This is a genomic window from Pseudomonas frederiksbergensis, from assembly GCF_001952935.1.
In the GTDB taxonomy this organism is placed as follows: domain Bacteria; phylum Pseudomonadota; class Gammaproteobacteria; order Pseudomonadales; family Pseudomonadaceae; genus Aquipseudomonas; species Aquipseudomonas frederiksbergensis.
The window spans coordinates 1579266-1636936 of record NZ_CP018319.1; the positions used below are offsets into that span (position 1 = coordinate 1579266).

39 protein-coding genes, 2 tRNA genes, 3 rRNA genes and 1 pseudogene (2 of these 45 cut by a window edge) are annotated in these 57671 nt (G+C 58.5%); 19 read left to right on the forward strand and 26 right to left on the reverse strand.

Annotated features, from left to right (window positions below; translation table 11 throughout):
• The 3 genes in view from PFAS1_RS29725 to PFAS1_RS07550 are tightly spaced (each overlapping or abutting the next) and all read left to right on the forward strand, a layout consistent with a single transcriptional unit that may run on beyond the window.
• Positions 1-1728, forward strand: partial view of a Tc toxin subunit A-related protein gene (locus tag PFAS1_RS29725; RefSeq protein WP_076028723.1) — the final stretch only. It extends 2460 nt beyond the left edge of the window; only the last 1728 of its 4188 coding nucleotides appear in the window; the start codon falls outside the window, past its left edge; the stop codon is at positions 1726-1728.
• A complete protein-coding gene (locus PFAS1_RS07545) occupies positions 1725-6206 on the forward strand; it encodes a SpvB/TcaC N-terminal domain-containing protein (RefSeq protein WP_076028724.1) in 4482 nt (1493 codons plus the stop codon). The genes PFAS1_RS29725 and PFAS1_RS07545 overlap by 4 nt, the downstream gene beginning before the upstream one ends.
• Entirely contained in the window at positions 6203-9037 is a 2835-nt protein-coding gene (locus PFAS1_RS07550; protein WP_083671728.1) for an RHS repeat domain-containing protein, read from the forward strand. The genes PFAS1_RS07545 and PFAS1_RS07550 overlap by 4 nt, the downstream gene beginning before the upstream one ends.
• Before the next feature lie 55 nt (positions 9038-9092).
• Here the strand turns inward: PFAS1_RS07550 and PFAS1_RS07555 are convergent, their stop codons facing one another.
• From PFAS1_RS07555 to mdaB, 8 genes are all read right to left on the reverse strand, one after another.
• Positions 9093-9461 carry a glyoxalase superfamily protein gene (locus tag PFAS1_RS07555; RefSeq protein ID WP_074873591.1) on the reverse strand — a complete coding sequence of 123 codons (369 nt, stop codon included), beginning with the start codon at positions 9459-9461 and terminating at the stop codon, positions 9093-9095.
• 120 nt (positions 9462-9581) lie between these two features.
• Positions 9582-11039: an N-acyl-D-amino-acid deacylase family protein gene (locus PFAS1_RS07560; RefSeq protein WP_076031503.1), complete on the reverse strand. Its 1458-nt coding sequence runs from the start codon at positions 11037-11039 to the stop codon at positions 9582-9584.
• A gap of 1 nt (position 11040) precedes the next feature.
• Positions 11041-11901, reverse strand: a complete 861-nt coding sequence (locus PFAS1_RS07565) for a MurR/RpiR family transcriptional regulator (protein WP_076028726.1) — start codon at positions 11899-11901, stop codon at positions 11041-11043.
• Positions 11902-11916: 15 nt separating this feature from the next.
• The gene (locus PFAS1_RS07570) at positions 11917-13266 is read right to left on the reverse strand and encodes a GntT/GntP/DsdX family permease (protein ID WP_076028727.1); all 1350 of its coding nucleotides are present in this window, start codon (positions 13264-13266) and stop codon (positions 11917-11919) included.
• A gap of 208 nt (positions 13267-13474) precedes the next feature.
• Positions 13475-14422 carry an IS110 family RNA-guided transposase gene (locus tag PFAS1_RS07575; protein WP_074871984.1) on the reverse strand — a complete coding sequence of 316 codons (948 nt, stop codon included), beginning with the start codon at positions 14420-14422 and terminating at the stop codon, positions 13475-13477.
• A gap of 304 nt (positions 14423-14726) precedes the next feature.
• On the reverse strand, positions 14727-16172 hold the full coding sequence (locus PFAS1_RS07580) for a SulP family inorganic anion transporter (protein WP_076028728.1): 1446 nt from the start codon (positions 16170-16172) through the stop codon (positions 14727-14729).
• A gap of 146 nt (positions 16173-16318) precedes the next feature.
• The gene (locus PFAS1_RS07585) at positions 16319-17230 is read right to left on the reverse strand and encodes a LysR family transcriptional regulator (RefSeq protein ID WP_076028729.1); all 912 of its coding nucleotides are present in this window, start codon (positions 17228-17230) and stop codon (positions 16319-16321) included.
• A gap of 57 nt (positions 17231-17287) precedes the next feature.
• On the reverse strand, positions 17288-17878 hold the full coding sequence (gene mdaB / locus PFAS1_RS07590) for an NADPH:quinone oxidoreductase MdaB (RefSeq protein WP_076028730.1): 591 nt from the start codon (positions 17876-17878) through the stop codon (positions 17288-17290).
• 160 nt (positions 17879-18038) lie between these two features.
• Here mdaB and PFAS1_RS07595 point away from each other — a divergent pair, with 160 nt between their 5' ends.
• Complete coding sequence (locus PFAS1_RS07595; RefSeq protein WP_076028731.1) at positions 18039-18353, forward strand: putative quinol monooxygenase; 315 nt, start codon at positions 18039-18041, stop codon at positions 18351-18353.
• Here the strand turns inward: PFAS1_RS07595 and PFAS1_RS07600 are convergent.
• Positions 18343-19107 carry a sulfite exporter TauE/SafE family protein gene (locus tag PFAS1_RS07600; RefSeq protein WP_076028732.1) on the reverse strand — a complete coding sequence of 255 codons (765 nt, stop codon included), beginning with the start codon at positions 19105-19107 and terminating at the stop codon, positions 18343-18345. The two genes, PFAS1_RS07595 and PFAS1_RS07600, sit on opposite strands and share 11 nt — an antisense overlap.
• 202 nt (positions 19108-19309) lie before the next feature.
• Here PFAS1_RS07600 and PFAS1_RS07605 point away from each other — a divergent pair.
• From PFAS1_RS07605 to PFAS1_RS07620, 4 genes and pseudogenes are all read left to right on the forward strand, one after another.
• Positions 19310-20193, forward strand: a pseudogene (locus PFAS1_RS07605) (LysR family transcriptional regulator).
• Between the two features lie 45 nt (positions 20194-20238).
• Entirely contained in the window at positions 20239-20814 is a 576-nt protein-coding gene (locus tag PFAS1_RS07610) for an NAD(P)H-dependent oxidoreductase (protein ID WP_076028733.1), read from the forward strand.
• Between the two features lie 46 nt (positions 20815-20860).
• Positions 20861-21232, forward strand: a complete 372-nt coding sequence (locus tag PFAS1_RS07615) for a MerR family transcriptional regulator (protein WP_076028734.1) — start codon at positions 20861-20863, stop codon at positions 21230-21232.
• Positions 21233-21341: 109 nt separating this feature from the next.
• Entirely contained in the window at positions 21342-21686 is a 345-nt protein-coding gene (locus PFAS1_RS07620) for a cupin domain-containing protein (RefSeq protein WP_007946320.1), read from the forward strand.
• 220 nt (positions 21687-21906) lie between these two features.
• On the opposite strand, the gene mmsB is transcribed toward PFAS1_RS07620, so the two are convergent.
• Positions 21907-22794, reverse strand: a complete 888-nt coding sequence (gene mmsB / locus PFAS1_RS07625) for a 3-hydroxyisobutyrate dehydrogenase (protein ID WP_076028735.1) — start codon at positions 22792-22794, stop codon at positions 21907-21909.
• Positions 22795-22804: 10 nt separating this feature from the next.
• Positions 22805-24331, reverse strand: a complete 1527-nt coding sequence (locus PFAS1_RS07630; protein WP_046055588.1) for a CoA-acylating methylmalonate-semialdehyde dehydrogenase — start codon at positions 24329-24331, stop codon at positions 22805-22807.
• A gap of 163 nt (positions 24332-24494) precedes the next feature.
• On the opposite strand from PFAS1_RS07630, the gene PFAS1_RS07635 reads away from it, so the two are divergent.
• Positions 24495-25442: a LysR family transcriptional regulator gene (locus PFAS1_RS07635; protein ID WP_076028736.1), complete on the forward strand. Its 948-nt coding sequence runs from the start codon at positions 24495-24497 to the stop codon at positions 25440-25442.
• On the opposite strand, the gene yfiB is transcribed toward PFAS1_RS07635, so the two are convergent.
• From yfiB to aptA, 13 genes are all read right to left on the reverse strand, one after another.
• Positions 25439-25948 carry an outer membrane lipoprotein YfiB gene (gene yfiB, locus PFAS1_RS07640; protein WP_076028737.1) on the reverse strand — a complete coding sequence of 170 codons (510 nt, stop codon included), beginning with the start codon at positions 25946-25948 and terminating at the stop codon, positions 25439-25441. The genes PFAS1_RS07635 and yfiB overlap by 4 nt on opposite strands.
• Before the next feature lie 5 nt (positions 25949-25953).
• Positions 25954-27222, reverse strand: coding sequence for a diguanylate cyclase DgcN/YfiN (gene dgcN, locus PFAS1_RS07645; protein WP_076028738.1), 1269 nt, complete (start codon positions 27220-27222; stop codon positions 25954-25956).
• Entirely contained in the window at positions 27219-27794 is a 576-nt protein-coding gene (yfiR, locus tag PFAS1_RS07650; protein ID WP_076028739.1) for a regulatory sequestration protein YfiR, read from the reverse strand. The genes dgcN and yfiR overlap by 4 nt, the downstream gene beginning before the upstream one ends.
• Before the next feature lie 119 nt (positions 27795-27913).
• Positions 27914-30022, reverse strand: a complete 2109-nt coding sequence (gene recD, locus PFAS1_RS07655; RefSeq protein WP_076028740.1) for an exodeoxyribonuclease V subunit alpha — start codon at positions 30020-30022, stop codon at positions 27914-27916.
• A complete protein-coding gene (gene recB / locus PFAS1_RS07660; RefSeq protein ID WP_076028741.1) occupies positions 30019-33705 on the reverse strand; it encodes an exodeoxyribonuclease V subunit beta in 3687 nt (1228 codons plus the stop codon). Before recB ends, recD begins: the two co-directional genes overlap by 4 nt.
• A complete protein-coding gene (recC, locus tag PFAS1_RS07665) occupies positions 33702-37154 on the reverse strand; it encodes an exodeoxyribonuclease V subunit gamma (protein ID WP_076028742.1) in 3453 nt (1150 codons plus the stop codon). The genes recB and recC overlap by 4 nt, the downstream gene beginning before the upstream one ends.
• Before the next feature lie 156 nt (positions 37155-37310).
• Positions 37311-37426, reverse strand: a 5S ribosomal RNA gene (gene rrf, locus PFAS1_RS07670).
• A gap of 167 nt (positions 37427-37593) precedes the next feature.
• Positions 37594-40485, reverse strand: a 23S ribosomal RNA gene (locus PFAS1_RS07675).
• Between the two features lie 248 nt (positions 40486-40733).
• A tRNA-Ala gene (locus PFAS1_RS07680) sits at positions 40734-40809 on the reverse strand.
• A gap of 30 nt (positions 40810-40839) precedes the next feature.
• Positions 40840-40916, reverse strand: a tRNA-Ile gene (locus PFAS1_RS07685).
• Positions 40917-40998: 82 nt separating this feature from the next.
• A 16S ribosomal RNA gene (locus PFAS1_RS07690) occupies positions 40999-42537 on the reverse strand.
• Together the 16S, 23S and 5S rRNA genes with 2 tRNA genes alongside form the textbook arrangement of a ribosomal RNA operon.
• 625 nt (positions 42538-43162) lie before the next feature.
• On the reverse strand, positions 43163-44656 hold the full coding sequence (locus PFAS1_RS07700; protein WP_074873554.1) for a CoA-acylating methylmalonate-semialdehyde dehydrogenase: 1494 nt from the start codon (positions 44654-44656) through the stop codon (positions 43163-43165).
• 65 nt (positions 44657-44721) lie between these two features.
• Entirely contained in the window at positions 44722-46071 is a 1350-nt protein-coding gene (aptA, locus tag PFAS1_RS07705; RefSeq protein ID WP_076028743.1) for an omega-aminotransferase AptA, read from the reverse strand.
• A 140-nt stretch (positions 46072-46211) separates the two neighbouring features.
• Between aptA and PFAS1_RS07710 the strand changes: the two genes are divergently transcribed.
• The 6 genes from PFAS1_RS07710 to PFAS1_RS07735 all read left to right on the forward strand — a co-directional run bounded on the left by PFAS1_RS07710 (position 46212) and on the right by PFAS1_RS07735 (position 52647).
• Entirely contained in the window at positions 46212-47132 is a 921-nt protein-coding gene (locus PFAS1_RS07710; protein WP_074873550.1) for a LysR family transcriptional regulator, read from the forward strand.
• Between the two features lie 135 nt (positions 47133-47267).
• The gene (locus tag PFAS1_RS07715; protein ID WP_076028744.1) at positions 47268-47918 is read left to right on the forward strand and encodes a TetR/AcrR family transcriptional regulator; all 651 of its coding nucleotides are present in this window, start codon (positions 47268-47270) and stop codon (positions 47916-47918) included.
• A 7-nt stretch (positions 47919-47925) separates the two neighbouring features.
• Positions 47926-48507, forward strand: coding sequence for an IMPACT family protein (locus PFAS1_RS07720; RefSeq protein ID WP_076028745.1), 582 nt, complete (start codon positions 47926-47928; stop codon positions 48505-48507).
• 530 nt (positions 48508-49037) lie between these two features.
• Positions 49038-50603 carry an ABC transporter ATP-binding protein gene (locus PFAS1_RS07725; protein WP_076028746.1) on the forward strand — a complete coding sequence of 522 codons (1566 nt, stop codon included), beginning with the start codon at positions 49038-49040 and terminating at the stop codon, positions 50601-50603.
• An 11-nt stretch (positions 50604-50614) separates the two neighbouring features.
• Positions 50615-51721 (forward strand): ABC transporter permease, encoded by a 1107-nt coding sequence (locus PFAS1_RS07730; RefSeq protein ID WP_076028747.1) that lies wholly within the window; start codon positions 50615-50617, stop codon positions 51719-51721.
• Positions 51721-52647 carry an ABC transporter permease gene (locus tag PFAS1_RS07735; protein WP_074873540.1) on the forward strand — a complete coding sequence of 309 codons (927 nt, stop codon included), beginning with the start codon at positions 51721-51723 and terminating at the stop codon, positions 52645-52647. Before PFAS1_RS07730 ends, PFAS1_RS07735 begins: the two co-directional genes overlap by 1 nt.
• Positions 52648-52707: 60 nt before the next feature.
• Here the strand turns inward: PFAS1_RS07735 and PFAS1_RS07740 are convergent, their stop codons facing one another.
• Entirely contained in the window at positions 52708-53154 is a 447-nt protein-coding gene (locus PFAS1_RS07740; protein WP_076028748.1) for a hypothetical protein, read from the reverse strand.
• Positions 53155-53236: 82 nt separating this feature from the next.
• On the opposite strand from PFAS1_RS07740, the gene PFAS1_RS07745 reads away from it, so the two are divergent.
• The 3 genes from PFAS1_RS07745 (at position 53237) to PFAS1_RS07755 (ending at position 55911) form a co-directional block, all read left to right on the forward strand.
• Positions 53237-53587, forward strand: a complete 351-nt coding sequence (locus tag PFAS1_RS07745; RefSeq protein WP_076031504.1) for a MerR family transcriptional regulator — start codon at positions 53237-53239, stop codon at positions 53585-53587.
• Between the two features lie 25 nt (positions 53588-53612).
• Positions 53613-54299 (forward strand): SDR family oxidoreductase, encoded by a 687-nt coding sequence (locus PFAS1_RS07750; protein ID WP_074873536.1) that lies wholly within the window; start codon positions 53613-53615, stop codon positions 54297-54299.
• A 253-nt stretch (positions 54300-54552) separates the two neighbouring features.
• A complete protein-coding gene (locus tag PFAS1_RS07755; protein ID WP_076028749.1) occupies positions 54553-55911 on the forward strand; it encodes an 8-oxoguanine deaminase in 1359 nt (452 codons plus the stop codon).
• Positions 55912-55961: 50 nt separating this feature from the next.
• Here the strand turns inward: PFAS1_RS07755 and PFAS1_RS07760 are convergent, their stop codons facing one another.
• Positions 55962-57050, reverse strand: coding sequence for a calcium:cation antiporter (locus PFAS1_RS07760; RefSeq protein ID WP_076028750.1), 1089 nt, complete (start codon positions 57048-57050; stop codon positions 55962-55964).
• 297 nt (positions 57051-57347) lie between these two features.
• Between PFAS1_RS07760 and PFAS1_RS07765 the strand changes: the two genes are divergently transcribed.
• Positions 57348-57671 carry the 5' end (the start) of a BMP family ABC transporter substrate-binding protein gene (locus PFAS1_RS07765; protein ID WP_076028751.1) on the forward strand. It continues 759 nt past the right edge of the window, so 324 of the gene's 1083 nt are visible here — the first part of the coding sequence; its start codon is at positions 57348-57350; the stop codon falls past the right edge of the window.

Consider the following 57671-nt stretch of genomic DNA (forward strand, 5'->3'; position numbering starts at 1 on the left):
GGGGGGGGCGTACAAGCGGCACGGCCGGCTATCCAGGCTTCGAGCCTGCGCGTGCCGTTCAACCCGGAACTACTCAAACGCTGGGACATTGTCGAGAGTCGCCTGTACAACCTGCGACACAACATCGACATCAGCGGCAAGCTGTCGCGTTTGCCATTGTTCGCGACGCCCATGGACCCGAAAGATCTGGTCAGCCTCCGGGCGTCGGGCACCTCCTATGGCGTCAATTGGCAATTACAGAAACCTGCGCTCTGGCACTATCGCTTCAACGCCATGCACAGTCAGGCGCTGAGCGCGGTAGACAGCGTGATCCAGTTCGGTGCCACGCTATTGTCGCTGATCGAACGCCATGAACAGGCTCATCTGCAAGAGCAGCAGCAACAACAAGCCTGGGACATGGCAAAAATTTCCGTAGAGTTACAAACCCAGGCGCTCAGCGTTGACAGTAAAAACCGTGAGTTTTTAAGCGCTGGCAAACAAGTCATCCAGGGGCGGTTGAAGCACTACGAGCAATTACTGGAGAAAGGTGTAACCCCGGAAGAAGCCGAGGCAGGTCGACTGTATTTGAGCAGCGCCACCGCGGAAATGGCTTCAGCAGCCGCCCAGGCCGTCGCAGGCGGCCTGATGCTGATTCCAAACATCTTTGGCGTCGCCAACGGTGGTTCGCGCTGGGAAGGGACAGCCTATGCCGCCAGCGCTCTCGCACAATTGCGCGCTACGCAGGCTCGTTCCGAGGCGAGCAACCTCGACCGTAATGCACAGTTCGCTCGCCGCCGGGAAGAGTGGGTTTCGAATGTTAATCAGGCACGACTTGAGCTGACACAGATCACGGCACAAATCGCGCAATGTACCGAACAGGAAAAGGTCACTCGCCTGCAACTGAAACAGGCTGAAACAGCATTGAGCCATGCCCGGGACAACCACGACTTTCTCCGCAAGCGCTTTACCAACAAGCAGCTTTATCAATGGCTCAACAATCAATTTTCGGCGTTGTATGAACAGGCTTATGAAGTGGCGCTGGACTTGTGCCTGGCCGCCGAGGCCTGTTGGCAATACGAGTGCGCCGACTACACCAGACGGTTCATTCAACCCGGCAAGTGGAACAGCACTTACCGTGGTCTTTCAGCAGGTGAGAGCCTCAAGAGTCGCCTGGTGACAATGCAGGCCGAATTCCTGAAGGCTAACCGTCGCGACCTGGAAATCACTAAAAACGTATCCCTGAGAGCTCTCAGGGATAAGGACAAGACCAGCAAGATCAATCGCACCTGGGAGCAGATTCATACCACGCTCATGGAGCAAGGGAGCTGTGATTTCGAACTGACCCATAAGATGTTTGAAGACGACTGGAAGGGACAAGGACATTACCTGCGGCGCATCAAGACCCTCAGCGTGACGATACCGGGCATAGTGAGCCCCTACGAAAATATCAGGGCAACGCTGACTCAAACGTCCAGTTCGATGTACCTGTCTACCGATACAAAAGGACCGAGCATCAAGGACCCGCGCGTGAAACAACAAGTCGCGCTCTCCACCGGAGACGACGATAGCGGTCTGTTCACTCTCAACCTCCTCGATGAACGCTACCTGCCTTTCGAATACACCGGGGCGGTTTCAACGTGGCGCCTGACCTTCCCGAACCACACCGCGCAGAAAGCCATGCTTGAGTCGCTGTCCGACATCATCGTGCATGTGAAATACACCGCCAAAAGGCCTGGAGTTTCGCGATGAGTGATCAAGGCGCAATGTCCGTCGCCGCTCCTGTACTGCCAAAGGGCGGGGGCGCCATTCAAAGTATCGGCAAGGGTGTTGGCGATATCGGCGCCCAGGGTACTGCCTCGTATGAAATCGCCTTACCCATTTCTCCGGGGCGCGGGTTCGCACCTGACTTGTCGCTGAGCTATGGCAGTTCAGTCGGTAACAGTGAGTTTGGCATCGGCTGGGGAATTTCCCTGCCCGTCGTGGCGCGACGCACCAGCAAGGGGGTGCCGGCCTATGCCGACGATGACGAGATCGTCGGCCCCGGCGCAGTGGTGTGGATGCCCGAGCAAGGTGCTCAGGGCACGCTCACCACCAACATTACTCGCTACAACGATCTGCAACTGGATACGACCTATACCGTGGTACGCCACTTCCCGCGCCTCGAAAAAAGCTTCGACCGAATCGAACACTGGTCTTCCAAAAACGACAGACCGGGTTTCTGGCTGGTGCACGGTGCCGATGGCAGCCTTCACGTGTTCGGCAAACAACCGGAATCGCGTCGCGCCGATCCCGAGGATGTGAACCGTGTGGCCGAATGGTTGCTGGAGGAAAGCGTGAACCCGCACGGCGAGCACATTCTCTATGTTTATAAGGCTGAAAAGGCGCAGCGCTACCTGAGCAGCGTGTGCTATGGCAACTTCAAGGCCGACGCCCAGCTGTATTTATGGAAACCGGATCAGCTGAAAACGGTGCAATGGCACTTCGAACTGGTGTTCGATTACGGCGAACGCAGCCTGGATTATCCAGGGAAACCGGCGTACGCCGCAGAGCAATGGCTGACACGTACCGACGCTTTTTCCAGTTTTGCCTATGGCTTTGAAATACGCACACAACGCCTGTGCCGCCAGGTGCTGATGTTTCATCGTTTTCCGGCGGAGCTGGGTAACGATCCGGTTCTGGTCAGACGCCTGTTAATCGATTACCGACAGACGCCTCTGGGGTATCAGCACCTGAGCGCTGTTCACGAGCAGGCCTACGCAGGCTCGACGACCTCCGAAAACCGCCCGCCCATGGAATTCACCTACAGCGCCTTTGAACTACCGGCAGCCTCCAGTACCTGGCAGCCGTTTCAGAACATGCCCGGTCTGAACGACGGGCAACGTTATCAATTGGTTGACCTGTACGGCGAAGGCCTGGCGGGTGTGCTGTATCGGGATAACGCTGGCTGGTACTACCGCGAACCCGTTCGCGCCAAAGCCGAAAGCAACGAAGTGACTTACGACCAACTGCGGGTCGTGCCCAACATGCCTACAGTTGCTTTCGCGAAGAAAGCGCATCAGTCACTGAGCGACCTGACGGGCGATGGTCGATTGGACTTGATCACTGCCCAACCGAAGTTAAGCGGTTTTTTCTCGCTCGATGCCGAGCGAAGGTGGTCAACATTTGCCCCATTCGATGCGTTCCCGATCGAGTTTTTCCAGCGAAAAGGCCAACTGGCCGACCTGATGGGGGCAGGACTCAGCGACCTCGCCATGATAGGGCCCCGAAGCGTCCGCTTGTACGCCAACCAGCGCAAGAAAGGTTTCGCCTCCGCTGTCGAAGTGCCTCGTAAAAATGATGAAGACGACCTTCCCGTGCTGACTTCTTCACCCGGCGAACTGGTCGCTTTCAGCGACATGCTCGGCAGTGGTCAACAACACCTGGTACGCATACGTCACAACGAAGTGAAATGCTGGCCAAACCTGGGCCGCGGGCGTTTCGGCAAAGGTCTCGTGCTCGGGTCGCCGGGCATCGCGTACGAGGCGTTCGACGCTTCGCGTATTCGCCTGGCGGATCTGGACGGCTCTGGCGCTACCGACCTGATTTACCTGGAATCGGAGCATGCGCTTATCTATACGAACCGCAGCGGCAACAGCTTTGCTCCGCCAGTCAGGCTGACCTGGCCCGAGGGTGTTCGCTTCAACGGTTTATGTCAGGCGAGCTTCGACAACCTTCAAGGGCTCGGCTGTTCCAGCCTGATACTAAGCACGCCGAACATGACGTCCCTCCATTGGCGCTACGATTTCGTCAGTGCAAAACCCTATTTGCTCATCGGCGCCAATAACAATATGGGCGCCGCAGACAGCATCAGCTATCGCAGTTCGGCGCAGGAATGGCTGGATGAGAAAGCGCAGAAAATCGAAGCCGGAAAATCTCCCGTCTGTCATCTGCCATTTGCCCTGCATGTGGTCTCGAAGAAGACCCGACTCGACGAGATCACTGGTAATCGCCTGACCCAGAATTTTTCCTATCGTCAAGGCTACTACGATGGTATCGAGCGGGAATTTCGCGGCTTCGGCTTATTGCTACAGGTCGACAGTGAAACTCACCCCGGCAATGCCCCACTGGAAGGTTTTACAACGCCATGCCTGACAAAGCGCTGGTTCCATACGGGACAAGCGGTGGACATGCCTAGTGACGGTTTCGACGTCATTGACAAACAAGCTGTGGAACCGGGCAAATCGCTGCTTTGCCAATACCGGTCAGGGACTGACAGTGACGCCGTAATCGATTCGCCAGATCTGTCGACGACCCTGGAAATGGCACGCGCCCTGAGCGGTCAAGTGCTGCGCAGCGAAATCTTTGGCGTCGATGAACATGCCGGAACCCGCACGCTATTTTCCGTCCAGGCAAACCGCTATCGGGTTCGCTTGCTGCAAGCCCCGCAAGGCAAACGGCACTACGCCCGGATGTTGCCTTTAGCGCTGGAATCCATCAGTTACCAATACGAAGGCATCGCTGATGACCCGCAATGTCAGCACACCTTCAATCTGCGGCATGACCCGTACGGCGCTCTGACCCACAGCGTGAGCGTCCACTACGCCAGGCGCAAAACCGCCGACGACACCCCGCCCTTCAGCGATACCGATCGACAACAATGGTGGCGCGATGCGCATGATCCGGCGCAACAGTTCTACTACTTGAGCGAAACACGCGCCGAGTTCATCCATCTGGACGCGCCCCAACGATGGCGCCTGGGCCTGCCATATCGTCAGCGCACCCGGGCACAGAAACGACCCAAGGCGCCCGAGGCTGGAGGGCTCGCGGCAAAGGACATGACGTACGAAAAACTCCTCGAACGAGTGAAGGAATCGGCCTGGAGCAACCAGAGTGTTCTGACAGGCCTTTCGGTACAGCGCTATAAGAACACCTCAACCGGAGAATCCCTCGAGGACGGTGTCGCGCACTTCGAAGCTCTTGCCGACCATCTGGAAACTGCCGAGCTCGACGAAACTGCCATGACTGCTTTCGAGGTGTTGCCTCAGGCGAGTCGCCCCACCGAAGAGCTGCTTGAACAAATTGGCTATCAGCGCATGACCGATTTTTTTTCCGAATCCACACCCGCAAAAAAATTCTGGTCGGTCACAAGCTCTTTTTCGACCTACGCCACTTTGGCGGGCTTTTACAAAATAAAGAGTCTCCGGGCAAGCAAGAGCCAAGGCTTGACCAAGGTGTTCTATGACAAGTATTGCTGCCTGATCACTGAGTTCAGACTGCCCGATCACTGTGCCACTCAAGCAACCTACGACTATCGCTCGCTTGTACCCCTGCGTATCGTCGACTCGAACGGCAACATCCAGGAAGCTCTCTACGACAGCTTTGGCCGATTGCTGGCCAACAGTTTTTACGGCAGCGAAGGCAACAAACCCGCAGGTTTCAAACCGATCGCTGATTACAAGCGCCCGACATTCACCCAGCCGGGCGATGCCATCGCAGACGGTAAAAAAGCGTTACAGAAAGCCGCCGCCGCCCTATTTTCAGCGCCGTTCAGTTGGATGGGGTGCATCTCGGAGGCGGCCATGAGGGAGGCTGACTGGCTGGCACGCTGCATCGCCAAGGGCGATTTGCTGACCGGCGGATTTATTTGTAACCGGGCCCGAGATCGTCTGGCGGCACTTGAGAAACACTCTGCCGATGATGAGAAGTTAAAGATCGAAATCGACAAGGCACCCCGTGAGCCGATATACATCGCCACCCTGGTCGCCGATCGTTACCCCGACGACAAGCTGCAACAAATCCACATCAGCGTTACTTGCCTTGATGGCTTCGGCCGAACATTGCAAAGCAAGCAATTGGTTGAATCGGGAACCGCTTATGCTGTCGACGCCAAGGGTGAATTGACGCTTGAAAATGGAAAACCGCTAGAACAGGTGTCAGCCATGCGCTGGCGCATCAGCGAACGCGTTGAGTACAACAACAAGGGATTGGTGATCCGCACTTACCGGCCTTACTTTGCCAATCACCATCGCTATATCAATGATGCATCCTTGCGGCTGTTCGGCCACTACGACCTGCAGTTTTACGATGCGCTGGGGCGGCCGAGTCACACACGACTCGCCAGACAAGGCGATCTTTTCTATATGCGGCGGCAAACCCGACATCCCTGGTACACCGTTGAGGAGGACGAGAACGATACGCTCGAGGAGATAACGCCCAAAGCATCTGCCACTTGCGGAGGTGACGCATGAGCGCGCACTTGCATCGCAAGACACCGACGCTCGACGTGATCGATAGCCGAGGCCTGACAGTTCGGCATGTCGCTTACTGGCGCAGTGACGCGACCGTAACTGCACAGGCAAGGATATCGCGCCAAATGCAGGACATTGCCGGGCGTTTGGTTGCGCAGTCGGATCCACGACTGCCCCACGGCGAGTCCAGGGCCAATCTGAGCAGCATCTACAGCCTGTCCGGCAGATTGTTACAGACAGACAGTGTTGACGCCGGCTGGCAGGTCAATCTACCCGCAGACGCAGGACACATAGTGCGTACCTGGGACCAGCGCGGCAATGCTCGGCACACCCGCTACGATGACCAGCTAAGGCCGGTCAGCATTCAGGAGCAAGCAGCAGGCGATCTCCTGAACGTAGTCGAACGTATGACCTACGGCGACAGCTCTCCACAGAATGCACAACGTAATCTGTGTGGAGAGCTGACTCGTCATGATGACTGCGCCGGCACCTTGATTATTGAAGGACACTCGATCTGCGCCAAACCCCTTGGCCATACGCGGCACTTCCTGCGCACCGCCGATCGACCCAACTGGCCAGCCGAGGAGAAAGCATGTGACAGCCTGCTTGAAGACAGTAAAGGACATGCGACGATCTGGCAGTACGACGCACTGGGACAATCCATACAACAGATCGATGCAGGCGGACATCGACAGCGCTTCTCGTTTGACGTATCCGGCCAACTCAAGGCCGTCAGCCTGTTGATCAAGGATGCAACGACTGAACAGATCATCCTCAAGGATCTGCGCTACAACGCGTTTGGCCAGGTGGAATCCCAGACTGCCGGGAATGGTGTTATCCGCCGTGCGGTGTTCGACTCTGCCAACGGTCGATTGACCTCACTCAACGCATCCGTTTCGTCGAACATTTTGCAAGACCTTCACTACACCTACGACGCCGTGGGCAATGTGACGGAAATCGAAGACAGAGCCCAATCGGTACAGTTCGGCAGTAACCAGAAGGTTGAAGCCGTCAGCAGGTTTACCTACGACAGCCTCTATCAACTGACCAGCGCTACAGGTCGTGAAGCAGCGGGACCGAACAACCACCCCCAACTCCCCATGTCCGGCAGGGCACCTGTCGATGCGCTGCAACTGTTCAACTTTACAGAACAGTACGAGTACGACGCCGGTGGTAACTTGACCAAACTGCGCCATGTGCGTGATCGCAACACCTACACCCGAACGTTGAACGTTGCTGCGGCAAGCAATCGTCTCTTGTCCTGGAACAAGGGCGACTCAACGCCCGGTGTGACCGCAACATTCGATACAAACGGCAACCTGCAAGCCCTGCTACCCGGCCAATCGCTGCGATGGAACATCCGCAATCAACTTGAAAGCATAGTGCTGGTGAAGCGTGACGATAGCCCTGATGACGATGAACATTATTGCTACGACAGTAGCGGGCAACGCGTGCGAAAAATCCACACAACCCATACAGCGTCGGTGACTCACACCCGAGAAGTCCGCTATCTGCCGGGACTGGAAATTCGCACCCGCCATAACGAAAGACTGGAAGTCATCACCCTGCAAGCCGGGCGCTGCAATGTTCGCTACTTGCACTGGACCCAAGGTCGGCCGGCCGGCATCGCGGCAAACCAGTTGCGCTATAGCCTCGATGATCATCTGGGTTCCAGTTCAATCGAACTCGACGACCAGGCCTGGCTGATCAGTCAGGAGAGTTACTTGCCGTATGGAGGAACGGCATGGGTAGCGTCCCGCTCAGCCGTGGAAGCCGACTATCGAACCATTCGGTATTCCGGCAAGGAGCGGGATGCCAGTGGGCTGTATTACTACGGTCATCGGTATTACGCGCCGTGGTTGCAGCGCTGGATCAGTCCCGATCCTGCGGGGACGGTTGACGGGCTGAACCTGTATTGCATGGTCGGGAATAATCCGCTGCGTTACATTGATCGTCATGGCAATCAAAAAGACGAAGCTGCCATCATGGAAGAGTTAAGTATCTATCCCGGCATTTTGAACGAAGTGAACAATAGGGTTGGCATGCTGAACCATCAGCTCTATAACAGCATGAGAAAGAGGGACATCGTAAAACGACTGTTTCAGAGTTATGCCTATAACGCAGCGCGGCATGTGTTGGCGTTGGGGGCCGGCCTGCTGGCCGCACCGACCGGGCCGGCTGGCATGTTAGCAGCGACAGTCAGCACTTCGTTAGCGACTGACAAGCTTGCCAGTAAATTCAATGCAACACGGCATCTGCCCGCCGCCATTTATCCACAGACCCGCCGACTGCAGCCTGACGAAATAGAATATGCAGGTCGGACGGCTTTCTATGACGTGAACGCAAAGTTGCAGCACTTAAAAGCTGAGGACCTGAATCCACGTAAGGAGACCGGACAGAAAAACCTGTCGGTAATGGCCACGGGTGTCATTCTGACAAAGGTCCTTGAGGTCAAAGGCGCATGGATTCCAAACTTTGAATCCTCGACTCAAGCGACCAAGGCCCTTGAAGGTCTGCCGGGACAGAAAATCGAGCGTTTGAACAATGCCCTGATAGAACTCGACAACAATCTGGAGCACGACGAGCACGCTATCAATGCAGCATTTGACGAGTTGGGAGTGGATGAGTTTTATGCCGCAGGTGTGAAAGGCAGGCTGGGTCAAACCACTGATCGCGTGGCCAACCGTATAGGTGTAGAAAGTTCAAGTCTCATAAGCCGCGCCTCTATGCAACGTGAGGTGAACAACACACGTGCAACGATACAAAGAGGTAGGGAGTTACTATTCAAGCTCAATGAATACAACAAATCTCAAGGCAAGTTTTTTGTTTGAAGCCGGCCCGCGAGGCCTGTCGGAAAATCGACGGGCTTCGCTTAACCTTGCTCAATCAAACGCAAATCGCATTGGTAAACACCAACCGATTGCCGAACGGATCGCTAATCGTCATGTCCTGGCTGCCCCACGGCATCGCCTGGATCTGTGGGTGTGCGAATTTGTATTCCTTGGCCAGCAATTGTTGCTGGAATGCCTCCAGCTCATCGGTCTCGATCCGCAACGCCGAGCCAGGTGTGCTGTCGCCATGGTGTTCGGAGAGGTGCAGCACACATTCGCCTCGGGAGACTTGCAGGTACAACGGAAAGTTGGGCTCGAAACGATGCTGCCAATCGATCTTGAATCCCAGAAAGTCGACGTAGAACTCCACGGCCTTGATTTCATCGAAAATCCGCAGGATCGGAGTGGTTTTGCCGAAGCTCATGGCGTTGCTCCCAGACTGATAAGGCCCACAGTGTAGCTGGGCGAGATGTCAGCGCTTCGGCTTGGTAATGGCTTTCTTTAGTCTCAATATGCCATCACTGTGACGCAGCACTCGAAATGTTTACTGGAAACCATCACGCAAGTCCCCGTCCCTCGCCAGAAACCGCCCTTCCCTCCTTCCGTTTGCCTGGCCTTCGCTGTAACTCAAGGCACCGTTGATCCAAACCCCATCGATACCTTCCGCCGCTCGTTGCGGATCATTGAAATCCGCCACATCGCGAATGGTCGCAGGATTGAACAACACCAGATCCGCCCAATGTCCTTCACGGATTTCGCCACGTTCCTTCAAGCCAAATCGCGCCGCCGACAACCCGGTCATCTTGTGCACGGCGGTGTGCAGCGGAAACAGCCCCACGTCGCGACTGAAATGTCCGAGCACTCGTGGGAATGCGCCCCACAAGCGCGGATGCGGAAACGGGTCTTCCGGCAATCCGTCAGAACCGACCATCGACAGCGGATGCGCGAGGATTCTTCGTACGTCCGCCTCGTCCATTCCGTAATACACCGCGCCGGCCGGTTGCAGGCGTCGAGCAGCGTCAAGCAACGGCACGCCCCACTCGGCGGCGATGTCCATCAGGTCGCGGCCACCCACTTCAGGGTGCGGCGTTGACCAGGTGATGGTGATGCGATGAGCGTCGGTGACTTGCTTGAGGTCCAGCGTCGATGAACTCGCCGCGTAGGGATAACAGTCACAGCCTACCGGGTGGGTTTTCGCCGCGTGTTCGAGGGACGCTAGCAGTTGTGGACTGCGCCCCCAGTTACCGGCGCCGGCACATTTGAGATGGGAAATGATCACCGGTGTTTTGGCATGACGGCCGATCTGGAACGCCTCATCCATGGCCTCCAGCACCGGCTCGAATTCGCTGCGCAAATGGGTGGTATAGACCGCGCCGAAAGCGGTCAGCTCTTCGGTCAGTTGCATGACTTCATCGGTGGAAGCCGAGAACGCGCTGGCATAGGCAAGCCCCGTGGACAGGCCCAATGCGCCGGCCTCAAGACTCTCGCGCAGTTGCTCGCGCATCGCGCTGATTTCGTCCGCCGTGGCGGTGCGAAACAGGTCGTCGAGGTGGTTGCTGCGCAGCGCCGTATGGCCGACCAGTGCAGCCACGTTCAGCGTGGTGTTCGCCGCTTCGACGGCTGCGCGGTAGTCGCAGAACCTCGGATAAACGAACGCCGCGGCGGTGCCGAGCAGGTTCATCGGGTCGGGCGGATCGCCGCGTAAACTCACCGGTGACGCACTGATCCCGCAGTTGCCGACTATCACGGTGGTCACACCCTGGCTGAGCTTGGGCAGCATCTGCGGCTGGCGGATTACCACGGTGTCGTCGTGGGTGTGAACGTCGATGAAACCTGGCGCCAACACGCGACCGGTGGCGTCGATTTCTTCGGTGGCGCTGGCATCGTGCAAGTCGCCGATACGCTCGATGCGGCCGTTCAGAATCGCCACGTCGGCGGGATAACCGGGCGCGTTGCTGCCGTCGATAATCAGGGCGTTGCGGATCAGCGTGTCGTACATCAGGTCAGTCTCCCAGCGGCAAATGATCGTCGCCGCCGCGGTAATCGTCGAGGGCGAGTTTGATCCGCCGCAGACGCTCTTGATTGTCTTCAGGATTGGCCAGTGCCAGCTCGGTGGCGAGCACGTCGATGGCCAGCAACATGCCGTAGCGCGCCGCCGTGGGTTTGTAGATGAATGAGGTTTCGACACCTTGCAGCGGCAGCAGCACATCCGCCAATTGCGCCAGCGGCGAGTCGGCCCGGGTGATGGCGAGAATTCGTGCGCCGTAGCTGCGCGCCAGCTCGACGGCCTCGAGCAGTTCGGGGGTGATGCCGGTCAGCGAGCAGGCAATGACGACGCGTTCGGCATCGAGGCTGGCGGCGGTGACGCGCATCATCACCGGGTCGTGGCACACCGCAATCGGGTAGCCGAATCGCACCAGCCGCACCTGCAATTCATCACTGCACAAAGTCGAGCAACCACCCATGCCGAAGGCGTGAATCATCCGCGCCTTGCCCAGAAATTTCACCGCGTCGGCGAAACGTGATTCATCGAAGGCCGACAGATGCTGGCGCAGGGTCGACTCGATATCGCCAACGATCTGTCCATAAAACGCCGACTGCTCGGGCGTGCCCGCCGGGTCCAAAAAACGACTGCCGACGCCGCTGGCCTGGGCCAGTTGCAGACGCAGATCGCGCAAGTCGCGACAGCCGACGGTGCGAGCAAAACGCGAGAGCGTGGCGGTGCTGACTTCCGCTTTCAGCGCCAGTTCATCCAGGCTGGCGGCGGAGGCAAATCCTACGTCGTCGAGCATCAGCCGAGCGATGCGTCCTTCGCCCGCACTGAAGGAATCCTGACGGGCGCGGATCTGGTAGAGGATGTCCATGGCGGGCGGCTCCGGCTAAAGCAGGTAAGAAAGGCCAACGGTCAGACCGAAGGCGACGACCGAGATAATGGTCTCGAGCACCGTCCAGGTCTTGAAGGTCTGGGCGACGGTCATGTTGAAGTATTCCTTGATCAACCAGAAACCGCCGTCATTGACGTGGGAAAAGATAACCGACCCCGCGCCCGTCGCCAGCACCAACAGCTCTGGATGGGGATAACCCAGACCAATGGCCACCGGCGCAACGATACCCGACGCAGTGGTCATGGCCACCGTGGCAGAACCGGTGGCGATGCGCATCAACGCAGCAAACAGCCAGCCCATCAACAGCGGCGACAGCTGGAACACCTGCGCCAGACTGACGATCTGGTCGGTGACGCCAGCGTCCACCAGAATCCGGTTCAAGCCACCGCCCGCGCCCACCAGCAAGGTGATGCTGGCGGTCGGTGCCAGGCATTCGTTGGTGAATTTCAGAATAGATTCGCGGTTAAAGCCCTGGGCCAGACCTAGGGTCCAGAAGCTCAGCAAGGTCGCCAGCAACAAGGCGATCACCGAGTTACCGATGAACAACAGAAACTGATTGAAACCGCTACCCGGCGTGGAAATCAGATTGGCCCAGCCGCCGATCAGCATCAGCACCACCGGCAGCAGAATGGTCGCCATGGTGATGCCGAATCCCGGCAGGCTGTCGCGTGGTTCACGCTCGAGGAACTGACGCTCCAGCGGGTTATCGTCCGGCAGTTGAATGCGCGGCACGATGTACTTGGCGTAGAGGGGGCCGGCGATGATCGCAGTCGGAATCCCGATCAAAATCGCGTAGAGCAAGGTCTGCCCCACCGAAGCCTGATAAGCCTGCACTGCGAGCATCGCCGCCGGGTGTGGCGGCACCAGCGCGTGGACCACCGAGAGCCCGGCGACCATCGGCAAACCGACCATCAGAATCGACACGCCCACGCGCCGCGCCACAGTGAAAGCAATCGGCACCAGCAGGACAAAACCGACTTCGAAGAACAGCGGCAGTCCGACAAGGAAAGCGATGCAGACCGTCGCCCAGTGCGCATTTTTCTCACCGAAACGGTCGATCAACGTTCGCGCCATCTGCTCGGCACCGCCGGACTCGGCCATCATTTTGCCGAGCATCGTGCCCAGCGCGACCACCAGCGCAATATGGCCCAGCGTCTTGCCGACACCCGCCTCATACGCCCCCACCACGCCCGACGGCGGCATCCCCGCCAGCAGCGCCAGGCCGATGGACACCAAGGTGATGACAATGAACGGATTGAGTCGGTAACGGGCGATCAGAACGATCAGCGCGATGATGGCGATGGCGGCGTAAACCAGCAGCCAATAGCCGAAGGACGGTGTCATGCGGTACTCCTCGAAAGAGTCACGTCGAATGGGTTGTGAAACTCATAAAACATTTCGAGGCGTGATATTCAAACGAGGTGAAAGTAATTTTCGTGGAGGGGTAAGGGTTGTCGCGCAGAGGTATGCGAGGTCGCTAAATATGCAAATCAGATAGGCGAATTTACACCCCGATTTCCCTGTGGGAGATTCTATGGTTGAGGGAAAGCCCTCAACTGGCTTTTGGCTGATATTCGCTTTGCCCTTTCAGCAAGGCGAATACCACCCGAGCAAGCTTGCGAGCCAGCATCACCAGCGCCTGAGTGGTGCTGAAACCCCGCGTTCTTTGTTCTTCGTAATACCCTTTCCAGGCTTTCGTACGGCTAGCCGACATCGCTGCATTGTGCAGAAGTCGGCGGGCCTCGGGGTCGCCGCGCTTGGTCAAACTGCGGCGAGCGTCCTTCTGTCCTGATTTCGCCACCCGTAAATCCATGCCCAGGAAGGCGATAAATGCATCCGCGTTTCTAAAATCTCCTCGCTGAAATGCAGTTATCAAGCGGGCCCCAGTCAAAAATCCAATACCCTCAACTTTCAGGCAGCGCTTCAATTGACCGAGCAAACCGGCTTCTTTGAGCTGATCGTTGATCGTCTTTTCGATCAGCGTCTCAAGCTGCTGCATGGACTTCACTTGCTCGGCAAAAGCCGCCTTGAGCAGCGGCTCATTCGACCAGCTCTGCACCAGGCCGACCCTGGCCTGGACCAAGGCTGCGCGACGGCGGAAAAGGCTCAGGAGCTGGCGGTACAGCGGTGAGGGCGGGGTCCAAGGACGCAACTCCTCGGCTTCGTTCTTCAAGTAACGAGCCAGCAGCTTGGCATCCAGTGCGTCGGTTTTGGCGCGGATCTTCACGCCTTCGCGATAATGTTTGAGTTCATAGCCTCCCACCATGTAAATCGTGCAACCGGCCTCATAGGCCAGATCAGCGAAGTCCAGGTGGTAAATGTTGGTCGCCTCAATGGCAATAGCCACCGTCCCCGACAACGCCTTCAGCCACTGCTTGATGGATGTTTTGGTGTTGGGAATCTCTTCAAGCAAATCCCCATCAGACTGATAAATCACCAGTTCATTCTTGGCGACATCCACACCTACGATCGGCTTTGTGACAGAAACCGGCATTGCCATTGGATTTCCTCCGGGATATGGTTTTAAGCACTTGAAGGGCTCACCCAGAGGCGCAGGCTTGTTCCTATCGTCGGTCTAGCCAGATGCATTCTTTATCGGCGCTTGGGTGAAAGGAGGAGGGGCGAAATCTCCCACGGTCTGTACTGCGTCAACAGTCAGAATCGAGCCTTGTCCCTCCTCCTCCCTTCAAGTCCTACCATACAAGCGAGCCTGCTCGCGATGAGGGAGAGTCAGTCAACAGTGATGTGACTGATACACCGCCATCGCGAGCAGGCTCGCTCCCACAGGGATTTTGCTGGAGACCTCAGTCGTGACTGACCCGGGCGCGTTTGAGCAGCTTCTTGCACCGTTCGGACAAGTGCAGCACGCGCAGGTGCTTGCCGGCCTTGGTGTAGCGGTCACGCAGCGTTTTTAGCGCGGCTATCGCCGAGTAGTCGACGAAGCTCAGGTGGCGACAATCGATCGTCACTACGGGTGGGTCGTTGGCGGGGTCGAACTGGTTGAGAAAAGGCGTAGTCGAGGCGAAGAACAGCGTGCCATGCAGGTGGTAGAGCTTGCTGCCGTCGACTTCAAGATGACTGTCGGCATAGAGCTCGCGGGCCTGCTGCCAGGCGAAGTTGAGCGCTGCAATGATAATCCCGCAAAGCACGGCAGTGGCCAGATCGGTGAACACCGTAATGACCGTTACCGCGATGATCACCAACACGTCATTCAACGGCACTTTGTTCAACACCCGAAGCGAGGCCCAGGCGAAGGTCTGCTGCGACACCACGAACATCACCCCGACCAATGCGGCCAACGGAATGCGCTCGATCAACGGCGACAAAAACAGTATGAACAGCAGAATCAGCACACCGGCCACCACACCGGACAGCCGACCGCGACCGCCGGAGCTGAGGTTGATCACGGTCTGGCCGATCATCGCGCAGCCGCCCATGCCGCCGAACACACCGGAGACCATATTGGCCGCCCCCAGCGCCACGCACTCCCGATCCGGGTAGCCACGGCTCTCGGTGATCTCGTCGGTGAGGTTCAGGGTCAGCAGGGTTTCCAGCAAGCCGACCAACGCCATCAATATCGCGTAGGGCGCGATGATGCGCAGGGTTTCCAGGCTCCAGGGAATGTCTGGCAGCGCAAAGGTCGGCAAACCGCCGGCGATGTGCGCCATGTCACCCAAGGTGCGGGTTGGCAGACCAAGCAGATAAACCGCCAGCCCGACACCCAGAATCGCCACCAGCGCCGGCGGCACGGCGCGCGTCAGGCGCGGCAGCACGTATACGATGGCCATCGTCACGGCTACCAGCCCCGCCATCAGGTACAGCGGCATGCCGCTGAGCCAGACGTCACCGCTCTTGAAGTGTTCCAGCTGCGCCAGGGCAATGATGATCGCCAGGCCGTTGACGAAGCCGAGCATCACCGGGTGCGGCACCATGCGCACCAGTTTGCCCAGCTTCAGCAGCCCGAACGCCAGCATGATCAACCCACCCAGCAACACAGTCGCCAGCAAATACTGCACACCGTGCTGCACCACCAACGCAACGATCACCACGGCCATCGACCCAGCGGCACCGGACACCATGCCCGGCCGCCCACCGAAAAGCGCGGTCAGGGTGCAAATGATGAAAGCGCCGTAAAGCCCCATCAATGGATTGAGGTGCGCAACCAGCGCGAAGGCGATGCATTCGGGTAGAAGAGCGAATGACGTAGTGAGCCCGGCCAGGGTATCGGCGCGCAGATGTTTGGGTTTCATGTCTGATCTAAATACAGGCGGGAAAAGAGGGGGCGGATGTTACGGAATTGAGGACGGCCCGGCCAGTTGTTGGGCGGCTGAAAACGCAATCGCGAGCAGGCTCGCTCACAGTGGATCTTCGCCGGACACAAAACCCGTGTCCTGAATCAGCCCTTGAAATCCGCGTTCGCATAAGCCGCCAATTTGCCCTGGATGAAGTCCAGGAAGCATTGAATCCGTAGGGCAAGTTGCGAGTTGCGGTAGTACACCGCATTGATCGGCTGGCGATAGCCGCTGTTGAAATCCGCCAGCAGCACCTGCAAACGTCCGGCACGGATGTCATCAATCGTCATGAAGTGCGACAGGCAGGCGATGCCTTGGCCTTCCAGCGCCAAGTGCCTGATCGTCTCGCCGCTGGAGGCGCTGATCGACGCCTGAATCGGCCAACGATCACCGTGCACGTAACGCAGCGGCCATTGGTTGAGGCCTTCGTTGTGGGTAAAACCCAGCAGCGTATGCCCGGACAAATCCGACACTTCAGCCGGTACACCGTGTTTTTCCAGATAAGCCGGGCTGGCGACGATGTGCAGCGGACTGCAACCCAGCGAGCGAGCGTGCAAGGTCGAATCGGCGAGCGTGCCGATGCGGATGGCGATGTCGGTGCTTTGCTCGAGCAAGTCGATGATCAGATCGTTGCTGTTGAGCTCCAGCTGGATGTCCGGATAGAGCCGGCGGAACTCGTCGATGTACGGCACGATGGCGTGCAGCATGAACGGTGACGCGGCATTGATCCGCAGGCGCCCGGACGGGGTTTGCTGACGTGAAGTCAGGCGTTCTTCAAGCTCGTCCATCTGATCGAGAATCAGCTTGGCGTGCTCAAAGAAATACTTGCCCTCTTCGGTCAGGTCCATGCGTCGCGTGGTGCGGTTGATCAGCGTGGTATCGAGTTTCGCCTCCAGCCGCGACAGCGTACGGCTGACCGCCGAAGGCGTTTGCCCGACCTGTTCGGCCGCAGCGGAAATCGACCCGCATTCAATCACGCAGACGAAAATCTGCAATTCATCGGACCTGGCTTTCACGGATGCCCCTCATTCAAAACTGGCTTGATAGTAGCTGGATGCGGGGCAAAAGGAACCTTACGCCGGCAGGCCGAACACCTCGGTCAAATGCTGCTCATAGCGCGCCACATCGGCTTCGATATTGGGGCGCTTCATCACATCAACGCACAGGAACGTCGGCAAACCGGTCATACCGAGGAAGGTGTTGGCCTTGTGGAACGGGAAGTACACCGCGTCCACGCCCTTGGCTTCGAAGAAATCGGTCGGGTCGTCGAAGGCTTGCTGCGGTGCATTCCAAGTCAGCGACAGCATGTATTGCTTGCCCTGTAACAGGCCACCGCTGCCGTACTTTTGCGACGAATCGGAACGGGTGCGACCGTCACTGGCGTACAGGCTGCCATGGCCTTCGGTGAAGACTTCATCGATGTATTTCTTGACGGTCCAGGGCGCGCCCATCCACCAGCCGGGCATCTGATAAATGATCACGTCGGCCCAAAGGAATTTGGCCACTTCTTCGGCGAGGTCGTACCCCTCGTCGATGAAAGTGGCTTTCACGTCGATGCCGCCGCGATCCAGCACGCTCAGCGCGGCTTCATGCAGGGTGGCGTTGTAACGGCCATCGGAGTGGGCAAATTTTTTGCCGCCATTGAGCAACAGGACTTTTTTCATGGGAAGTCTCGGAAGGTTGGAATTCGATGGCGCCAGAGTAGCGATCTGCCTCGCGCTGAATAAGCGCTGAATTCACAAAATTCATTTGACCAATACGCACGAATCGACAGGCGATTGTTGCCATAAACTTGCGTCGATTCTGAACTTGAGGAAATTTCTGATGAGTGAAATGCAAGGTTTCATCCTGCACGCCAAGACCCGCCCGGAAAAATCCGACGCCTTCGAAGCGTTTTTCAGCGGTTATGTGCGAGCGAGTCGCGCCGAACCCGGTTGCATCGAGTACCACATGCTGCGCGACAAACAGGACCCGACGCTGTTTATCTTCTACGAGATCTGGCAGTCCCAGGCTCACTTGGACGTGCACTCGAACCTGCCGCACATGAAGCAATTCCTTGAGCAACGTGATGAATACCTGGAACGGGATTTCGATATCCGCACGATCGACATGCTCAGCCCGTCGTCCGCTACCCGCTGATCAGCAAGTGGCCGCCGAGCACGCCCAGGCCGATAAAGAACACACGCTTGAACAGCACGGCGCTGATCCGCTGGCGCAGCCATTGCCCCAGCAACATGCCGAGCACCGCCGGGATCAGCGCCAGCAACGACGCACTTAACTCGCCACCGCCCAGTGCGCCGCGCCATAACAGTCCGGCGGCCAGGGCCAGGGTCGAGACGGTGAACGACAAGCCCAGCGCCTGCACCAGTTCATCCTTGTTCAAGCCCAGCGCTTGCAGATAAGGCACGGCCGGAATCACGAAGACGCCGGTGGCCGAGGTGATGACGCCCGTCAACAGGCCACCTAGCGGACCGAGCCAGCGCTCGGTGTGACGGCCGACACGCAAGGTCGGCAGACACAACCCGCTCAACGCGTAGAGCAACAGCGCAGCGCCCAATCCCCGCACGACCCAATGACCACCGGCCATGCCGATCCACAACGTGCCCGCCCCGGTGCCGATGAAAATCGCCAGCAACATCGGCCACAACCGCTTGATCACCCCCCGCAGATGCCCGCCGAATGCCAGTTGCCAGACATTGGTGAGCGTCGCGGGGATGATCAGGAGCGCGGCAGCCTGCGACGGCGCCATAGCCAGACCGAGCAAACCCATCGCGATGGTCGGCAGACCGAGGCCGATCACACCCTTGATCATGCCGGCCAGCAAAAAGGTCGCAATGACCATCAAAGAAAGGGCCAGACCGAGGTTTTGGTAGAACGCGGCGAGAGTATTCATGGCGCTATCGTGGGCCCGGAATGGCTGCTTGAAAATCTGCCATATACTGAGGCAGCCTCTTGCTCAGCAAGAGGCATGATCGTTCCCACGCTCTGCGTGGGAATGCAGCCCGTGACGCTGCGCGTCACATGCCGAAGCGGACGCAGAGCGTCCAGTGAGGCATTCCCACGCAGGAGCGTGGGAACGATCTTTGGGACTGACGATGCACTTCGACCTGACCGATCTACGCCTCTACCTGAACATCCTCGACAGCGGCAACATCACCGCCGGCGCGGCTCGCAGTCATCTGTCCCTGGCGGCAGCGAGTGCACGCATCCGCGCCATGGAGGGGTCATTGGGGATCGAGTTTCTGCAGCGAGGTCGCCGCGGTGTCAATCCCACGCCTGCGGGCAAAGCCTTGGCGCAACACGCCCGCGTCCTGCTGCAACAAGCCGAACGCATGCAGCAGGATCTGGCGGAATACGCCAACGGCGTCAAAGGCCAAGTGCGACTGTTGTGCAATACCACGGCAATCACCGAATACCTGCCGGAGTTGCTTGCGGATTTTCTTCGCGACCACCCCAACCTCGACATCGATCTGCAAGAACTGCCCAGTGCACGCATCACCCACGCCTTGCGCCAAGGTGCCGCAGACCTGGGCATCGTCTCCGACGCCGTAGACACCGATGACCTGCAGACCCGTCCGTTTCGCGACGATCCGCTGGTACTGATAATGCCCCGCGATCATCCCTTGGCACCCGCAGATGTCGTGAGCTTCAGCGACACCTTGCACCACGACTATGTTGGTCTGAACGCCAACAGCGCGTTAGCGGTGTACCTGGAAGAACAGGCGCTGCACACCGGGTCACGCATGCAAATCCGCATCCGCGCCGACGGTTTCGATGGCGTGATGCGCATGGTCGCTCGGGGGCCGGGCTGGCGATCGTCCCGCTTGCGGCGGTTGAGCGCTGGCGCGACGAACAATCTTTCAAAAGTCTCGCCCTGCAAGAACCTTGGGCTCAACGCAAACTCCTGCTCTGTGCGCGGGACTTTGAAACGCTGCCAGGTTATGCAAAGGCCCTGCTGCACGCCTTGACTCTCCCCTGAGGGGCAGACTTTACCCTTGAGTTTTCATATTCAAGGACAGAGACGATGGGCAAGCGAATTCTGGTGATTCTGGGTCATCCGGCGAGCAACAGTTTCTGCGGCGCGCTCGCCGAGCGTTACGCCGAGTCGGCGGTGCGTGCCGGGCATGAGGTGCGCCAGTTGTTTCTGGGCGCAATGGATTTTGACCCGGTGCTGCGTGAAGGTTATCAACAGGTCCAGCCGCTTGAAGCCGATTTGCGTCAGGCACAGACCGACATCCTATGGGCCGAGCACCTGACGCTGGTTTATCCGATCTGGTGGGGCGGAATTCCGGCGTTGCTCAAGGGCTTTTTCGATCGAGTGTTCCTGCCGGGTTTCGCTTTCAAATACCGCGAAGGCAAAGCCTTTCCCGACAAACTGCTGCACGGTCGCAGCGCCCATTTGCTGGTGACCATGGACACGCCACCCTGGTATTACCGCTGGATCTATCGCATGCCTGGACTGCATCAGGTACGCAAAACCACGCTCGCATTCTGCGGCATCGAGCCACGACGCACGCTCACGTTCGGCCCGATTCTCGGTTCCAGCGCTGACCAGCGTGAAACCTGGTTGCTGCAGGCCCAGGCTATCGCCAGCCGCTGAGTCTGCCGATAATGCACCGGGCTACCACGGCGAATAGGGACTTTCCATGTACATCGGCCAAGCCGCGCAACGCTCCGGAACCACGATCAAGAGCATCCGCCATTACGAGTCGATCGGCCTGCTGCCTGCCGCTCAGCGGCTGGGTAAATACCGCGTCTACGACCAGCAAAGCGTTGACCTGCTGATCTTCATCAAATGCGCGCAACAGCTGGGTTTCAGGCTCAAGGAATTGCAGTCGATCTTCGCCGGACACCAAGGGCCACAAATGCCGTGGGAACTGGCCCATCAGGTCATCGCTGCCAAGAAGCAGGAAATCAGCGAGCGGATCGCTGCGCTGTCGCAGCAGCAATCGCAATTGGTCGAGTTCGAAGCCAGCCTCGAACAGAGCCGGTTCGATTGCCCGCTGAACAATCTTTGAGGGCAATGCGCGTTTCTGGACAGCTCAATGTCGAGCACAGACAACTGACCGGTGGACGGGCGCTATAGGGTGCGACTTCAGTTCTCTAGTCCACTGCCTCGGAGTCCACATGACCGCACCTATTACCGTTCTTCGCGATACCCATCCACTGCCGGTGCTCGACGCCTGCAAATGGGAAAAACTCGAAGGCGACCCGCACACCGTCAACCTCAACGCCTACACCAGCGAAGACGGCAGCAAGATCATGGGCACGTGGATCTGCACGCCGGGCAAGTGGTATGTGGAATACGTGAAGTGGGAATACTGCGACTTCCGCGAGGGGTACTGCATCATCACCCCAGAAGGAAAGGAGCCGATCCATCTGCGCGCCGGTGATATTTTCGTCATCGAGCCGGGCATGAAAGGCACGTGGGAAGTGGTTGAAACCGTGCGCAAGTATTTCGTGTTTGCCTGATGCAAAAAAACCGGGAGATCACCCGACGTGATCTCCCGGTAAATGTCGATAGGAACAATGCTGCCCCTGTGGGAGCCAGCTTTTGTGGTGAGGGGGTTTACCCCCGTTCGGCGGCGAAGCCGTCGTAAAACCTGCCGACACGGTATGCCTGAGGGAATGCGGGGGAGCGCTACGCACTCCAACGGGGGCAAGCCCCCTCGCCACAATCCCGGAAAACTCCTTATTGCGGTTTGCGATAGCTGTTGATGATCGCCGAGAAGTCCTTGCCACCTTCCCCACGCTGGCTCATCGCCTGATACAACTGCTGGGCCACCGCGCCGAGCATCACCGGTTGGTGCGCCTGACGTGCTGCCTCAGTAGCCAGCCCCAGATCCTTGAGCATCAGTTCGGCACCGAAACCGCCGGTATAACCGCGCGAGGCCGGCGCCGTTTCAACGATGCCCGGCCACGGGTTGTACATCTCCGAACTCCAGCAACGCCCTGTGGAACTGTTGATGATCCCGGCCAGCACCGTGGTGTCGATGCCGAGCGCATCACCGAGCGCCATCGCTTCGCTGACTCCGACCATCGAGATCGCCAGCAGCAGGTTGTTGCAGATCTTGGCGATTTGCCCGGTGCCGACTTCGCCGCAATGAACGATATTGCGGCCCATCTGCGCCAGCACTGGTTGCAGGGTGGCGAACAGCTCAGGGGTAGCGCCGACCATAAAAGTCAGAGTCCCGGCCGCAGCACCGCCAGTACCACCAGAGACCGGTGCATCCGCCATGGCCACGCCTTGCTTGGCCGCCGCCGCGGCAACATCACGCGCCGTCTGTGGATCGATGGTGCTGCAATCGACTGCCGGCACACCCTTGGCGATACCCGCCAGCACGCCGTCATCACCCAGCCACACGCTGCGCACATGCACCGCGGCGGGCAGCATGGTGATCACCAGTTCTGCGCCTTGAGCCGCTTCACGCGCCGAAGCGCTGATGCTGCCGCCCAGTTGCTCAAGCTCCGCCAGAACGGTTTTGTTCAGGTCGACCAGGTTCAGCGCATGGCCAGCCTTGATCAGGTTGCGCGCCATTGGCGCGCCCATGTTGCCGAGACCGATAAAAGCGATTTTCATGTCCGGCTCCTTAACGCAAGTTGATGGTGGTGTTCACACCGTCGTTGACGCTGTTGTCATCGAACCAGCGACTGGTGACAGTCTTGGTCTGAGTGTAGAACTGCACCACTTGCTTGCCATACGGACCGAGGTCGCCGAGCTTGGACCCGCGCGAACCGGTGAAGCTGAAGAACGGGACCGGTACCGGAATCGGGATGTTGATGCCGACCTGGCCAACGTCGATTTCAGTCTGGAATTTACGCGCCGCCGCACCGCTTTGGGTGAACAGGCCAGTGCCGTTGCCGAACGGGTTGGCGTTGACCAGTGCGATGGCTTCATCGAGGGTATCGACTTCCAGCACCACCAGCACCGGACCGAAGATTTCCTGGGTGTAGATCTGCATCTCCGGGGTTACGCCGGAGAACAGGGTCGGACCGACAAAGTTGCCCTTCTCAAAACCAGGAACCGTGATTTCGCGACCGTCCAGCTCCAGCTTGGCGCCTTCCTTGATGCCGCTCTCGATCAGATCCAGAATCCGCGCCTTGGCCTTTTTGGAAATCACCGGACCGACGTCAGTGCCCGGCTCGCTGCCGGCATTCACTTTGAGTTTCTGCGCCAGCGCCTTCAGGTCCGGCAGCCATTGCTTGGCCGCGCCCACCAGCACCACCACGGAGGTGGCCATGCAGCGTTGCCCGGCCGCACCGAAACCGGCACCGACCAGCGCATTCAGCGCTTGTTCGCGGTTGGCATCGGGCAGTACAACGGCGTGGTTCTTCGCGCCCATCATCGATTGCACACGCTTGCCGTGCTTACCGGCCAAGTCGTAGACGTGCGTGCCGACGGCGGTCGAACCGACGAAGGAAACAGCCTTGATGTCCTTGTGGGTGCAGAGCGCGTCCACCACGTCTTTACCGCCATGAACGACGTTGAGCACGCCCGCCGGAACACCGGCCTCGATCGCCAGTTCCACCAGCAGCATGGTCGACATCGGGTCCTGTTCGGACGGCTTGAGCACAAAGGTGTTGCCGCAGGCGATGGCCATCGGGAACATCCACAGCGGAATCATCGCCGGGAAGTTGAACGGCGTGATGCCGGCGCAAACGCCGATTGGCTGACGCAGGGTGTAGGTATCGACGCCGCCCGCAACGTTCTCGGCGAACTCGCCCATTTGCAGGCTGCCGATGGAGCAGGCGTGCTCGACCACTTCCAGGCCGCGGAAGATATCGCCTTCAGCGTCGGCGATGGTTTTGCCTTGCTCGTTGCTGAGCACCACGGCGATGCGCTTGGAGTGTTCGCGAATCAACGCCTGGAGCTTGAGCATGATGCGCATCCGCGCGCCGATCGGCGTCAGCTTCCAGGTCTGGAAGGCGCGATGGGCAGCACTGATCGCAGCGTCGACTTCCTGCGCGGTCGCGAATGGTACTTTCGCCAGCACTTGCTGGGTCGCCGGGTTGACGATGTCGTGCCACTCGGTAGTCTGGGACTCGACCCACTCGCCGTCGATCAACAGCTTTACCGTTTGGACAGTGGTTTCGTTTGGCGTGAGCGAAGCGTTCATATTGGGTCTCCGGGAAGTTGTTCTTATTTAGAGAGCTATCTGTATAGCCAAGGCGAGACTGTCGCCTTGAGACGAGACGTGTGTCGCGAGTTGGTTCTCGGACTGTTTTTGGAGTATAGATGTGCAAACTTCTAATAAGAACGCACATAAAAGCCGGTCCATCATGCAAAAAAACATCACGTCTCTAGGCTCGCTAAACTGGGACGACCTCAAGTTTTTCCTTGAAGTCGCCCGCACCCGCAAGGCCAGCACCGCAGCCAAGCGCCTGGCGGTCGACTACACCACGGTGTCGCGGCGCATCAGCTCGCTGGAAGCTGCGTTGGGCACGTTGCTGTTCGAGAAATCCCGGACCAGCGGTTTTGTCCTGACTGCCGAAGGCCAGCGGTTGCTCGGTTATGCCGAGTCGATCGAAAGCACGCTGCACATGGCCTGTGAACAGGTTTCGGGTTCTGGCGTTGCGTTGTCCGGGCATGTGCGCATGGGCTGCACCGAAGGCTTTGGCAGCTTTTTCATCACTCCACAGCTGAGCCATTTCGTCGACGCCTACCCGGCAATCTCCGTGGACATCCTGCCGCTGCCGCACTTCATCAGCCTGTCCAAGCGCGAGGCGGACATCGTCATCGCCCTGGAGCGCCCGGAGCATGGGCCATACGTGTGCTGCAAACTCTGCGACTACAAATTGCAGCTCTACGCGACGCAGGATTATCTGGACAAGCACCCACCGATCCGCCGCCCGGCTGACCTGGGTAAACATTCATTCATCAGTTATGTCGACGATCTGGCGTTCAGTTCGGAGCTGTTGTACCTGGCGAATGTGTTGCCCGGCGCCAGTGCCAACCTGCGCAGCACCAGTGTGATTGCGCAATTCGTGGCCGCGCAGCAAGGGCGGTCGCTGGCGATTCTGCCGTGCTTCCTGGCCGCCCAGGATCCGCGATTGCTGCCGGTGTTGCCGCAGGAGATCAACATCACCCGACAGTTCTGGATGTACTGCCGCGAGGACCTGCGCAAGCTCAAGCGGATCACCCTGTTGTGGGATTACATCCGTGCGGTCACCGAGAAGAATCAGGGTCTGTTGATGGGTGAAAGTCGCGAGACCCTGTTCGCCGATTAATCGGCGCTCACCACGATCGACACCCGGCGGTTCTCGGTACGGCCCGCCGGCGTGTTGTTGGAAGCAACCGGTTCACTGCTGCCGAGGCCGCGCAGCAGGATGTTTTGTTCTTTCATCCCGACAACGGTCAGCACCTTGCCGACGCTTTTTGCGCGACGCAACGAGAGCTGTTCGTTGTAAGACTCTTTGCCTGACGCATCGGTGTGGCCGTCGACCCGCACTCGTTCTATTTCAACCCCCAGCAATGCCTTGCCGATACGCTCGACAATGTCGGTGCTGGCTGGGTTGAGGCTGTCGTCGTCACTGCCAAACAGCACTTTGCCGGACAAGCCAAAGGCCCACCCCTCATCAGTCAATTCGAAGCCTTGCTGCTTGAGCACAGCGATCTGCGCCGGAGTCAGGCCTTTTTGCGGCGCCGTCTGGCAACCGCTCAATGCCAGCAAAGCCATCAATAAGGTGAAGGTGAAGGTGAGAAATCGCAGGGAACGCCGGGTCAGTGAGAACACAAAAATTAGCTCCTGGTTTGAACATCGGCGACAGAGTGCTCCGACCCTGCCGTGTGCTGTGCGCCTCGGGAAAGGCGCTTGGCTTGGTACATGGCCGCGTCGGCGGCGTTAAGCAAAGCACCGGGTGTGGTCCCATGGTCGGGGTACACGGCGATGCCGATGCTGAGTGAAGTCAACACCTGGGTATCGCCCGGCAACGGGATCGGTACTTCCATGCTGGCGATGATTTTGTCGGCAATCCATTCGGCGTCCTCGATCCTGTGCAGCGGCGTCAGCAGGACGGCAAATTCGTCACCGCCCAAGCGTGCCACCAGATCCTCTTCACGCAGTTGCGCTCGAACCCGATTGGCCACGGCCACCAACACCGCGTCGCCAGCGGCATGACCGAAGCCATCATTGATCTCCTTGAACCGATCACTGTCGAGAAACAGCACCGCCACTTGCTCGTTGAGCTTGTTGGCGTTACGCAGTGCTCGAATCAGCCGCCCTTCGAAAAACGCCCGATTCGGTAACCCGGTGAGGCTGTCATGGCTGGCCTGGTGGGCCAGGGTTTCGTTTTCGCTTCGCAGGTGGGTCTGCCAGGATTCGAGTTCATCGAGCAAGGCATTGAAGTCATTGCCCAGGTTGTCGAGTTCGGCGATGGCGGCGGCGGGTACACGCTGATCGAAGGCTCGCTCGCTGCGGGCGGCGTGAGCCACGAACGCCAGGCTGCGCAATGGCCCCGTGATTGCGCGAAGTTGTCGGCGCGCCAGATAGAGCGCCACCCAGGCACTGACGGCGGTACACAAAACGATGCCGACCAGACCGCTGAGCAGAAACCGCAACAGGCTGCCCCCGTGACCGGTGAGCTGGATGCTGCCAATTGCCTGACCTTGATGGACGATTGGCATGCTGATCGGTTTTTCCAGAAAGGCCTTGGCAATCTGCATTTCGAGATCCGAGAAAAACCCCGTTTCCGGCCGCTCCCAGCGAGCCAGCAACGTGCCTTGCTCGTCCAGCACTTGGGCATCGGCCACTTCTTCGGTGGACGCAATCAATGCCAGCGCTTCGCTAGCGGCAGACTTGTCGTTGAACACCACCGCCGCTTCCACGGTGTAATTGATCGAGCGCGCAATCAGGTGCAAGTTGTGGTCGGCATAGACCCGCAAGGCCAGTACGCCGAGCAACGTCAGCGAGATGCTGGCCATGGCCACGGCCACGAGTGCGACGATCAAATGTCCGCGCCCGATGACCGAGCGCAAGGTTGGGCGGATACCCGGTTTGAATAGACTCATGGCGCCGCCGGCTTGCGGCGGGACAGTTGCAGCACACTGGGGTGAATACGCACGCCGCTTCGGGCGACGGAATCCAGGTTGACTTCAAAGGACACTTGCTCATCGCTGACCCGCAGGCAAAACAGACTGCCGACGGTGCAGGGGTCGTCGCGTTCGCTGATGCTCAGCACCGGACGCCCTGCCAGCGAAGCGAATAGCCGGCTACGTTCATCACTGGTCAGTTTGCCGATATACACCGCATCGCACTCACCGGTAATCGACGGGTTGTCGGCCAACAGACGTCGCACCGTGACCGGGCGACCGGTGGCCTGGGTCGTGCCTTTGACCAGATCGTCGGTGTATTCGGTGGGGCCCACAATGCACAAGCGCAGTTGTGCTGGCTCAACAGGCCAGCGGGCATAACTGAGAATCCCGAGGACCACCTGAGTGACGGATTGTGCGCGCTGATCGGCCATGCTCACAGGTGTGTGCGACTGAGCGAAAACGATGCCGCTGAACAAACAGAGAAGGCCGGCGAACAGCACGTGTTTGCACCCGGTAACGCGCTGTGTCATCCAGACAGCGACCTTCATGCAGGGATTCTCTTCGATCGTAGCGAAATGATGCCGCAACGATAGCACAGCGTTCAGACGCCAGCGAGGCGGCGTCCTACGGCACTTCAGTCAGTTTCCGGCGCCTGACGCCGTCCCTTTCAATCCCTTGATTCGACACCCTCATCCAGTTCCAGCATCAACCCGCTCAAGCGTTTGACCTTGCGCCTCACCGCCTCTTCGAATACGCCGGTACGCGGCTCGATCAGGGTGAACCAGTTTTTGGCGCGGGTAATCCCGGTATAGATCAATTCCTTGGTAAGCACAGGGTTCAGGGCATCCGGCAGAATCAACGCGGTGTGGGCAAATTCCGAGCCCTGGGATTTATGCACTGTCATGGCGTACACAGTTTCCACATCATTGAGCCGGCTCGGCAGTACAAAACGTACGCCACCCTGACCATCATTACGCGGGAACGCCACACGCAGTACCTGTTTCCCAACCTCTGGCCCCTCGCGTTCCGGCAGCTTGAGGGCAATGCCGATATCGCCGTTCATCAAACCCAGACCATAGTCATTGCGGGTCATCAGCACCGGCCGACCTTCGTACCACTGTTGATCGCTGTCGATCAGCCGGGCCTTGAGCAGCGCGGCAGTCACGCGTTGATTCAAACCTTCAACGCCCCACGGCCCTTTGCGTACGGCGCACAACAACTGGAAGGTGTCGAAGGCTTGCAGGACCTGGCGAGCCCAATCGGTCCAGCAGGGATCATCAAGCGTGCTGTCGAGCGGTGGCCGCAGGCTGCGTAACAGACTCAGGTAATGCCGATAACCCTGCGGTCCATCGCCATGCCCCTCAAGCAGCAAGCGTTCCAGCGCCCGGTCCTGCTCCCCCTTGAGGGGCAGGGAAAACACGTCGTCATGGCTTCGCGCTGCCAACAACTTGCGAGCTTCCTCGGGTTGCTGCTGGTTGACCCAACGAGCCAATTGGCCGATGCCGCTGCCCTCGCCGAACCGACGTGAATGACGCAGCATCACAACTTGCTGGGCCAGTGGATGAGTGCCCTGGGTGTCTTCCCGCAAACCGCTGGCATCCAGGCTTTCACCACTGACCGCTTGCAGCCACCGGCGAGTCTGCGGGCTGTACCAACCGGCCTCGGCGTCGCGGCACAGGTCGCCCAGCACCGCGCCGGCCTCCACCGATGCCAGTTGATCCTTGTCACCGAGCAGCACCAGACGGGCATGAGCCGGCAACGCATCGAGCAGGTTGGCCATCATTTCCAGATCGATCATCGAGGCTTCGTCCACCACCAGCACATCCAGCGGCAAGCGATTACCGGCGTGGTGACGGAAGTGTCGAGTACCGGGGCGACTGCCGAGCAGACGGTGCACGGTGGTGACGTCCGACGGGATCTTCACGCGTACGGTTTCATCGACTTCCAGGGTTCTGACCTGCTGACTGATGGACTCCGTCAATCGGGCTGCGGCCTTACCGGTGGGTGCCGCGAGACGGATGCGCAGCGGCTTGCCCGCCTCCACCGCCGGCGCCTGGAGCAACGCGAGCAAACGCACGACCGTCGTCGTCTTGCCGGTCCCCGGGCCACCGGTAACGATGCTGAATGCGCTGCGGGTGGCGAGGGCGCAGGCGAGCTTCTGCCAGTCAATCACTTCCCCGGGCCTGGCTGGGCCGAACAAGCTGGTGAGGCGTTGGGACAAATCGTCCGGTGTGGTTTCGTGTTCGACCAGGCGTTGACGCAGCGACGTATCGATACGCCGTTCGTAAGCCCAGTAGCGACGCAAGTACAGGCGTTTGCCCGATAACACCAATGGCCGATGCTGCGCCGCCTCGCGGCCATCGACCGCCAATGCGACCAGGCTGCTGGAAGCCAGGACCTTGCACCAATGGGCACCGTCCAGCGCCTCAAGCAATTGCGACGGCAACAACATTGCGCCACTTTGCACATCACCTTCCGGTGGCAGCGACAGGGCGAAGTCCGGTTCCTTGAGCGTCTCGAACAGATCCAGGCACACATGACCGTGGCCCAGTTGATGGCTGGCCAACGCCGCGGCCAGCAGCACCAGTGGATCATCGCCGGGAGCGAGCTCGTGAAGAAAAGCGACGAAGGCTTTATCCAGCGCTCGCAGCCAGCCGCGCTCAACCCAGCGCGTCAGCAGTAGCAGCAAGTCATCGGCGCGACTCAACGGCGCCAGATCCACGAGGCTTTCGGCTGTCAACGAAGTCGGCAGCAAATCAGCGAAGGTGCGACTCATAGCAAAACTCCCTGTTCCCAGGCGGGTTCGGCCTTGGGTTCTGGCTTGCCCTGGAACAGCCGGTCGAGACGTTCGATCAACTCTTTTGGTGGACGGGCGAAATACACGCCTTGGCTGGGCGCGCGCGTACCGCGCAGGAACAGGTAGAGCGCACCGCCGACATGCCGGTCGTAATCGTAATCGGTAAGTCGCGCCTTGAGCTGGCGATGCAGGGCCAACAGGTACAGCACATATTGCAGGTCGTAACGGTTGTCGAGAATCGACTGCTCCATGGCCTGCTCGGTATAGGCCGCGTCATCGACGCCCAGCCAGTTGGATTTGTAGTCGGCGACGTAGTAGCGCCCGTCGTGTTCGAACGTCAGGTCGATGAAGCCCTTGAACATGCCATTGAGCAACACCGGCTCGGCAGCCACCCGGGCCACGCCGTTGTGGGTGTATTGGCGCACCAGTTCATCGAGCTTGAGCACATCGACCTTATGGCTGGCGAACCAGAATTCCATCTCGACGCGGTATTGGGTCAATTGCTCGAATACCACGGGAGCCTGTCCTCCACCGATATGCAGCGGAGAGGTAAGCAGATGCTGCAGCCAATCGCTCAGGGCGGTTATCCAGCCTTCCCAGCCACGTCGATTGCAACGACGGGCAATGGCGTCTTCCACCGCTTTTGGCGTGGCGGTAAAACCTTCGTCACCGGCCCATTCGAGCAAACCATGGAGAAAGGTGCCGGGGTTCGGGCCGCGAGGGAATCGATGGATATCCGCGCCGCCGGCCACTACCTCGCGTGGTGCCTGGGGATCGAGGCGTTCGTCGTCGAAGAGCTTTTGCGCCTGCGGGCTTTCCGGCGCTTCATCAGTGCCCACGCTCATGCTGTCGCCAATGCGCAGGGCACTGTAGGAGGCAATCCACCAGTTTTCGCTGGCCTTGCGCTTGGGTATCAGCGGAGCAAGCAACGTCGCATCGTTGCGTGGTGGATGGTAGTGCTCGACGGTCGCTTCAGGCATTTCACCGTAGCTCAGCGCAGGACAGTCCTGCTGCAGGTCTTCCAGCCAACGCTTCAAGCCTGCCGACTCGGCCAATGGCACTCCGCCGCCCAACAGATAACCCAATGCCGACAGGTGCAGCACCGAGCTGTTGTTATTGCCGCGCTTGAGATCCGTCACTCCGAGCCAGCAGGCGTGTTGCGCCCGGGTCAGGGCCACGTAAAGCAAGCGCAGATCCTCGGCCAGTCGCTCATCATCCGCCTGAACAATCAACTCGGCCGTCGGCTTCAAGGTCACTTGGGCCTTGCCGCTTTCGTCGTGGTAATGCAGCGGCAGACGACTGCCATCCACCGGCTTCGCCGAGCAAACGAATGGCAGGAACACCAAGGGATACTCAAGCCCCTTGGACTTGTGAATGGTCACGACCTTGACCAGTTGTTCGTCGCTCTCCAGACGCAGGATCTGCTCTTCGCCGGCCTGACCGGACAACGCCAGGTGCTCGGACAAATGACGGATCAGCGCTTGCTCACCATCGAGTTCGGCGGCCGCCTGTTGCAGCAATTCGGACAGGTGCAGCAAATTGGTCAGCACCCGCTCGCCGTCACTGCGCAGAATCAATGTCTGAGGCAGCAGAAAGTCATGCAGCAATCGCCGCAGCATCGGCAACACGCCCTGCTTGCGCCAGAGCTCGCGATAATGACGGAACTGCATGACCCGCGCTTCCCAGGCCAGTTCGTCCTGATTCAGCCGTTCCAGCTCAGCCAGCGACAGGTTCAGCGTGATGCAGGCCAACGCGGCCCGCAGTGGACGCTCGACATCCGGCTCGGCACAAGCCTTGAGCCAGGTCAGTACGTCGTGGGCCTCTTGGGCAGCGAACACCGAGTCCTTGTCCGACAGATAGACGCTGCGCACACCACGGGCGGAGAGTTCGCCCCGCACAGCCTGAGCTTCTTTACCGTCGCGGACCAGGATCGCGATATCCGCGGGTAGCAGCCCTCTGAAGTCCTTGCCATCCTGGATGAAACCCGCGCGACCTTGTTGCCCGCCGTTGAGCAAAGCGGTGATTTCACTGGCGCAGGCGGCGGCGAGTTGCTGTCGATACACCGCGCCGGACAGCGGCTGATCGGCGGACAGGTGCCAGATGTTGAGGGCGGGCACGACCTGGCCGTCGATATGCAAAACTTCTTTGCGACCTTGGGATTCGACGGGCAGGAACGGTACCGGGTTCTCGCCATTCTTTTCACGAAACAGGAAGGCGCCCCGGCCGGTCTCGCGAGATTCGGCGCGCTCGAACACATGGTTCACCGCACGGACCATGCCATGGCTGGAACGGAAATTCGTACCCAGGGTATGCAGTCGGCCAGCGGTGGCCTGGCGGGCGCGCAGGTAGGTGTAGATGTCGGCACCGCGGAACGCGTAGATCGCTTGCTTGGGGTCGCCGATCAGGAACAGACCGCATTCGGGATTGTTGTCTTCGATGCGATAGATGCTCTCGAAGATCCGGTACTGCACGGGGTCGGTGTCCTGGAACTCGTCGATCAACGCGACCGGGAACTGCTCACGAATCAGGGTCGCCAACCGCTCGCCGCCATCGGATTGCAACGCTGCATCGAGACGCAGCAGCATGTCATCGAAGCCCATCTCCGCACGGCGACGCTTTTCTTCCTCGAACCGCGTACCGACCCACTGGGCTGCGTGTTGCAGCACGGCGGCATCAGGTGTCGGCAATCCATCGAGACAGGCCTTGAGGCCGGGCATGGCGTCCAGCCCGGGATGACGGGGTACTTCACCCTTCCAGGCTTCGGCCATACCGTCGGGAGTCAGGCGCGTGAATCCGGTGCCGATATCCAGCTGCTCAAGGGATTCGTCTTCAGCCCAGGCCCTGATCTTTTCGAACCAGGGTTCGAAATAGCGCGCCTGCATCTTGCGACCGTCGACGCTCTTGCTCGCAACACCCTGGTGACAGATAACAAGCAATTCGTCCGCCCACTGGCGCCAGGGCATCTTGAGCTCGAGCAAGGCTGCCCGTCGCTCTTGCAGACACGCCGTTATCAGCTCGGCAGGCTCTTTACCTTCAACACTGTCTCGTTCACTGGCGAACAAACCACGTACTCGCGGCAGCAAGGCTGCCGGACCGCCCCAATTACCGCGCACCCAGTTCAGCGCATCACCTTGCATCGGGTAACAAAACAGACGCCAGTAATCGCGCAAGACTTCGCCCAGCAAATCGCTGTGATCGGTTTCCAGGGTCTGTGTGAACAGGCTGCCACTGTCGAACGCGTGCTCGCGCAACATGCGCTGGCACCAACTGTGGATAGTCGAAACTGCCGCCTCGTCCATCCACTGCGCGGCGATGTCCAGGCGGTTCGCGCAGCCGGACCACTGCTCGGGAAGGTACTCCTCACGAAGCTCCGCGATAAGGCTGTCGGGGGCCGGTGTTTCATCACGGAAAAACCGTGCAGCTTCAGCGAGACGCGTGCGGATACGTTCGCGCAATTCTTTGGTCGCGGCATCGGTGAACGTCACAACCAGGATTTGTGGTGGCAACAGTTCACGTCCGAAGCCGCTCGACTCTGCGCCGTGGCCAAGGACCAGACGCAGATAAAGCGCGGAAATGGTGAAGGTCTTGCCGGTCCCGGCGCTCGCTTCGATCAATTGGCTGCCGCGCAGGGGAAATGCCAAGGCCAGAGGTTTTGTAATCATGCGCGCGGCTCCTCGCTGTTCAATGAACGCCAAGGCGCTTCAAGCAACGGCCGGTACAACGCGTTGCACCAATCCGGGAACGTTTCGTCTGCGGCAAGCGAGTCGAAGTCGGCGAACTGTCGGGCGAGTGCGGGGCTTTCGCGACGCTCGCCGTCGGTGGTCAGGCCATCGCCTTCATAGGCCTTGCGGGCTGCGGCCTGGGCTTTGACCGGATCTGTTTGACCAAGCCATGCGAAGCCGGTCTTCACCGCAATCGGCAATGGTTGACGCATGCCCGTCTGCCAAGCCATTAACAGGTCGCCCAGAATCCGCAAGGCGGCATCCTCCGGCATCGGACCGAGCAGCAGACTGTCGTCGCTGGCCACCAATGCAGTGCTCATTGCCATACCACTGGCGCAGGCAACCAGATGATTGACCCATGGCCGTGTCAGCCGATGCCATTTGCGAGACTTGATTGAGCCGATGCTGTTGGGGATTGTCGTGATTGATAGCAAACCACCGTCCGCTCGTTGATGCAGGCCGCTGAGCCAGCCTTCCAGGCGCAGCCCCTGCAACTCCAGACTCACTGGCAAAGCGTTGGTGAGAGGCGTTGGCCATAACGCCAAAAGCTGCTGATAACGCTGCAACAGATCCGGCAACGGTTCGATCAACTCTCGCTGAAGGCATTCGCCGAATCCGGCCATGGGCAGAAGCCCACTGTTTTGCAGACGTTTTGCCTGCGCTTCCAGTACCTGGTCGGTGCTATCCAGATGTCCCAGCGCCGCTTCGAGCAAGCTGTCGCTGAGGCTGTAACGTTGCAACGCGTCGAGTACGAATGGCTCTTCATCAGCCAGGGGCACTTCAGCCGCTTCGAAGTACACTTTCAGCCGTTGACTGAAAAAATGCCGCACAGGATTACGCAGGAAGTCCTGCAGTTGTCCGAGACTTAGCGGCTCCTCCTGAACATATGGATCAAGGACTTCGGTATCAGTCGACGGCTCACCGGTTTGATGCAACACCTGCCATTCATTCGCGTAGCTGAACAAATGATCGCCTTCATGAAAGTAGCGGGCGCTGAACGGTTGTAACGGATGTTCCTGAGTGATGGCCTCAAGCAAATCTTCGTCGACATCATGCAGTCGCCAACCGCTGGCCAGATGATCGCGCAATTGGCCAATCAGTACCGACGCGGGGCGTTCACTGTTATCGCGAATGCTGCGACCGACCCAGCTGATATAGAGTTGGTCCCGTGCCGATAACAGGGCTTCCAACAGCAGATAGCGATCATCTTCGCGTCGGGAGCGATCACCGGGGCGGTAGTCACTGCCCATGAGGTCAAAGTCCAGTGGCGGTTGTGCACGCGGGTAGTCCCCGTCATTCATGCCCAGCAGGCAGACGAGTTTGAACGGGATCGCGCGCATGGGCATCAAGGTGCAGAAGTTAACCGCACCGGCCAGGAAACGCTGGGACAGGCGGCCTTGGTCGAGGCCGGCGAGCCAGGCTTCACGGACCACGGTCAACGGCAGCTCATCATGCAAACCAACTGACTCGCAGGTCTCAAGCCAGGTTTCACGCAGCTCTTCGAGTTGGGCCAATACGTAGTCGTCATGTTCGTTACTGGCCAGGAAAAATAACTGAACCAGCGCATGCAATCGAAAGCCCCATTGTTTGGGAGCGGCAGGTTGAGTGAGCTCCTGGTGCGCAATCTCCAATGCGTCCAGCAGCGCGACCAAAGGCCCGATGAGCGCGGCGTCCAGACCACCGATCTCGTCGTAGGGTTCGATACCCTCGCAAGCACCGGCACTGCCCACGGCATAACCGAGCAGCATCCGTCGCAGGCCGAAACGCCAACTGTTTTGTTCCAGCTCCTGCGGCAGACCGAGGCCCGCGCGTTGCTCGGCATTCATGCCCCAGCGAATGCCTGCGCCTTCGATCCAACGGTGCAGGGTCGGCAGATCGCGTTCCTCTACACCGAAGCGAGCGCGCAGTGCAGGAACATCCAGCAGGTCGAGGATCTCACTCACGGGGAAACGGCTGTCGGGCAGTTTGAGCAGGTGTTCGATAGCAATCAGTAGCGGGTCACGGCCGCGTTGGCCTTGATCTGCGAGTGTGAAGGGAATGAAACGCGGGTCGTGGCGTTCAAGCTGAGCAAACACCGCTCGAATATGCGGTGCGTAGCTGTCGATGTCCGGGACCATCACAATCACATCGCGAGGCCTTAAGTCCGGATCAGCACTGAAGCGTGCGAGCAACTGGTCGTGGAGGATCTCCACTTCGCGCTGGGCGCTATGGGCAATGTGAAAACGGATCGACTCGTCCTTTGCCGGATCGACAGCTGGCCAGCACTCGCGAGTCTCGTTCAAGGGACGCAACTCAAGAATGTCGTCCTGCAATTGATTGAGCATGTTCTGCGGTTGGCTGTCGCTGAACAGGTCAATACGGCCATCGCGGAATGCCGAGCGATAGCTGCTGGGATCGTCGTAGCTGTCGAGCAGATTGATGTAGTCCCGCCCCTGTTTGCCCCAAGCCGACAGTAGTGGATGGGCATGCTGGTGAAGGGTTTGCGGGTCGAGCACAACCGGCATTCCGCTCTTGCGAGCCTGACGCTTGTATTGATGCCGCAACAGGTCTTTATCGGCGACGATGTCTGCCCAATGGTGACGACACGGGTTGTGTACGCAGAGCAGAACCTGGCTGAAACGGGCCAGCCCCGCCAGTGCTTCCAGGGCTTGAGCAGGCAGAGAAGAAATCCCGAAAACGATTACCCGCGAAGGCAATCCGCCAGGGGCTACGTCGAGGCTGTTGATGCGCTCGATAAACCGCTGATGGACGCCGGCTCGACTTTGCGCCATGCCTTGTTCACCCACATCCAGCAACAGCGCTCGCCACAACTCTGCCTGCCAGCAGTTAGCCGGGGTCAGAGGTTTGGTTTCGCCTCTGCCATTTCGTAGTTGATGACGACCTTCGGCCCAGTCTTCAAGCCAGTCGGCCCGATACACCTGGTATTGGTCAAACAAATCCGCCAGCCGCTCGGCCAACTGATAGCGTTTGCGTAAATCGGTGTCATGGGTCAGGAAGCGCTGCAGCGGTTCGAAGTGCGGTTGATTGATCAACTGTGGAAGCAGACGCATCAGACGCCAGGTCAAAGGAGCTTTATCGAGCAGGGATTTGACCGGGATTTCGTCACGCCCAAGCACCATGCGATAGAGCTGCCACATAAAGCTACCCGGTAACTGCACATCGATGGCTGCGGCGATTCCGCAGCCACCCATGTCGTCATCTTCAGGATCTTCCGCCAGTGCGAGCTTCAGCCATTGAGCGATGCCGTTGCTCTGTACCAGGGCAATTTCATTTTCCAAGGGAGCCAGCGGGTAACGTCGCATCCAGCTGACCACCAGGCTGCGCAACTCGTCCAGGCGATTGCCGTGAACCACCATAAAACCAGCACTGAGGGACGTCGCGTCCGGCATAAAGGCTTCCTTGGAAAAATACAAAAGCTAGGGCCGAACCTTAGCATTGTCGGGAGATGGTGACAGCCGGGAGCCGTCCGGGATTGCTGTACGAACTTTCCTGCGGACAAAACAAAACCCCTACCTGCATACGCAGATAGGGGTTTCGGAATTTAATCTTGACGATGACCTACTCTCACATGGGGAAACCCCACACTACCATCGGCGATGCATCGTTTCACTGCTGAGTTCGGGATGGGATCAGGTGGTTCCAATGCTCTATGGTCGTCAAGAAATTCGGTAGCCAGGTCGTTTACCTTACGGTTCACGCTCCAGCGAATGGGTATGCGATAGATTTGTGTGTTTCGATTCGAACTTTCGACATGTATCGTCTTCACACACCGCAATCTGGTGCCCTTTCGCCTTTCAGCTCGAAGCATGCAAATTGCTTGGGTGTTATATGGTCAAGCCTCACGGGCAATTAGTATTGGTTAGCTCAACGCCTCACAGCGCTTACACACCCAACCTATCAACGTCGTAGTCTTCGACGGCCCTTCAGGGGACTCAAGGTCCCAGTGAGATCTCATCTTGAGGCTAGTTTCCCGCTTAGATGCTTTCAGCGGTTATCTATTCCGAACATAGCTACCCGGCAATGCCACTGGCGTGACAACCGGAACACCAGAGGTTCGTCCACTCCGGTCCTCTCGTACTAGGAGCAGCCCCTCTCAAATCTCAAACGTCCACGGCAGATAGGGACCGAACTGTCTCACGACGTTCTAAACCCAGCTCGCGTACCACTTTAAATGGCGAACAGCCATACCCTTGGGACCGGCTTCAGCCCCAGGATGTGATGAGCCGACATCGAGGTGCCAAACACCGCCGTCGATATGAACTCTTGGGCGGTATCAGCCTGTTATCCCCGGAGTACCTTTTATCCGTTGAGCGATGGCCCTTCCATACAGAACCACCGGATCACTAAGACCTACTTTCGTACCTGCTCGACGTGTCTGTCTCGCAGTCAAGCGCGCTTTTGCCTTTATACTCTACGACCGATTTCCGACCGGTCTGAGCGCACCTTCGTACTCCTCCGTTACTCTTTAGGAGGAGACCGCCCCAGTCAAACTACCCACCATACACTGTCCTCGATCCGGATAACGGACCTGAGTTAGAACCTCAAAGTTGCCAGGGTGGTATTTCAAGGTTGGCTCCACGCGAACTGGCGTCCACGCTTCAAAGCCTCCCACCTATCCTACACAAGCAAATTCAAAGTCCAGTGCAAAGCTATAGTAAAGGTTCACGGGGTCTTTCCGTCTAGCCGCGGATACACTGCATCTTCACAGCGATTTCAATTTCACTGAGTCTCGGGTGGAGACAGCGCCGCCATCGTTACGCCATTCGTGCAGGTCGGAACTTACCCGACAAGGAATTTCGCTACCTTAGGACCGTTATAGTTACGGCCGCCGTTTACCGGGGCTTCGATCAAGAGCTTCGCGTTAGCTAACCCCATCAATTAACCTTCCGGCACCGGGCAGGCGTCACACCCTATACGTCCACTTTCGTGTTTGCAGAGTGCTGTGTTTTTAATAAACAGTCGCAGCGGCCTGGTATCTTCGACCGGCATGGGCTTACGCAGTAAATGCTTCACCCTCACCGGCGCACCTTCTCCCGAAGTTACGGTGCCATTTTGCCTAGTTCCTTCACCCGAGTTCTCTCAAGCGCCTTGGTATTCTCTACCCAACCACCTGTGTCGGTTTGGGGTACGGTTCCTGGTTACCTGAAGCTTAGAAGCTTTTCTTGGAAGCATGGCATCAACCACTTCGTCACCCAAAGGGTAACTCGTCATCAGCTCTCGGCCTTGAAATCCCGGATTTACCTAAGATTCCAGCCTACCACCTTAAACTTGGACAACCAACGCCAAGCTGGCCTAGCCTTCTCCGTCCCTCCATCGCAATAACCAGAAGTACAGGAATATTAACCTGTTTTCCATCGACTACGCTTTTCAGCCTCGCCTTAGGGACCGACTAACCCTGCGTCGATTAACGTTGCGCAGGAAACCTTGGTCTTTCGGCGTGGGTGTTTTTCACACCCATTGTCGTTACTCATGTCAGCATTCGCACTTCTGATACCTCCAGCAAGCTTCTCAACTCACCTTCACAGGCTTACAGAACGCTCCTCTACCGCATCACCTAAGTGATACCCGTAGCTTCGGTGTATGGTTTGAGCCCCGTTACATCTTCCGCGCAGGCCGACTCGACTAGTGAGCTATTACGCTTTCTTTAAAGGGTGGCTGCTTCTAAGCCAACCTCCTAGCTGTCTAAGCCTTCCCACATCGTTTCCCACTTAACCATAACTTTGGGACCTTAGCTGACGGTCTGGGTTGTTTCCCTTTTCACGACGGACGTTAGCACCCGCCGTGTGTCTCCCATGCTCGGCACTTGTAGGTATTCGGAGTTTGCATCGGTTTGGTAAGTCGGGATGACCCCCTAGCCGAAACAGTGCTCTACCCCCTACAGTGATACATGAGGCGCTACCTAAATAGCTTTCGAGGAGAACCAGCTATCTCCGAGCTTGATTAGCCTTTCACTCCGATCCACAGGTCATCCGCTAACTTTTCAACGGTAGTCGGTTCGGTCCTCCAGTTAGTGTTACCCAACCTTCAACCTGCCCATGGATAGATCGCCCGGTTTCGGGTCTATTCCCAGCGACTAGACGCCCTATTAAGACTCGCTTTCGCTACGCCTCCCCTATTCGGTTAAGCTCGCCACTGAAAATAAGTCGCTGACCCATTATACAAAAGGTACGCAGTCACCCAACAAAGTGGGCTCCCACTGCTTGTACGCATACGGTTTCAGGATCTATTTCACTCCCCTCTCCGGGGTTCTTTTCGCCTTTCCCTCACGGTACTAGTTCACTATCGGTCAGTCAGTAGTATTTAGCCTTGGAGGATGGTCCCCCCATATTCAGACAAAGTTTCTCGTGCTCCGTCCTACTCGATTTCATGACTAAGAGATTTTCGCGTACAGGGCTATCACCCACTATGGCCGTACTTTCCAGAACGTTCCGCTAATCTCAAAGCCACTTAAGGGCTAGTCCCCGTTCGCTCGCCACTACTAAGGGAATCTCGGTTGATTTCTTTTCCTCAGGGTACTTAGATGTTTCAGTTCCCCTGGTTCGCCTCTTAAGCCTATGTATTCAGCTTAAGATAACCATCTTATGATGGCTGGGTTCCCCCATTCAGACATCTCCGGATCAAAGTCTGTTTGCCGACTCCCCGAAGCTTTTCGCAGGCTACCACGTCTTTCATCGCCTCTGACTGCCAAGGCATCCACCGTATGCGCTTCTTCACTTGACCATATAACCCCAAGCAATCTGGTTATACTGTGAAGACGACATTCGCCGAAAATTCGATTCTTGCTCCAAAGAGCAACTCACAAATTTTACCTTAGCCTGATCCGTTACCAGTGAAAGTAACGTCCAGTCTATCTTTCTATCACATACCCAAATTTTTAAAGAACGATCTAATCAAAGACTAGAAATCAACATTCACCATCATCACGATGGAATGCTCATTTCTAAGCTTTCAACAAACAGAAGCAGTAGTGGTGGAGCCAAACGGGATCGAACCGTTGACCTCCTGCGTGCAAGGCAGGCGCTCTCCCAGCTGAGCTATGGCCCCGTATTTCTACAGGTGTTTCCCACACAAAATTGGTGGGTCTGGGCAGATTCGAACTGCCGACCTCACCCTTATCAGGGGTGCGCTCTAACCAACTGAGCTACAGACCCAATTTCGGGCTGCTTCTTATCGTCTTCTTCAATGAATCAAGCAATTCGTGTGGGAACTTATGGAGCAGCTGATGTCGTCGATTAAGGAGGTGATCCAGCCGCAGGTTCCCCTACGGCTACCTTGTTACGACTTCACCCCAGTCATGAATCACACCGTGGTAACCGTCCTCCCGAAGGTTAGACTAGCTACTTCTGGTGCAACCCACTCCCATGGTGTGACGGGCGGTGTGTACAAGGCCCGGGAACGTATTCACCGCGACATTCTGATTCGCGATTACTAGCGATTCCGACTTCACGCAGTCGAGTTGCAGACTGCGATCCGGACTACGATCGGTTTTCTGGGATTAGCTCCACCTCGCGGCTTGGCAACCCTCTGTACCGACCATTGTAGCACGTGTGTAGCCCAGGCCGTAAGGGCCATGATGACTTGACGTCATCCCCACCTTCCTCCGGTTTGTCACCGGCAGTCTCCTTAGAGTGCCCACCTTAACGTGCTGGTAACTAAGGACAAGGGTTGCGCTCGTTACGGGACTTAACCCAACATCTCACGACACGAGCTGACGACAGCCATGCAGCACCTGTCTCAATGTTCCCGAAGGCACCAATCCATCTCTGGAAAGTTCATTGGATGTCAAGGCCTGGTAAGGTTCTTCGCGTTGCTTCGAATTAAACCACATGCTCCACCGCTTGTGCGGGCCCCCGTCAATTCATTTGAGTTTTAACCTTGCGGCCGTACTCCCCAGGCGGTCAACTTAATGCGTTAGCTGCGCCACTAAGAGCTCAAGGCTCCCAACGGCTAGTTGACATCGTTTACGGCGTGGACTACCAGGGTATCTAATCCTGTTTGCTCCCCACGCTTTCGCACCTCAGTGTCAGTATCAGTCCAGGTGGTCGCCTTCGCCACTGGTGTTCCTTCCTATATCTACGCATTTCACCGCTACACAGGAAATTCCACCACCCTCTACCATACTCTAGCTCGACAGTTTTGAATGCAGTTCCCAGGTTGAGCCCGGGGATTTCACATCCAACTTAACGAACCACCTACGCGCGCTTTACGCCCAGTAATTCCGATTAACGCTTGCACCCTCTGTATTACCGCGGCTGCTGGCACAGAGTTAGCCGGTGCTTATTCTGTCGGTAACGTCAAAACACTTACGTATTAGGTAAATGCCCTTCCTCCCAACTTAAAGTGCTTTACAATCCGAAGACCTTCTTCACACACGCGGCATGGCTGGATCAGGCTTTCGCCCATTGTCCAATATTCCCCACTGCTGCCTCCCGTAGGAGTCTGGACCGTGTCTCAGTTCCAGTGTGACTGATCATCCTCTCAGACCAGTTACGGATCGTCGCCTTGGTGAGCCATTACCTCACCAACTAGCTAATCCGACCTAGGCTCATCTGATAGCGCAAGGCCCGAAGGTCCCCTGCTTTCTCCCGTAGGACGTATGCGGTATTAGCGTCCGTTTCCGAGCGTTATCCCCCACTACCAGGCAGATTCCTAGGCATTACTCACCCGTCCGCCGCTCGCCACCAGGTACAAGTACCCGTGCTGCCGCTCGACTTGCATGTGTTAGGCCTGCCGCCAGCGTTCAATCTGAGCCATGATCAAACTCTTCAGTTCAAACATCTTTGGGTTTTTAAGAAACCCTAAACTTGGCTCAGCAATCGTTGGTTACATCTTTGATTTCTCGCGGAGTAACTTGTGATGCTGATAATCTTGTTGACTATCAGTCTGACTCCACAAGCACCCACACGAATTGCTTGATTCAGTTGTTAAAGAGCGGTTGGTTAAGATCTTTCGTCTCAGCCGAGGCGCGCATTCTACAGCAGCCTCTGTTGCTGTCAAGCGGTTATTTTTCGAAGTTTTCAAAGTTTCCTTTGCAACTTCAACCACTTGCGCTTGCGATCTCTCGTTAGCGGGAGGCGAATTCTACAGCGTTACTCGCTGCTGTCAACACCTCTTTTACACCGCTTTCGACCGAGAAGATCGAATCGTCAAAAGAGCCAAACCACCTCGCTCTTTCAACTCCTTCTGGGCTTCGATGAACTGAAGCAACTCGCTGCCGAAAACTGCATAACTCATTGTTTACCAAGGAGTTTTCCGTTTCGACTGCGCCGGAAGTGGGGCGAATTATAGACTTCCAGAATCTGCCGTCAACACCTATCTTCATAATTCTGTCATATAGATGAAAAATCCCCTGAAATGCAAAGGCCGGCCCCAAGGGGCCGGCCTTCTTCTCTACTACTTACAAGCTAGGAAATGCGAACTGCGAAGCTTCATGGCTCGCCCGTTGTGGCCAGCGCTGGGTAATGGCCTTGCGACGGGTGTAGAAACGCACGCCATCCGGACCATACGCATGCAAGTCGCCGAACAGCGAGCGCTTCCAGCCGCCAAAGCTGTGGTAAGCCACCGGTACCGGCAACGGTACGTTAACGCCGACCATACCGACTTCGATCTCGTCGCAGAACAACCGCGCCGCTTCCCCATCACGGGTAAAGATGCAGGTGCCGTTGCCATACTCGTGATCGTTGATCAGCTGCATCGCCTCTTCCAGGCTGTTAACCCGGACAACGCACAGCACCGGCCCGAAGATCTCTTCTTTATAGATGCGCATTTCTGGCGTGACGTTATCGAACAGGCAGCCACCCAGGAAGAAGCCTTCCTCATGACCCGCCACGCTCAGACCACGACCATCGACCACCAAGGAAGCACCCGCCGAAACACCGTCTTCTATATAGCCACTGACTTTGTCGCGAGCCTGACCGGAAACCAGCGGCCCCATGTCCAGACCGCAGGAAGTACCGGCACCGATTTTCAGCGCCTTGATTTGCGGTACCAACTTGGCCACCAGCGCATCCGCCACCTGATCACCGACGCACACAGCCACCGAGATCGCCATGCAACGTTCACCGCATGAACCATAAGCCGCGCCCATCAATGCGCTGACCGCGTTATCCAGATCCGCATCCGGCATCAACACCGCATGGTTCTTCGCGCCACCCAGTGCCTGAACACGTTTGCCGCGCTTGGTGCCTTCGGCGTAGATGTATTCGGCAATCGGCGTCGAACCAACGAAGCTCAACGCTTTGACTTCCGGCGCTTCGATCAGCGCGTCCACCGCAGCCTTGTCGCCGTGCACCACACTCAGTACACCTTTAGGCAGACCTGCCTCGATCAACAGTTGAGCAATCAACAACGTCGAACTTGGGTCTCGCTCGGAAGGCTTGAGAATGAAGCAGTTGCCGCAGACGATCGCCAGTGGATACATCCACAACGGCACCATGGCCGGGAAGTTGAACGGCGTAATACCAGCCACCACGCCCAGCGGCTGGAAGTCCGACCAGGCATCAATGTTCGGGCCAACGTTACGGCTGTACTCGCCCTTGAGGATTTCCGGCGCTGCGCAAGCGAACTCGACGTTCTCGATTCCGCGTTTCAGTTCACCGGCAGCATCTTCCAACGTCTTGCCGTGTTCTTCGCTGATCAGCTGAGCGATACGCGCTTCGTTCTGCTCCAGCAATTGCTTGAAGCGGAACATCACCTGCGCACGCTTGGCCGGCGGAGTGTTACGCCATGCAGGGAATGCAGCCTTGGCCGAGTCGATGGCTTTTTGAATGGTTTCGCGACTGGCCAATGGCAGCTTGTGGATTGCCTTGCCGGTGGACGGGTTGAACACGTCAGCTGTGCGACCGTCTTCGGTCACCAGTTCGCCATTGATCAAATGCGGGATAAGGCTCATGCGGGGCTCCAGGAAAGTTGTCCACAGGCGCCCGTCACCGGGCGCCTCTATATAGAAGGGAAAAATCAGTCGATCTTGTTCAGCACTTCGCCGACCGCGTCGAACAGACGATCAAGGTCTTGCGGCTTGCTGTTGAAGGTTGGGCCGAACTGCAGGGTGTCGCCGCCGAAGCGCACGTAGAACCCGGCTTTCCACAACGCCATGCCGGCTTCGAACGGACGCACGATGGCGTCGCCGTCACGAGGTGCGATCTGGATCGCACCGGCAAGGCCGTAGTTACGAATATCGATGATGTTTTTCGAGCCCTTCAGACCGTGCAGCGCATTTTCGAAATGCGGCGCGACTTCGGCCACGCTCTGTACCAGGTTTTCCTTTTGCAGCAGGTCGAGTGCTGCCAGGCCAGCGGCGCATGCCACCGGGTGCGCGGAATAGGTGTAGCCGTGCGGGAATTCCACCGCGTACTCCGGCGTCGCCTGGTTCATGAAAGTCTGGTAGATCTCGGAGCTGGCAATCACCGCGCCCATCGGAATCGCGCCGTTGGTAACTTGCTTGGCGATGCACATCAGGTCCGGGGTCACGCCGAAGCTGTCGGCGCCGAACATCGAACCGGTACGGCCGAAACCGGTGATCACTTCGTCGAACACCAGCAGGATGTTGTGCTGATCGCAGATCTCACGCAGACGCTTGAGGTAACCCTGCGGCGGAACCAGCACGCCAGCGGAACCGGCCATGGGCTCGACGAATACGGCGGCGATGTTCGAAGCGTCATGCAGTTCGATTAACTTCAGCAGTTCATCGGCCAAGGCGATACCGCCCTGCTCCGGCATGCCGCGCGAGTAGGCATTGCTCGCCAGCAAGGTGTGCGGCAGGTGATCGACGTCCATCATCGCCTGACCGAACATTTTGCGGTTGCCGTTCACGCCGCCGAGGCTGGTGCCGGCGATGTTCACACCGTGGTAACCACGGGCACGACCGATCATTTTGGTCTTGGTGGCCTGGCCTTTCAGACGCCAGTAAGCGCGGACCATCTTCACCGCGGTATCAGCGCACTCGGAGCCCGAGTCAGTGAAGAACACATGATTAAGATTGCCCGGGGTCAGGTCGGTGATTTTCTCAGCCAGCTGGAACGACAGCGGATGGCCGTACTGGAAGCCTGGCGAGTAATCGAGGGTACCCAATTGCTTGGCGACCGCTTCCTGAATTTCCTTGCGGGTATGCCCGGCGCCGCAGGTCCACAAACCGGAGAGCGAGTCGTAAACCTTGCGGCCCTTGTCATCGATCAGCCAACTGCCTTCAGCCGCCACGATCAGTCGCGGATCGCGCTGGAAATTACGGTTGGCGGTGTAGGGCATCCAGTGAGCATCGAGCTTGAGCTGGCTGGCCAGGGAAGTCGGGTTGTTTTCAGGCAAGTTCATTGGGCAAAACCTCGCAGGGCAATAAGCGGCATAGAGATCAAAAGCGTTCTTGCAGCTAAATTGCCACGGGGATAAAGTCGGTGAAATCCAACTCTTCTAACGTTCAGTCAGCCAACCACTAAACTTTGAGTAATTTGAGCATGAGCAGCCGTCGCCCCGATCCGCTGGCGCAAGTCAGTGACTTTGATATCCGCCTGCTGCGGATCTTTCGCAGCGTGGTGGAGTGCGGCGGCTTCTCGGCAGCGGAGTCGGTGCTGGGGATTGGCCGCTCGGCCATCAGCCAGCAAATGAGTGATCTGGAACAGCGCCTCGGTTTGCGCTTGTGCCAACGCGGCCGAGCCGGGTTTTCCTTGACCGAAGAAGGACGCGAGGTCTATCACTCGGCGTTGCAGCTCTTAAGTGCGCTGGAAAGCTTCCGCACTGAGGTCAATGGACTGCACCTACATTTGCGCGGCGAATTGACCATCGGCCTGACCGACAACCTGGTCACCCTGCCCCACATGCGCATCACCCACGCCTTGGCGCAATTGAAGGAGCGCGGGCCGGACGTGCAGATTCAGATCCGCATGATCGCGCCCAATGAAGTCGAACAAGGCGTGCTCGACGGTCGTTTGCATGTCGGCGTGGTGCCGCAGGCCAGCGCGCTGTCGGGGCTGGAATATCAGCCTCTGTATAGCGAACGCTCGCTGCTGTATTGCGCGGTCGGTCATCCGTTGTTTTATGTCGACGATAAACAACTGGATGACGAGCGCCTCAATAGCCAGGACGCCATCGCGCCGACCTTCCGTTTGCCCGCGGAAATCCAGGCCCATTACCAGGCGCTCAATTGCACCGCCAGCGCCTCGGACCGGGAAGGCATGGCCTTCCTGATCCTGACCGGACACTTCATCGGTTACCTGCCGGACCACTACGCCAGCCTCTGGGTGCAGCAAGGCCGATTGCGTGCGCTGAAACCAAAGGTTCGGTTTTATGACCTGAGCCTCGCATCGGTCACGCGCAAGGGGCGTCGTCCGCATTTGGTGTTGGAAAGCTTCCTCGAAAGCCTGGCCGCCACACGCTAACCACCACATCCCTGTAGGAGCCGAGCTTGCTCCTACAGAGATGGGGGGAGGTTTTATCGCGTCGGGACTTGTCTGATGCCGGTGGGTGCGCTATCAACGCACTGGTTGCACCCACTCACTTGTTCGGAAGTGCCTATGACCTTTGAAGTCCCCGCTCACGGCGGCAAACCTGCCAGCCGGATTCGTCAGAAGAACGAAGAGACCATCATCAAAGCCGCCGAAGACGAGTTCGCCCGTCACGGGTTCAAAGGCACCAGCATGAACACCATCGCCCTGAATGCCGGGTTGCCCAAGGCGAATCTGCATTACTACTTCACCAACAAACTCGGTTTGTACGTGGCGGTGTTGAGCAACATCCTCCAGTTGTGGGACAGCACCTTCAACACCCTGACTGCCGAAGATGATCCCGCCGAAGCGCTGACGCGTTACATCCGCGCCAAGATGGAATTCTCCCGTCGTCAGCCACAAGCCTCGCGGATCTTCGCGATGGAAGTGATCAGCGGCGGCGAGTGCCTGACCGAATATTTCAATCAAGACTATCGCGCCTGGTTCCAGGGTCGGGCGGGCGTGTTCCAGGCGTGGATCGACGCCGGCAAAATGGACCCGGTCGACCCGGTTAACCTGATCTTCCTGTTGTGGGGCAGCACTCAGCATTACGCCGATTTCGCCACGCAGATCTGCCGTGTCACCGGTCGCACCAAGTTGACCAAGCAAGACATGGAAGACGCGGGCAACAACCTGACCCGCATCATTCTCAAAGGCTGCGGCCTGACGCCAACGATCTAAGACACTTATGCCTTTTACCCTCAGCGGTTTTTGCGAGTACCGCGAAGAGATTCGCAAAAGCCGCTTCATCACTTTCGCCGCGCCGATCAGCAGCCCTGCTGAAGCCCTGGCGTTCATCGAACAGCACAGCGATTTGAATGCCTCGCACAATTGCTGGGCCTGGAAGCTTGGCGACCAATACCGCAGCACTGACGACGGCGAGCCCGGCGGCACCGCTGGCCGGCCGATTCTGGCGGCAATCGACGCGCAGGATTGCGATCAAGTCGCGGTGCTGGTGATTCGTTGGTATGGCGGCATTCAACTCGGCACCGGCGGCCTCGCACGGGCGTATGGCGGCGGCGCCAACAAGTGCCTGCAAGCGGCGGTAAAGGTTGAGTTGATCAGTCGGGTGCCGGTGAGTTGTGCCTGTGCTTTTGCAGAGTTGCCGCTGGTGAAGCTTCGGGTGGCGGAACTGGGTGGATTGGTGGTGGAAGAAACGTTCACGGCCAACGGCGTAGAGCTGCAATTGGCGATCGGCGAAAGCCAGATCGATACCCTGCAAACGCAGCTGGCGGATTTGAGCCGCGGACGCATTTTGTTGCAGCACTAATCGCACCAACAACGTTCACCGCTCTTTCGTATAACCGGTGCATTTGCCCACATCTACTGTGCACCCGGCTGTGGATAACCTGAGCACACTCGGCTGTAACCCTTCTGTCATGCGGCTTTGCGGGCTTTGCTCACTTTTTGTCCAATCCGTTATCGAAAAAGATAAATCCACGTAAAAACAATCGGTTAACGCGGTTTATCACCATTAGAAGAAAGCCACCCAGTGCTTATGCCCGAGCTTCGAGCTTGCGCACAAATACTGTGGAGCAATCTGTGGATAACCCGTTCATGGCTGTCGCCGCCCCATGTCCGGCATGGCTTGGCGCCGGTTGCTTGTTTTTTGACCAAACGCCTTGTGCAAAACTGGAGCCTGATCAACGGCGCTGCCCTCAAGTGGTGCCTGGTTCGGATCGACATAGGGCGGGGTGTCGTCCTCAAAGCCTTTATCTGTAGCGCATTTGATTTTTCCTGACTCAATGGCCAGGAAATTGCTTTATCCACAGACATCACTTCTATCGACCCGAGCCTGTCATGCCCAACCCCGTGCCGATCTCCGATCCAACACCTCGCCTGCAACTGCGCAACATCAGCAAGCGCTACCCCGGTTGCCTGGCCAACGATGCCATCGACCTGAGCATTGCACCCGGTGAAATCCACGCCCTGCTCGGCGAAAACGGCGCGGGTAAAAGTACGTTGATGAAGATCATCTACGGCGTCACCCACGCGGACTCGGGCGAGATGATCTGGCAAGGGCAACGCCTGACCCTGCGCAACCCGGCTCAGGCTCGGGGGCTGGGAATCGGCATGGTGTTCCAGCATTTCTCGCTGTTCGAGACTTTGAGCGTGGCGCAGAACATTGCCTTGGCGATGGGCGCGGCGGCGGGTACACCGAAACAGCTTGAGCCAAGGATTCGTGAAGTCTCCCGGCGCTACGGCATGGCGCTGGAGCCGGGGCGACTTGTCCACAGCCTGTCGATCGGCGAACGCCAGCGGGTGGAAATCATTCGTTGCCTGATGCAGGACATCCGCCTGCTGATTCTCGATGAGCCAACTTCGGTGCTGACTCCGCAGGAAGCCGACGATTTGTTCGTCACCTTGCGCCGACTCTCCGGCGAAGGCTGCAGCATTCTGTTTATCAGCCACAAACTCGGTGAAGTTCGCGCGTTGTGCCACAGCGCCACGGTGTTGCGCGGCGGTCGGGTGGCCGGGCATTGCGTGCCGGCCGAGTGTTCGGATCGGCAACTGGCGCAGTTGATGGTTGGCGAAGCCGCTGCGCTGATTACGGACTATCCGAAAGTCACTGGCGCTAATGCATTCCTGAACGTGACGGGACTGTCCTGGCACAACCCCGATCCGTTCGGCTGTTCGCTAAAGGACATCGAGCTTGAAGTACGCAGTGGCGAGATCGTCGGCATCGCCGGGGTCGCGGGCAACGGTCAGGATGAGTTGCTGGCCCTGCTCAGCGGCGAAGAACAGCTCGGCCGCAACGATGGCGCAACGATCAGTTTCGCCGGGCAACCGGTGGCGCACTTGCGCCCGGATGCACGGCGCAAACTGGGCCTGGCCTTCGTCCCCGCTGAACGTCTGGGCCATGGCGCAGTGCCGGACCTGAGCCTGGCGGACAACGCCCTGCTCACTGCGTTTCAACAAGGGCTGGTCAGCAACGGCCTGATCCAGCGCGGCAAGGTCGAAGCGCTGGCCGAAGAAATCATCCGCCGCTTCGGGGTCAAGACACCCGATAGCCAGACACCGGCCCGCAGCCTGTCTGGCGGCAACTTGCAGAAATTCATCCTCGGCCGCGAAATTCTCCAACAACCGAAACTGCTGGTGGCCGCGCACCCGACCTGGGGCGTGGACGTCGGCGCCGCCGCGACCATTCACCGGGCGCTGATTGCCTTGCGCGACGCTGGCGCGGCGATCCTGGTGATCGGCGAAGACCTCGACGAACTGTTCCAGATCAGCGACCGCCTCGGCGCGTTGTGCAGCGGTCGATTGTCGCCGCTCAAGGCCACGGTCGACACGCGCCTGATCGATGTCGGCGGCTGGATGGCCGGCCAATTCGACGCCCCTCAATCACTCGCACCCGCAACGGTTTAACGGAGTTTCACATGCTGCTTTCTCTCGAACCCCGTGGCCAGCAATCGCGTCTAATGCTGTGGTGCTCGCCATTGCTGGCGGCTGTCCTGACGCTGGGCTGTGGCTCGCTGCTGTTTATCGCGCTGGGGCATGATCCATTACTGACGCTGCACACCTTGCTGATCGCGCCGATCAGCGACCTGTATGGCGTCTCCGAGTTGCTGGTCAAAGCGCTGCCGATTTTGCTCTGCGCGTTGGGGCTGGCGGTGGCGTACCAGGCGCGGATCTGGAACATCGGCGCCGAAGGTCAGTTGCTGCTTGGCGCGCTGGCCGGCAGTGCGCTGGCGGTGAATATCATCGGCATGCAAAGCCGCTGGGCGCTGGTGCTGATCCTGCTCGTCGGCACCCTGGCCGGTGCCGCGTGGGCCGGGCTGACGGCGTGGTTGCGCACGCGTTTCAATGCCAATGAAATCCTCACCAGCATCATGCTCAATTACATCGCCCTGAACCTGTTGCTGTTCTGTGTGCATGGGCCGCTGAAGGATCCGGCGGGGTTCAACTTTCCCGAGTCAGCGATGTTCGGTGATGCCAGTCGTTTGCCGCTGCTGATGGAGGATGGTCGGGTCCACGTCGGCGTGTATTTCGCCTTGCTCGCGTTGGTCGCGGTGTGGGTGTTGCTGCAGAAAAGCTTTATCGGTTTCCAGATCAAAGTCCTCGGGCTGGACAAGCGCGCAGCGGGGTTCGTCGGCTTTCGCGAGAAACGGCTGATCTGGCTGGCGCTGTTGATCAGCGGAGGATTGGCGGGGCTGGCCGGGGTGTGCGAAGTCACCGGGCCGATCGGCCAATTGGTACCGCAAGTCTCGCCCGGTTACGGTTATGCCGCGATCACCGTGGCGTTTCTCGGACGACTCAATCCCATCGGCATTCTGTTTTCCAGCCTGCTGATGGCGTTGCTGTACCTCGGCGGCGAGAGCGCGCAGATGAGCATGAATCTGCCGCAAGCGATCACCCAATTGTTCCAGGGCATGATGCTGTTTTTCCTGCTGGCCAGTGACGTGCTGATTCTCTATCGGCCGCGCTTGAATTTGCGCTGGTCCCGTCGTGCACCAGCCACCGCCGTACACGCAGGAGCGCTGTGATGGATATCGATCTGCTGAGCAATATTTTCTATGCCATGGTCCGCTGCGGTACGCCGCTGCTGTTGGTGGCACTCGGTGAGCTGATCTGCGAGAAGAGCGGCGTTCTGAACCTCGGCCAGGAAGGGATGATGCTGTTTGGGGCGGTGATCGGTTTTATCGTTGCGCTGAACAGCGGCAACCTGTGGCTCGGCGTGTTGTTGGCGATGCTTGCCGGGATGCTGTTGTCGTCGTTGTTTGCGTTGGTGGCGCTGGTGTTCAACGCCAATCAGGTGGCCACCGGGTTGGCGCTGACGATCTTCGGCGTGGGCCTGTCGACCTTTGTCGGCGCGGCGTGGGTCGGTAAACCGCTGGCAGGTTTTGAGCCGGTGGCGATTCCTTTTTTGAGCGACATCCCGCTGATCGGACGGATGCTGTTTGCGCAGGATCTGTTGGTGTATGTGTCGTTCGCGCTGTTTGCGCTGGTGGCCTGGGTGATGGTGAAAAGTCGCGTCGGGCTGATCATTCAGGCGGTCGGCGAAAACCCGGATGCAGCCAGCGCGATGGGTTTGCCGGTGTTGGGCGTGCGCACGCTGGCGGTGCTGTTTGGCGGGGCGATGGCTGGGTTGGCCGGGGCTTATTTGTCGTTGGCCTACACGCCGATGTGGGCGGAGAACATGAGCGCCGGGCGTGGCTGGATCGCCCTGGCACTGGTGGTGTTTGCCAGTTGGCGGGTATGGCGATTGCTGCTGGGGGCGTATCTGTTCGGGCTCGCCAGCATCCTGCATCTGGTGGCGCAGGGGTTGGGGCTGGCGATTCCGTCGAGTCTGTTGGCGATGCTGCCGTATGTCGCGACCATTGTGGTGTTGGTGCTGCTGTCGCGAGATGCGCTGCGTACGCGGTTGTATGCGCCGGTGTCGTTGGGGAAACCGTGGCAGGCCGGGCATTAGCGGTTGTCTGCACCGGCCTCATCGCGAGCAGGCTCACTCCCACAGTAGTCCGGGTTTAACTCAGGATTGCGGGTCGACACGGATCCCCTGTGGGAGTGAGCCTGCTCGCGATGACGCTCGCACTGGCAACACCTGAGCTACGCCCCACGCCAATTCAAAGACCAGAAAAATCACCAACAGCGAACTGGCGCCATGGAGCAAGGCATAGAGCAGCCAAGTCGAAAAAAGAAACCTGCCCACCGCGTCATACCGCCCATACACCTGCTGCGGATCACGAATCCGCAGCACCGCCCACACGCAGACAATCGACCCCAACAGATTGGCCATCAGCATGTGCATTGGCTCAAACGGCGGCAACTCGCCGGACAAATTGAGCGCCTGGCTCACACTCAACAAAACGCCATGCAACGCCGCAAAGCTCCACGGCGTGACAAACGCTGCCGTCACGATCAAGTCATACCAGGCACTACCCTTCACCAACCGGCGATATTGCGTTGAAGTCCACATCCGTTTTGCTCCAGAAAATCAGGGAGCAACAAGGCTAAAGCCTGGAGTATGCTCCAAGGTCAAGCCCTCTCGAGAAGTCATGATGCGCATCGGAGAATTAGCCCAGGCCAGCGCCGTCAGCCGCGACACGCTGCGCTTTTACGAGCAACGCGGATTGATTGCGGCACAACGCAGCGCCAACGGTTATCGCGACTACCCGGCGGACATGGTGCAACTGGTGCAGTACATCAAGACCGCTCAGCGATTGGGCTTTACCCTCGGCGAAATCGGCAACAGCGTCGCCGCGATATCGCAGTCGCCCGATCCTGACAGCGCCGTCACGCAATTGCTGCAAGACAAACTCAAACTGATCGAAACCCGAATCGACGAACTCGGCGCGCTGCGTCAGGAGTTGCAGCAACGGCTCGGTCAACGTTGTCCATTGAATCCGTGATCCTCATTTATCAAGGAAGCCACTTATGTCTACGGCAAAAACCGCACTCATCATCGGCGCCTCCCGGGGCCTGGGCCTCGGTCTGGTAAAAACCCTGCTGGCCGACGGCTGGCAGGTCACCGCCACCGTGCGCAACCCGCAGAATGCCGAAGCCTTGCAAGCCTTGGGCAAGGTGCGGATCGAAAAACTCGACATGGACGATCAGCAAGCGGTCATCGCTCTGAGCCAGCAGCTCAAGGGCGAAGTGTTCGACCTGTTGTTCGTGAATGCCGGGGTCAAAGGCCCGGACGTTCAAACGCCGGGCGGCGCGACCCTGGCCGAAGTCGGCCAACTGTTCTTCACCAATGCGGTGGCGCCAATCAATCTGGCTCAACGCTTTGTCGGGCAGATTCGTCCGGACAGCGGGGTGCTGGCGTTCATGAGTTCGGTGCTGGGCAGCGTGACCATGCCGGATGCGCCGGAGCTGGCGTTGTACAAGGCGAGCAAAGCGGCGCTGAACTCGATGACCAACAGCTTCGTCACTCAGTTGGGCGAGCAGAAACTCACCGTGTTGTCGCTGCATCCGGGTTGGGTGAAGACCGACATGGGCGGTGAAGGTGCCGACATCGATGTGGACACCAGTACGCGTGGGTTGGTCGATCAAGTGAACGCGTATGCCGGCAAGGGCGGGCATCATTTTGTGAATTACCGGGGTGAAACCATTCCTTGGTAACCCCACTGCCCCTGTGGGAGCGGGCTTGCTCGCGAATGCGGTGCGTCATGCAACATTGATGTCGACTGACACTCCCTCTTCGCGAGCAAGCCCGCTCCCACAGGGGTTTGGGTTGTTCTGTCGGGCGAGGCTTGTCTGCCGAGCGGTTTTGAATGAAACTCCGCACCTCGCCCCCGCGGCGACCCTGGATCAGCAGACAGGGTAATCACTGAGCTGGCTAACCTGAACCCCACTTTCAGAGGAGCCGGCCAACATGCCTGCGACCCGTACCTGGTTAAAAAATCCCCTCGCGATCTTCACTGCCAATAGCCTCGATGCCCGTGGCGGCCTGGTGCTGCAAGACGGTTTAATTGTTGAAGTGCTCGCCGCCGGCCAGCAACCTTCCGCGCCCTGTGGACAAGTCTTCGATGCCCGCGAGCATGTGATCCTGCCGGGACTGATCAACACCCATCACCACTTCTATCAAACCCTGACCCGCGCCTGGGCGCCGGTGGTCAATCAGCCGTTGTTCCCGTGGTTGAAAACCCTCTATCCGGTCTGGGCCCGCCTCACCCCTGAAAAACTCGCCCTCGCCAGCAAAGTCGCGTTGGCCGAGTTGCTGCTGTCCGGCTGCACCACCGCGGCCGATCACCATTACCTGTTTCCGCAAGGCCTGGAGAATGCGATCGACGTACAGGTCGAAAGCGTTCGCGAACTGGGCATGCGCGCCATGTTGACGCGCGGTTCCATGAGCCTCGGCGAAAAGGACGGCGGCCTGCCGCCGCAGCAGACCGTGCAGGAAGGCGAAGTGATCCTCGCCGACAGCCAACGCTTGATCGCCGAGTACCACGAGCGTGGCGACGGTGCGCAAATCCAGATCGCCCTCGCGCCCTGCTCGCCGTTTTCGGTGACCCCGCAAATCATGTCCGCCAGCGCCGAACTGGCGAACAAACTCGACGTGCGCCTGCACACTCATCTGGCCGAAACCCTCGACGAAGAAGACTTCTGCCTGCAGCGCTTCGGCCTGCGCACTGTGGACTACCTGGACAGCGTCGGCTGGCTCGGCCCGCGCACCTGGCTGGCTCACGGCATCCACTTCAACCCGGATGAAATCGCTCGCCTCGGCGCCGCCGGCACCGGCATTTGCCATTGCCCGAGTTCGAACATGCGCCTGGCTTCCGGCATTTGCCCGACGCTGGACCTGACGGCTGCGGGTGCGTTGCTGGGCTTGGGCGTGGATGGTTCGGCGTCCAACGATGCGTCGAACATGATGCTGGAAACCCGTCAGGCGCTGTACATTCAGCGGCTGCGTTATGGCGCCGAGAAGATCACCCCGGAATTGGTTTTGGGTTGGGCGACCAAGGGTTCGGCGAGTTTGCTCGGGCGTACTGATATCGGCGAACTGGCGGTGGGCAAGCAGGCGGACCTGGCGCTGTTCAAGCTCGATGAGCTGCGGTTCTCCGGCAGTCATGATCCGGTGTCGGCATTGCTGCTGTGCGGTGCTGATCGGGCGGATCGGGTGATGGTGGGCGGCAAATGGCGGGTGATTGATGGGCAGGTGGAGGGGCTGGATTTGAAGGGGTTGATTGCCGATCACAGCCAGGCGGCTCGGCAACTCATCGCCGGTACCTAATCCACCACCTGATCGTTCCCACGCAGAGCGTGGGAACGATCACCCATCAACTACAGGCCCAGCAGCGACAACATGATGAACGTCGCAAACAGCACAAAGTGGGTCATGCCTTCGATGGCGTTGGTTTCGCCATCATTGAGGTTGATCGCGCTGACGATCAGGGTGAGGAAAATCATCACGGTTTGCACCGGCGTCATCGCCATCTGGAACGGCTGGCCGGTGTAGAGCGCCATCGCTTCCATCACCGGCACTGTCAGGATGACTGTCGACAGCGATGCGCCCATGGCGATGTTGACCACCGACTGCATGCGGTTGGCCAGTGCCGCCCGCAACGCGGTCAGGATTTCCGGCGCCGCCGAGATTGCCGCCACCAGGATTGCCGTGATCACCGGCGGTGCGCCCGTCCCTTCGAGGCCCAGATCGAGGGTCTTGGACATTACCTCGGCCAGTGCGCCGATCACCACCACGCCGAACACCAAAGTCCCGATACTCAGCAGCAGATTGACCGGCTCAGGTTGTTCCTCCGGGACTTTCTTGCGACGTTTTTCCGGGTAGCTGTAGCTGAAGAAATAACTGTGCGGCCCGACCTGCATGCGCAGGAACAAGGTGTAGAGCACGACCATCGCACCAATGGTGAACGCCGAATAGAGTTTCCAGCGAGCCTCGGGGATGAACTCCGGCACCACCATGGAAACGCCCATGGCGGTGAGGATCATCACGCTGTAACTGCGCGCCGAGTCGTCGTTGTAGGACTGTTCGCCGTGCTTGAGCCCGCCCATCAACGCGGCGAGGCCGAGGATGCCGTTGATGTCGAGCATCACCGCCGAATAAATCGTGTCGCGTACCAGGGTCGGCGAAGCCTCGTTGCTCATCATGATCGCCAGGATCACCACTTCCACCAGCACGGCGGCCAGGGTCAGGATCATCGTGCCGTAAGGGTCACCGACTTTTTCCGCAAGCAGTTCGGCGTGATGAGCAACGCGCATGGAGGCAACGACGATGAAGCCGATCAGTACCAGGCCAGCGGTCAGCGCGATGGGCTGGCCGCTGTGGAGCATCCAGTGCTCCAGCGGATAGGCGACGGCGGCGGCGATCACGGCCAGCAGCAGAAATTTTTCTTGCTTGAGGAGTGTGAGCATTGCGGGCCTTTTTGCCGGGTGAAGCGAAACCAGGGTGGTGAGCTACTGACTGCGGGGCGGCGCTAACGTTTCGTTACACCTTAGCGCACCAGTGGATGGCAACGAGTTCGGGGCATGCACTTTTATTGGCCTCAAGGGCCTCATCGCGAGCAGGCTCGCTCCCACATGATCTGTGCAAATCATGTGGGAGCGAGCCTGCTCGCGATGGCCGTTACGCGATCTCGATCCTTTAGTTGTCTTGTTGGTCAGCAATTTGCATTGCCCTGCCAACCTCACAACAACATGGAGTTCGAATTCATGCACAAACGTCCGTTGAAGAAGCTGCTTGGCGCCGTCGCCGCGGCCATCGGTCTGAGCGCCAGCCTGACCGCCAGCGCCGCCGACCCGCTGAAAGTCGGCTTCGTCTACATCGGTCCGATTGGCGATCACGGCTGGACGTATCAGCATGAACAGGGGCGCAAGGCGCTGGCGGAAAAATTCGGCGATCAAATCACCACCAACTACGTGGAGAACGTCGCCGAAGGTGCCGACGCCGAGCGGGTGATCCGCAATATGGCCAAGGACAAATACGACCTGGTCTTCACCACGTCCTTCGGCTACATGAACCCGACCCTGAAAGTC

Excerpts from the sequence above, each read along its gene's own strand:
- PFAS1_RS07545 (WP_076028724.1), top strand. The coding sequence starts at position 1,725 with ATGAGTGATCAAGGCGCAATGTCCGTCGCCGCTCCTGTACTGCCAAAG.
- PFAS1_RS07550 (WP_083671728.1), top strand. The coding sequence starts at position 6,203 with ATGAGCGCGCACTTGCATCGCAAGACACCGACGCTCGACGTGATCGAT.
- PFAS1_RS07555 (WP_074873591.1), bottom strand. The coding sequence starts at position 9,461 with ATGAGCTTCGGCAAAACCACTCCGATCCTGCGGATTTTCGATGAAATC.
- PFAS1_RS07565 (WP_076028726.1), bottom strand. The coding sequence starts at position 11,901 with ATGGACATCCTCTACCAGATCCGCGCCCGTCAGGATTCCTTCAGTGCG.
- PFAS1_RS07570 (WP_076028727.1), bottom strand. The coding sequence starts at position 13,266 with ATGACACCGTCCTTCGGCTATTGGCTGCTGGTTTACGCCGCCATCGCC.
- PFAS1_RS07575 (WP_074871984.1), bottom strand. The coding sequence starts at position 14,422 with ATGGCAATGCCGGTTTCTGTCACAAAGCCGATCGTAGGTGTGGATGTC.
- PFAS1_RS07580 (WP_076028728.1), bottom strand. The coding sequence starts at position 16,172 with ATGAAACCCAAACATCTGCGCGCCGATACCCTGGCCGGGCTCACTACG.
- mdaB (WP_076028730.1), bottom strand. The coding sequence starts at position 17,878 with ATGAAAAAAGTCCTGTTGCTCAATGGCGGCAAAAAATTTGCCCACTCC.
- PFAS1_RS07595 (WP_076028731.1), top strand. The coding sequence starts at position 18,039 with ATGAGTGAAATGCAAGGTTTCATCCTGCACGCCAAGACCCGCCCGGAA.
- PFAS1_RS07600 (WP_076028732.1), bottom strand. The coding sequence starts at position 19,107 with ATGAATACTCTCGCCGCGTTCTACCAAAACCTCGGTCTGGCCCTTTCT.
- PFAS1_RS07610 (WP_076028733.1), top strand. The coding sequence starts at position 20,239 with ATGGGCAAGCGAATTCTGGTGATTCTGGGTCATCCGGCGAGCAACAGT.
- PFAS1_RS07615 (WP_076028734.1), top strand. The coding sequence starts at position 20,861 with ATGTACATCGGCCAAGCCGCGCAACGCTCCGGAACCACGATCAAGAGC.
- PFAS1_RS07620 (WP_007946320.1), top strand. The coding sequence starts at position 21,342 with ATGACCGCACCTATTACCGTTCTTCGCGATACCCATCCACTGCCGGTG.
- mmsB (WP_076028735.1), bottom strand. The coding sequence starts at position 22,794 with ATGAAAATCGCTTTTATCGGTCTCGGCAACATGGGCGCGCCAATGGCG.
- PFAS1_RS07630 (WP_046055588.1), bottom strand. The coding sequence starts at position 24,331 with ATGAACGCTTCGCTCACGCCAAACGAAACCACTGTCCAAACGGTAAAG.
- PFAS1_RS07635 (WP_076028736.1), top strand. The coding sequence starts at position 24,495 with ATGCAAAAAAACATCACGTCTCTAGGCTCGCTAAACTGGGACGACCTC.
- dgcN (WP_076028738.1), bottom strand. The coding sequence starts at position 27,222 with ATGAGTCTATTCAAACCGGGTATCCGCCCAACCTTGCGCTCGGTCATC.
- yfiR (WP_076028739.1), bottom strand. The coding sequence starts at position 27,794 with ATGAAGGTCGCTGTCTGGATGACACAGCGCGTTACCGGGTGCAAACAC.
- recD (WP_076028740.1), bottom strand. The coding sequence starts at position 30,022 with ATGAGTCGCACCTTCGCTGATTTGCTGCCGACTTCGTTGACAGCCGAA.
- recB (WP_076028741.1), bottom strand. The coding sequence starts at position 33,705 with ATGATTACAAAACCTCTGGCCTTGGCATTTCCCCTGCGCGGCAGCCAA.
- recC (WP_076028742.1), bottom strand. The coding sequence starts at position 37,154 with ATGCCGGACGCGACGTCCCTCAGTGCTGGTTTTATGGTGGTTCACGGC.
- PFAS1_RS07700 (WP_074873554.1), bottom strand. The coding sequence starts at position 44,656 with ATGAGCCTTATCCCGCATTTGATCAATGGCGAACTGGTGACCGAAGAC.
- aptA (WP_076028743.1), bottom strand. The coding sequence starts at position 46,071 with ATGAACTTGCCTGAAAACAACCCGACTTCCCTGGCCAGCCAGCTCAAG.
- PFAS1_RS07710 (WP_074873550.1), top strand. The coding sequence starts at position 46,212 with ATGAGCAGCCGTCGCCCCGATCCGCTGGCGCAAGTCAGTGACTTTGAT.
- PFAS1_RS07715 (WP_076028744.1), top strand. The coding sequence starts at position 47,268 with ATGACCTTTGAAGTCCCCGCTCACGGCGGCAAACCTGCCAGCCGGATT.
- PFAS1_RS07720 (WP_076028745.1), top strand. The coding sequence starts at position 47,926 with ATGCCTTTTACCCTCAGCGGTTTTTGCGAGTACCGCGAAGAGATTCGC.
- PFAS1_RS07725 (WP_076028746.1), top strand. The coding sequence starts at position 49,038 with ATGCCCAACCCCGTGCCGATCTCCGATCCAACACCTCGCCTGCAACTG.
- PFAS1_RS07730 (WP_076028747.1), top strand. The coding sequence starts at position 50,615 with ATGCTGCTTTCTCTCGAACCCCGTGGCCAGCAATCGCGTCTAATGCTG.
- PFAS1_RS07735 (WP_074873540.1), top strand. The coding sequence starts at position 51,721 with ATGGATATCGATCTGCTGAGCAATATTTTCTATGCCATGGTCCGCTGC.
- PFAS1_RS07740 (WP_076028748.1), bottom strand. The coding sequence starts at position 53,154 with ATGTGGACTTCAACGCAATATCGCCGGTTGGTGAAGGGTAGTGCCTGG.
- PFAS1_RS07745 (WP_076031504.1), top strand. The coding sequence starts at position 53,237 with ATGCGCATCGGAGAATTAGCCCAGGCCAGCGCCGTCAGCCGCGACACG.
- PFAS1_RS07750 (WP_074873536.1), top strand. The coding sequence starts at position 53,613 with ATGTCTACGGCAAAAACCGCACTCATCATCGGCGCCTCCCGGGGCCTG.
- PFAS1_RS07755 (WP_076028749.1), top strand. The coding sequence starts at position 54,553 with ATGCCTGCGACCCGTACCTGGTTAAAAAATCCCCTCGCGATCTTCACT.
- PFAS1_RS07760 (WP_076028750.1), bottom strand. The coding sequence starts at position 57,050 with ATGCTCACACTCCTCAAGCAAGAAAAATTTCTGCTGCTGGCCGTGATC.